Consider the following 56,874-nt stretch of genomic DNA (forward strand, 5'->3'; position numbering starts at 1 on the left):
GCCGATCATGCCGGTGAAGTCGCCGATCAGGAAGATGACCTGGTGGCCCAACTCCTGGAACTGACGCAGCTTGTTGATCAGCACCGTGTGCCCCAGGTGCAGGTCGGGCGCGGTTGGGTCGAAGCCCGCCTTGATGCGCAGCGGCTGGCCGCGCTTGAGCTTCTCCACCAGTTCCGACTCGACCAATACCTCTTCCGCACCGCGCTTGATAAGCGCCAGCTGCTCTTCAACCGACTTCATAGACAGACCCGCAACGCTAGGATTCAAGGGGAGCCAACCATACAAGATCGGCCATCAAATACAAGTTTCGCAACGGATTGTGACCCGAACGGCGCACCGCAACGTCTACGCGCCCTTGCGTGAGAATGGATTTGGTTATATTTTATACAGTTATTTCATCTTCATCATGTCATTCATCTTTTCCATTTCACCTTTTTCAAAGTCACCTTACCTATGACCAACGAAACGCCTAAAGCGCCCCCGCTTTATCCGAAAAGCCATCTGTTGGCCGCCAGCGGCATCGCCGCCCTTCTCAGTCTGGCTTTGCTGGTATTCCCGTCCAGCGAAGTGGAAGCCAAGAAAACCACCCTCAGCCTGGAGCTGGAAAGCCCGGCCGAACAGCTCAAGGACGAGTCCCGCGGCGCCCCGCTGGTACAGGCCGAGCAGAACAGCGACTCGCCCTTCGCCCAGATCGAAGGTGCAGAACCCGCAACCGCCAAGGCAGAACCCGTTCCAGCCCCTGCGGCCAAACCGGAGGACAAGGCCCCGGGTCACCGCGAAGTGGTCGTCAGCCGCGGTGATACGCTCTCGACCTTGTTCAACAAGGTCGGCCTGCCTGCCAACGTCGTTCACGACGTACTGGCCAGCAACAAGCAGGCCAAGCAGTTCAGCCAGCTCAAGCATGGCCAGGTGCTGCAGTTCGAGCTGGACAAGGACGGCCAGCTGGCAAGCCTGCACAGCAAGGTCAGTAACCTCGAGACCATCCGCCTGAACCGCACCGACAAGGGCTTCGCCTTCGAGCGCGAGGTCAGCAAGCCGGTGGTGCGCACCGCCTACGCCCACGGCGTGATCAAGAGCTCGCTGTCCGCCTCTGCCCAGCGCGCCGGCCTGTCCCACAGCATGACCATGGACATGGCGCGCATCCTCGGCTACGACATCGATTTCGCCCAGGACATCCGCCCGGGCGACGAATTCGACGTGGTCTACGAGCAGAAGATGATGGACGGCAAGGTGGTCGGCACCGGCAACATCCTCTCCGCCCGTTTCACCAACCGCGGCAAGACCTACACCGCCGTGCGCTACACCAACAAGCAGGGCAACACCAACTACTACACCGCCGACGGCAACAGCCTGCGCAAGGCGTTCATCCGCACCCCGGTGGATTTCGCCCGCATCAGCTCGCGGTTCTCCGCCGGCCGCAAGCACCCGATCCTCAACAAGATCCGTGCGCACAAGGGCGTGGACTACGCCGCGCCACGCGGCACGCCAATCAAGGCAGCAGGCGACGGTCGCATCGAGCTCGCCGGCCGCCGTGGCGGCTACGGCAACACCGTGATCATCGCCCACGGCAACTCGTACAAGACGCTCTATGGCCACATGCAGGGCTTCGCCAAGGGCATCAAGACCGGCTCCAGCGTCAAGCAGGGGCAGATCATCGGGTATATCGGCACCACCGGCCTTTCGACCGGCCCGCACCTGCACTACGAGTTCCAGGTCAATGGCGTGCACGTCGACCCACTCAGCCAGAAGGTGCCGATGGCCGATCCGATCGCCAAGGCCGAGCGCCAGCGCTTCAACCAGCAGAGCCAGCCCCTGATTGCCCGCATGGATCAGGAAAAGGCCACTCTGCTCGCAGCCAACAAGCGCTGAGCCCATGGCGCTCTACCTGGGGGTGATGTCCGGCACCAGCCTCGATGGCCTGGACATCGCCCTGATCGAGCAAAACGAGCAGCTGCGGCTGCTCGCCACCCACTACATCCCCATGCCCGTCGACCTGCGCCAGGATCTGCTCGGGCTCTGCGCCAGCGGCCCCGACGAGATCGCGCGTGCCGCCCTGGCAGAGAACCGCTGGGCCACGCTGGCCGCCCAGGGCATCAACCACTTGCTGGCCGCCCAAGGCCTGGAACCCGAGGCCATTCGCGCCATCGGCAGCCATGGCCAGACTGTTCGCCATGAGCCGGCCCGCGGCTTCACCGTGCAGATCGGCAACCCGGCCCTGCTGGCCGAACTCACCGGCATCTGCGTGGTGGGCGACTTCCGCCGCCGCGACGTGGCGGCAGGCGGCCAGGGCGCCCCCCTGGTACCGGCATTTCACGAAGCCTTGTTCGGCCATCTTGGCCACAGCCTGGCGATCCTCAACGTAGGCGGCTTCAGCAACCTCAGCCTGATCGAGCGGGACCAACCGGTACATGGCTTCGACTGCGGGCCGGGCAATGTGTTGCTGGATGCCTGGATCGAGCGCAAGCAAGGCCAGGCCTTTGATGCCAATGGCGCCTGGGCGGCCAGCGGCTGCGTGCAGCACGATCTGTTGAAGGCGCTGCTGAGCGATCCGTTCTTCGCTGGCAGCGGCCCGAAGAGCACCGGGCGCGAGGTATTCAACCTGCCGTGGCTGGATGCCCACCTGGCCCGGCTACCCGCTTATCGCGACGAAGACGTCCAAGCCACGCTGCTGGAGCTGACCGCCCACACCATCATCGACTCGCTACGCCAGGCTCAGTCAGGGACTGAAGCCCTGCTGGTCTGCGGTGGTGGTGCCCGCAACGGCGTCCTGATGGCTCGCCTGGCCGCCCTCCTGCCTGGGGCGAAGGTTGCCAGCACCGCCGCGCATGGCGTGGACCCCGACTGGGTGGAGGCCATGGCCTTCGCTTGGCTGGCCCACTGTTGCCTGGAAGGCATTCCCGCCAATCGGCCCAGTGTGACCGCCGCCAGAGGCCTGCGCATCCTCGGCGCGATCTACCCCGCCTGAATGCAAAACGCCGCGCAAATGCGCGGCGTTTTTATGCCCGACCCGATCAGATCGAGAACGACGAACCGCAACCGCAGGTGGTGGTGGCGTTCGGATTCTTGATCACGAAGCGCGAGCCTTCCAGGCCCTCCTGGTAATCCACCTCGGCGCCGGCCAGGTACTGGTAGCTCATCGGGTCGACGACCAGCGCGACGCCTTCGCGCTCGACGATAGTGTCGTCATCGGCCACGTCCTCATCGAAGGTGAAGCCGTACTGGAAGCCCGAGCAACCGCCGCCGGTCACGAACACACGCAGCTTCAGCCGCTCGTTGCCCTCTTCGCTGACCAAGGTCTTCACCTTGTGCGCAGCCCCGGGGGTGAACTCCAAAGCCGTGGGGGTGAAGGATTCGACGCTCATGTTGATTCTCCCGGCGCAGTGCCGCCATAAAACTCGATGGGGCGTATTATCCGCTTGTCCGAGAAAATCGGTCAACAATTGTGCGGCTTTAGTCGGCCCCACGAAAAAGGCCCGCACGCGGCGGGCCTTGGCGACGTACGCTGGCTTACGGCAGCAGGCCCGCGTGGGACAGGCCCATGCGTTCATCCAGGCCGAACAGGATGTTGAGGTTCTGCACCGCCTGGCCCGACGCGCCCTTGACCAGGTTGTCGATCACCGACAACACCACCACCAGATCACCGCCCTGCGGCCGGTGCACGGCGATGCGGCAGACGTTGGCACCGCGCACGCTGCGAGTTTCCGGGTGGCTGCCGGCGGGCATCACGTCGACGAACGGTTCATTGGCATAGCGCTTCTCGAACAGCGCCTGCAGGTCGACAGAAGTGTCGGCGACCGTCGCATAGAGCGTGGCATGGATGCCGCGGATCATCGGGGTCAGGTGCGGCACGAAGGTCAGGCCGATGTCCTTGCCGGCTGCCTGGCGCAGGCCCTGGCTGATCTCCGGCAGGTGACGGTGGCCCTTGACCGCATAGGCCTTCATGCTTTCACCAGCCTCGCAGAACAGCGAGCCCACAGCGGCACCACGCCCGGCGCCGCTGACGCCCGACTTGCAGTCGGCGATCAGGCGCGACGGATCGGCCAGGCCGGCTTCCAACAATGGCAGCAAGCCCAGCTGGGTAGCGGTCGGGTAGCAACCCGGCACCGCAATCAGGCGCGCTTGGCGGATTTTCTCGCGATTCACCTCGGGCAAGCCGTAGACCGCATCCTTGAGCAGCTCTGGAGCACCATGGGGCTGGCCGTACCACTTGCCCCACTCGACAGCGTCCTGCAGGCGGAAGTCGGCGGACAGGTCGATGACCTTGGTCCCGGCGGCCAGCAACTCGCCGGCCAAGGCGTGGGCGACACCGTGGGGCGTGGCGAAGAACACCACATCGCAGGCAGCCAGGGTCTTGCTGTCCGGAACACTGAACGCCAGGCCGTCGTAGTGGCCGCGCAGGTTCGGATACATGTCGGCAACCGCCACGCCCGCCTCGGAGCGCGAAGTGATGACCGCCACTTCGGCCTGTGGATGCTGCGCCAGCAGACGCAGCAGTTCGACACCGGTGTAACCCGTGCCGCCGACGATACCGACCTTGATCATGACGCTTGCCCCTTATCAACGAGACCACTGGAAAGCGCACGATAATAGGGGGCCAAGGCGCCTGTAACAACTCTTGGGATGACCCTTCGGCCCCTTGGCCTCTACTATCTGACGACCGTGAAAACCTGAAGGAACTCCCCATGCTCTATCTATGGATCAAGGCGCTGCATATCGTCAGCGTGGTCTGCTGGTTCGCTGGCCTGTTCTACCTGCCACGGCTGTTCGTCTATCACGCCCAGAGCCAGGACAGTATCAGCCTTGAGCGCTTCGTCACCATGGAGCGCAAGCTGTACCGGGGCATCATGAACCCGGCGATGATCGCCACCTATGTGTTCGGCGGCTGGATGCTGTACCTGAACCCCGGCTGGCTGAGCCAGGGCTGGCTGCACGCCAAGCTCACCCTGGTCGCGCTGCTCACCGTCTACCATCACATGTGCGGCGCCCAGCGCAAACGCTTCGCCGCCGGCACCAACACCCGCAGCCACGTGTACTACCGCTGGTTCAACGAAGCACCGGTGCTGATGCTGCTGGGCGTCGTAATTCTCGTGGTGGTCAAACCGTTCTGACGATATCCACCCGCCTACAGGAGTTTCGCCATGTCCCTGCCCGCCTCGCTCGCAAAACATCTGCGCCTGCCTCTGGTCGCGGCGCCGATGTTCCTGATTTCCAACCCCCGGCTTGTGCTGGCCTGCTGCGCCAATGGCGTGGTGGGCAGCTTCCCGGCCCTGAATCAGCGTGACAGTGCAGGGTTCAAGGCCTGGCTGGAGGAGATCGAAGCAGGGCTGGCCGAACTGCAGGCACCCGCTCCCTATGCGGTCAATCTCATCGTGCACCCGAGCAACCCGCGTCTGCAGGCCGACCTCGCACTGTGCGTCGAGCATCGGGTCCCCATCGTCATCACCAGCCTTGGCGCAGTGAAGGAGGTGGTCGACGCGGTGCACGGCTATGGCGGCCTGGTTTTCCATGACGTGACCACCCGCCGCCACGCCGAGAAGGCCGCAGAGGCAGGTGTCGACGGGCTGATCGCCGTGGCGGCCGGAGCCGGGGGCCATGCCGGCACCTGGAGCCCGTTCGCCCTGGTTGCGGAGATCCGCCAGTTCTTCGACAAGACCCTGCTGCTGGCGGGCTGCCTCAACCATGGTCACGAACTGCTGGCCGCACAGTTGCTGGGGGCGGACCTGGGCTACATGGGCACACGCTTCATCGCCACCCGCGAGAGCCAGGCCCAGGACGCCTACAAACAGATGATCCTGGGCGCGGGTGCGGCCGATATCGTGCATACCCCGGCGGTGTCCGGCATCCCCGCCAGCTTCCTGCGCCAGAGCCTCGAGCAGGCAGGGTACGACCTGGCCGCGCTCAAGAGCAGCCACGAGGCTGGCAAGCTCAAGCCGCTGGACGAGGAAGCCAAGGCCTGGAAGACCGTATGGTCGGCCGGCCAGGGTGTCGGCGAAATCCATGACCTGCCCACTGCCGGTGACCTGATCGGGCGCTTGCAGGACGAATACCGAGCGGCCCTCGAGCGCAGCCAGCAGCTGCGCAGCAACGCCTTGTAGCAAAACGGCCACGCTGTACACTAGGCGCCCCTTTCGCCCCAGGAGCCTTGCATGACCCGTTACGCCATGATCACTGGTGCCTCCAGCGGCCTGGGCCTGGCCCTGGCGGAGGCTCTGGCGCGGCGCGGGCGCAACCTGATCCTGGTGGCACGCCAGCGCGAAACGCTGGAGCCGGTGGCCATCGAACTCACCCAACGCTTTGGCGTGGAAGTGCTGTTCCGTGCCTGCGACCTCAGCCAACCCTTGCGCCTGTCGGGCTTCGTGCTCGAGCTGGAGGAAGGCGAGCGGCGTATCGACCTTCTGGTCAACTGCGCGGGGCAGCGAACCTACGGGCCATTCCTGGCGCATGAATGGGCCGATGAGCAGGACCTGCTCGAGGTCAACATCCTCGCGCTCAGTCGCCTGTGCCATGCGATCGGCAACCTGATGGCGATCCAGGGTGGCGGGCAGATCCTCAATGTCGCGGGACTTGCCGGCGTCGCCCCCGGGCCGTGGATGGCTGCCTATGCGGCCAGCAAGGCCTATGTGCTGAGTTTTTCCGATGCGTTGCGCGAAGAGCTGAAACGCACCGGGATCAAAGTGTCGGTGCTGTGCCCCGGACCGGTGCGCTCAGCCAGACGTCGCATTCCCCGGCTGGAAGGCAACACCCGCTGCCTGAGCCCCGAGGAAATCGCCCTGTATGCGGTGCGCGCCCTGGACAAAAACCGCGCCCTGATCCTGCCCGGCAGGCGCAACCGCTGGCTGGCCTTCGCCCCACGCCTGCTACCGCGCTGGCTGGCGCGCAAGCTGGCCGGTGTCATCCATCGGCGCTACTGCCCGGTCGGCATGGAATAGCCACTGGGCGAGCAGCGTCGGGCTCAGTACACTCAGCCCCGACACTCACCATGGAGCACGTGCTGTGGACGATCTATTCCTCAAAATCATCAACCGGGAAATCCCGGCGGATATCATCTATGAAGATGACCAGATCCTGGCCTTCAAGGACATTGCCCCAGCGGCACCTGTGCATTTTCTGGTCATTCCGAAAAAACACATCCGCACCCTCAACGACCTGACCGAAGAGGACAAGGCCCTGGCCGGCCATATCCTGTTCACCGCCCAGCGCCTGGCCGTCGAGCAGGGCTGCGAGGAAGGCTTCCGCGTGGTCATGAACTGCAACCCGAAAGGCGGCCAGACCGTCTACCACATCCACATGCACGTGCTTGGCCAGCGCCAGATGCACTGGCCACCGGGCTGATCCAAGGCAAGCCCGCCCAAGGGTATTGAGGTAGACTGTCGGGCATCACTTCAGCGGAGGTGCCCGATGGCTACCGAACGTCACTACTCGCCGCTCGACCGCTTGTTGCTGCAGGCCGATACCGCCATGCGCACCTTGCTGCCCTTCAGCGGCCAACCCGCCCGTCCCTCGCCGGCCATCGTCCAGCCGGACGCCGAGCTCGACGAGCAGCAGAGCCGTCATATCGCCGGCCTGATGCGCATCAACCACACCGGCGAAGTCTGTGCCCAGGCGCTGTACCAGGGCCAGGCCCTGACCGCCAAGCTGCCCCAGGTGCGCAAGGCCATGGAGCATGCGGCCGAAGAAGAAATCGACCACCTGGCCTGGTGCGAGCAGCGTATTCGCCAGCTCAACAGCCACCCCAGCGTGCTCAACCCGGTGTTCTACGGCCTGTCGTTCGGCATCGGCGCCCTCGCTGGGCTGGTCAGCGACAAGGTCAGCCTGGGCTTCGTCGCCGCCACCGAGCATCAGGTGTGCAAGCACCTGGACGAACACCTTGAGCAGATCCCCGAGAACGACGGCAAGTCCCGCGCCATCCTCGAACAGATGCGCGTCGACGAGGAACACCATGCCGAATCCGCGCTGGAAGCCGGCGGCTACCGCTTCCCGGCGCCCGTGCGCTTTGGCATGAGCCTGCTGGCCAAGGTCATGACCAAGAGCACCTACCGAATCTGAGACGCGCACCATGGAACGTTTCGACGCCAGGGACCTGGCACGCGCCGTAAGCGCCGGCGTGCTGCACCCGGGGCAGGACCAGGCCTTGCTGGCCTTCCTGCGCCAGCAGCCGGAAAGCCGCGCCAGCTTCCAGCTGGCCCATGTGGCGTTCTACTTCGGCGCACTGTTGATCATGGGTGCCATGGGCTGGTTGCTCACCGAGGCCTGGATGCGTATAGGCGACGGTGCACTGCTGGCCATCGCCCTGCTCTACATCGCCGGAATCACCCTGTTCGCCCTGTCGCTGCAACGACGCAACCAGCCTGTCGCCGCCGGCGTGCTGGCCGCCGTGGCGGTCAGCATCGTGCCGCTGGCGGTGTTCGCTATCGAGCGCCTGGCAGGCTGGTGGCCGCTGGACGACGCCCAGGGCGACTACCACCAGTACTACACCTACGTGCAGGGTGGCTGGTTGGCGATGGAGGCAGCGACGGTACTGGCTGGACTGCTGATGCTGCGCCTGATTCCCTTCCCTTTCATCGTCATGCCGATCGCGGTGGCCCTGTGGTTCATGTCCATGGACCTGAGCGAGTGGTTCCATGGCGACCTGTTCAGCTGGGAGCAACGGCGCACGGTCTCGCTGTGGTTCGGCCTGGGCCTGCTGCTGGTATTTCTGGTGATCGACGGACGCACCCGCCGGGACTATGCCTTCTGGGGCTATCTCGCCGGCCTGGCGGCGTTCTGGGGCGGGCTGACGCTGATGGACAGCGGCAGCGAGTGGGGCAAGGCGCTGTACTGCCTGATCAACCTGGGACTGATGGGCCTGGCCGTCCTGCTGCGCCGCCCCGTGTTCATGGTGTTCGGAGCGATGGGGGTGGCGGCCTATCTGGGCTATCTGTCCTACGAGGTGTTCGCCGATTCCCTGCTGTTCCCGGTCATACTGACCTTGATCGGCCTCGGCGTGATCGGTCTCGGCGTGCTGTACCAGAAGCGACGTGAGGCATTGAGCGAGCAGCTTCGGGCACAGCTACCCGAACGCCTGTTGCAACTGCTGCCGGCATTGCGTCGCTGAACATGGGACGATCGCTCACCCGGCTGCTGCAGGGCCTTGGCCTGATCCCGGTCGCCTATCTGTTCGTTTGTCTGATGGTCGCCAGTGTCGGGCAAAGCACTTTCAACCTGGAACTGCCGACGCTTACCGACCCTGACAGCAACAGCACCGCTGAGCTGATGCTCGGCACACTGCCCGCGCAATTGCTGTTCCTGCTGCTCAGCGTGTTTTTAGCCAGCCGCCAACTGCTGATCGGCACGTTCGTGCTCGCTGGCACGTTGGCTGCGTGGCTGCAGTGCCAGGTGTTTGCCGAACACTTCGGCACCACCTGGAGCAGCAGCGAAATCCTCATCCTGCTCGGGGTGAATACGCCCTGGCTGGTGCTTGCGCTGATCCCGGGGCTCGCGTTGCTGCTAGGTGTCGAACGCCTGCACAAGCAAAGCGCCTGACCGGCAGGCGCTGCCTTCGATCAACCGAGTTCGACGATTTCGTAACCGTGGGTGATCTCCACACCGGCACGCTCAAGCATGATCGACGCCGAGCAGTACTTCTCGGCCGATAGTTCCACTGCGCGCTTGACCTGCGCCTCTTTCAGCCCTCGCCCTTTGACCACGAAGTTCATGTGGATCTTGGTAAACACCTTGGGGTCTTCACCAGCGCGCTCGGCTTCAAGGAAGGCTTCGCAGCTTTCCACGGCCTGGCGGGATTTCTTGAGGATGCTGACCACGTCGAAGCTGCTGCAGCCACCCAGGCCAAGCAGGAGCATTTCCATCGGGCGCACGCCCAGGTTGCGGCCTCCGGCTTCGGGCGGGCCGTCCATGACCACGACGTGGCCACTCCCCGACTCGCCAAGGAACATCGCTTCACCGGCCCACTGGATGCGTGCCTTCATCTATCCGGACTCCCGATCTCGTAAAAGGGTGTCAGCTTAGACCTTGCGAGGCTGTCGGAAAAGCTCAAGCCGCGGCGCTTTTGTGCCGATTCAAGTTGAAGTGTCTGATAAGCTGGCGCCAAATGACTGGCGCGTGCTGCCAGGCAGCCTCTATAAAAAGCCAATGCGTCGCATCGAACAGGATTTCGTGATGGTCTCCTCAGCCCTGCCACCCAAGATCAAGAACATCGACAAGCTGCTGGCCCACTGCCAACGCCGCCGCTACGCCGCCAAGAGCAACATCATCTGCGCCGGTGACCGGGCCGAGACCTTGTCGTTCATCATCAAGGGTTCGGTGACCATCCTGATCGAGGACGACGACGGCCACGAGATGATCATCGCCTACCTCAACAGCGGTGACTTCTTCGGCGAGCTGGGGCTGTTCGAGCCAGCCGGCCAGGAGCATCAGCGCAGCGCCTGGGTCCGTGCCAAGACCGAGTGCGAAGTGGCCGAGATCGGTTACGACAAGTTCCGGGAGCTGGCGCGTCTGGAGCCGGACATCCTCTACGCCCTGGGTAGCCAGATGGCCCAGCGCCTGCGCAACACCACGCGCAAGGTCGGCGACCTGGCGTTCTTCGACGTCACCGGCCGCGTCGCCCGCTGCCTGCTCGACCTGTGCAAGCAGCCTGACGCCATGACCCACCCCGATGGCATGCAGATCAAGATCACCCGCCAGGAGATCGGTCGTATAGTCGGTTGTTCACGGGAGATGGTCGGCCGCGTCCTCAAGGACCTCGAGGAACGCAGCCTGGTGCAGGTCAAGGGCAAGACCATGGTGGTCTACGGCACCCGTTAGTCCTGCGGCAGCTCCGCCAGCACTTGCTCATAGGCCCGGCTCAGACGCTCGAACCAGGGAGCCGCAGGCGCCACCTCGTGCAGGGCGATGTGGCTGTCGGCACGGCAGCGCTGATCCAGTTCGCAGCATTCATTGAAGCGGTTGACCGCCGCAACCATCGATTCGCGTTCGTTGTCCAGCAACAGCGCGCCATGCACCAACACCACCGGGCGCTTGCCTCCCAGCCCCTGGCGCCAGCGCTGGGCCGTGCCGACCAGCTTGCGGCCATTGAGGTTGACGTTGTAGCGGCCATCGCAGAAAGCGCCTTCGATTTCCCCCACCGAGGCCACACCGCCCCATTCGCGCAGGACATCGCACAGCGGCAGGCACAGACGCTCGTAGGCGTTCTCGATACGCCCCTGGTCCCCCTCGCTACGCGGGGCCACGTAGACCAGTGCCACGTTGACGGTCGCATGGGATTGCGGCACCGGCTCGCCACCGGTTTCGCGCAGCAGCACTGGCCAGCCGGCGATGGCCAGCTCGGCGCAAGCGGCCTCGAAGTTGTCCAGGCGGCTCATGCGCCGGGGCATGACCAGGGCATGGTCGGTCGGGCGCCAGAACAGCACGCCGGATTCGCGTTCGCCGCGGCAGACGGCGGCCAGCAGGTCCTGTTCGGCGTGCAGGCCCTGTTCGACGGTAAGGGCCAGGGGTTGATCGGTCATTGATCCACCTTTGATGTGATGTTCACCGCCCTCATCGCGGGGCAAGCCCGCTCCCACGTTGGGACGGTGCCCCGCGATGAAGCTCTCGAATACAAAAAAGCCGGCAAACGATGCCGGCTCTCTGTTCGATCAGTCCAGTTGCTGAACGGTCTTCTTCACCTGTTCGGGGAAGAACAACCGCTGCAGCTCCAACCCTGGCTGCTCGGCGCGCATGAACGCCTCGCCGACCAGGAACGAATACACCTCGTTGATTTCCATCAGCTCGACATCGGCACGGTTGAGAATGCCGCTCTCGGTGATGGCCAGGCGATCGCGGGGGATACGCGGCAGCAGGTCGAGGGTAGTCTCCAGGCTGACTTCGAAGGTATGCAGGTTGCGGTTGTTGACACCGACCAACGGTGTATCGAGGGTCTTCAACGCACGCTCCAGCTCATCGCCGTCATGCACTTCGACCAGCACGTCGAGACCGACGTCCTTGGCCGTGGCCGCCAGCTCGGCCATTTTCACGTCATCCAGCGCTGACACGATCAACAGCACGCAGTCGGCACCCAGGGCGCGGGCCTCGACGATCTGATAAGGATCGACCATGAAGTCCTTGCGGATCACCGGCAGCGAAACGGCGGCACGCGCCTGCTGCAGGTAGATGTCAGCGCCCTGGAAGTAGTCCACGTCGGTCAGCACCGACAGGCAGGTCGCGCCACCCTTCTCGTAGCTGACGGCAATTTCCGCCGGCACGAAGTTTTCGCGGATCACGCCCTTGCTCGGCGAAGCCTTCTTGATTTCGGCGATGACCGCCGGCTGCTTGCGCCTGGCCTGCTCGATCAGGGCATTGGCAAAGCCACGCGGGGCATCGGCCGCCTTGGCCAGGCGCTCGAGCTCACCCAGGCTGACCTGCGCGCTGCGCTCGGCCACTTCCTGGAATTTGCGGGCGATGATCCTTTCCAGCACCGTCGGTACGCTCATGCTTCGTTCTCCACCTTGAATACCGCGGTAAAGGCGCCCAGCTCCTGCAGTTTCTCCCAGGCCAGGCCGGTGTGCAGGACATCGTGAGCCAGCTCGACACCCTGGGCCAGGGTCATCGCGTGATCAGCGGCATACAGCGCCGCGCCAGCGTTGAGCACGATCATCTCGGCGGCCTTCTGGCCGTTCTCGGTCTTGCGTCGGCCCAGGGCATCGCGGATCAGTTCCAGCGAGGCCTGCGGGCCGTCGACCGCCAGGCCATGGAGGCTCTGGCTCTTCATGCCGAGGTCTTCCGGCTCGACCCAATACTCGGTGATCTGGTCGTTCTTCAGTTCAGCGACAAAGGTTGGCGCAGCCAGGCTGAACTCGTCCAGGCCATCCTTGGAGTGCACCACCAGCACATGCTTGCTGCCCATGCGCTGCAGCACTTCGGCCAATGGGCGGCACAGGGCCTGGGTGAACACGCCGACCACCTGGTGCTTCACACCGGCCGGATTCGTAAGCGGGCCGAGCATGTTGAACAAGGTACGCAGCCCCAGCTCGCGACGCGGGCCGGCGGCGTGCTTCATCGCGGTATGGTGGGTCTGGGCGAACATGAAGCCGATGCCGAGGCTGTCGATGCAGCGGGCCACCTGCACCGGGGTCAGGTTCAGGTAGATGCCGGCAGCTTCCAGCAGGTCGGCGCTGCCGCTCTTGCCGGAGACGGCGCGGTTGCCGTGCTTGGCCACCGTGCAGCCCGCAGCCGCCAGCACGAAGGCCGAGGCGGTGGACACGTTGAAGATGTTGGCGCCGTCGCCGCCGGTGCCGACGATGTCGACCACGCCGTCGAGGGTCTTGAGCTCGACCTTGTCGGCCAGCTCACGCATCACCGACACCGCGCCGACGATCTCGTCGATGCTCTCGCTCTTCATGCGCATGCCCATGAGGAAGGCGCCGATCTGCGCCTCACTGCACTGGCCGGTCATGATCTGGCGCATGACGTCGCGCATTTCCTCGGTGGACAGGTCCAGGTGGCCGACAATGCGGCTCAAAGCGGTCTTGATTTCCATGATCGGTCCTTAACGGCGTCCGCCGGTCTGCTTGAGGAAGTTGGCGAACAGCTCGTGTCCCTGCTCGGTGAGGATGGATTCCGGGTGGAACTGTACCCCCTCCACGTTCAGGGTTTTATGACGCAGGCCCATGATCTCGTCGACGGAGCCGTCTTCATGCGCGGTCCAGGCGGTCACTTCCAGGCAGTCGGGCAACGTGTCGCGCTTGACCACCAGCGAGTGGTAGCGGGTCACGGTGAGCGGGTTGTTCAAGCCAGCGAACACACCCAGGTCGCGGTGGAACACCGGGCTGGTCTTGCCGTGCATCACCTGGCGGGCACGCACCACGTCACCGCCATAGGCCTGGCCGATGGACTGGTGACCCAGGCACACGCCGAGGATCGGCAGCTTGCCGGCAAAGTGCAGGATGGCCTCGATGGACACACCGGCCTCGCTCGGCGTGCAGGGGCCCGGGGAGACAACGATGCGTTCGGGGTTCAGGGCTTCGATCTGGGCGATGGTCATTTCGTCATTGCGAATGACCTTGACCTCTGCACCGAGCTCGCCGAGGTACTGCACGACGTTGTAGGTGAAGGAGTCGTAATTGTCGATCATCAGTAACATCTGGAACGAACCTCTTGAATACTGACTTTTGATTCGAGCCTTCCCTGCTGCCATGGGCGCGGGAAAATTCCGCGGTGAGCGGCGGTTAAAGCGAAGGGAAGGCAAACAGGAGCGGGCCGGGCATGCCGGCAAGAGATAAAGTCAGGCGCGCCAACGCCAACGGGCGACGGCCTTGATAACGCGCATCAAGAGTTTGCTGACGATCAACACGGGGTAGGTCTCGTTCATACGTCAGGGCACAGTAGCCTACCGGGGCGACGGGCGCAATACGCCCGTAAACACTGGGAAACCAATGCGATGGTGGGCGAAGACCGGCGATTTGCTAAGGTCATGCGGCTTGCTTCGATAAAAACAACGAAAAGGATATTCATGCATGCGCAAGACTCCCTTCCTGTACTCCGCCCTCGGCATCCTCGCCCTGGCTTGCAGCCAGGCGATGGCCGGCCCCTCCCCTTATTCATCGTTCATCGTCTTTGGCGACAGCCTCAGTGATGCCGGGCAGTTTCCCGACCTGACCGGCGGCACGCCAGGCATGCGTTTCACCAACCGCGATGCCGATGGCAACTACGCGCCCGTATCGCCGATGATCCTGGGGGGCAGGCTGGGCTTTTCGGGAACTGCCCTGGGACCATCGACATCACTCAGCAACCAGTTGCAAGGCACGCCCGACGGCAACAACTGGGCCGTGGGCGGCTACACCACCCAGCAGATCCTCGACTCGATCACCGACACCTCGAAAGCCGTCATCCCGCCCGGGCGCCCTGGCGCGGGGGTGGTCCTGCGCGAGCGTGACGGTTACCTGGCCAACGGCCTGCGCGCCGACCCCAATGCCCTGTACTACCTGACCGGTGGCGGCAACGACTTCCTCCAGGGCCTGGTCAACAGCCCCGCGACCGCAGCCGCAGCAGGTGCCCGCCTGGCGGCCAGCGCCCAGGCGCTGCAACAGGGCGGAGCGCGCTACATCATGGTCTGGCTGCTGCCAGACCTGGGCCAGACACCGAACTTCAGCGGCACGCCCCAGCAAGGACCGCTGTCGCAGCTGTCCGGCGTGTTCAACCAGTCGCTGGTCAGCCAGCTCGGGCAGATCGACGCCGAGATCATTCCGCTCAACATTCCCACCCTGTTGCAGGAGGCCCTCACCAACCCCGCCCAGTTCGGCCTGGCCGCCGACCAGAACCTGGTCGGCACCTGCTACAGCGGCGACGGCTGCGTGGGCAACCCGGTCTACGGGCTGAACGGCACGACCCCGGACCCGAGCCGGCTGCTGTTCAACGACTCGGTGCACCCGACCATCGCCGGCCAGCGGTTGATCGCCGACTATGCCTATTCGATCCTGGCCGCACCGTGGGAGCTGACCCTGCTCCCGGAAATCGCCCACGCCAGCATCCGCGCCCACCAGGATGAACTGCGCAACCAGTGGCAGACACCCTGGCAGGCCGTCGGTCAATGGCAGGCCTTCGTCGCCACCGGCGGCCAGGACCTGGACTTCGGCAGCCAGCGCAGCGCCGCCAGTGGTGACGGGCGCGGCTACAACCTGACCCTCGGCGGCAGCTACCGGCTCGAAGACGCCTGGCGCGTGGGGGTGGCGGCCGGTGTGTACCGACAAAAGCTCGAGGCGGGCCAGGATGATTCGGACTACAAGCTCGACAGCTACCTGGCCAGCGCCTTCGCCCAGTTCCGCCAGGATCGCTGGTGGGCTGATGCGGCATTGACCGCCGGTCACCTGGATTACCGCGACCTCAAGCGCACCTTCGCCCTGGGTGTGAACGACCGCAGCGAGAAAGGCGACACCGATGGCGAGGCCTGGGCCGTCACCGGCCGGGTGGGCTACAACCTGGCGCCCGAGAGCAGCCACTGGCAACTGGCGCCGTTCATCAGTGCCGACTATGCGCGGGTCAAGGTCGATGGCTACGACGAGAAGAGCGGCCGCTCCACGGCGCTCGGTTTCGACGACCAGGAACGTACGTCGCGCCGGCTCGGAGCCGGCCTGCTGGGTAGCGTGCAAGTGCTGCCGACGACAAAGCTGTTTGCCGAGGTGGCCCGCGAGCATGAGTTCGAGGATGACCAGCAGGACTTGCGCATGCACCTGACCAGCCTGCCGGCAAACGACTTCACCCTCACCGGCTATACACCGCACAGCAACCTGACGCGGGCCAGCCTGGGGGTGAGCCATGAACTGGTGCCAGGGGTGAACCTGCGGGGGAACTACAACTGGCGCAAGAGTGATGAGTTGCGCCAGCAGGGAGTGAGCGTGGCATTGAGCCTGGACTTCTGATTTGTCGGGGCCGCGTTGCGGCCCCGATCAACCTACTTGGAGCAGGTCTGCTCGGCCAGCGCCACCGCACGGAACATCGCCCGGCGCTTGTTGATGGTCTCTTCCCACTCCAGCGCCGGCACCGAGTCGGCGACAATGCCGCCACCGGCCTGCACATGCAGTTCACCGTCCTTGATCACCGCGGTGCGGATGGCGATGGCGGTATCCATGTTGCCGTTCCAGGCAAAATAGCCCACCGCGCCACCGTAGACACCGCGCTTGACCGGTTCGAGCTCGTCGATGATTTCCATCGCGCGGATCTTCGGCGCACCCGACAGGGTGCCGGCCGGCAGGATCGCCCGCAGTGCGTCCATGGCGGTCAGGCCTTCCCGCAGCTGACCAGTGACGTTGGACACGATATGCATGACGTTCGAGTAACGCTCGATCACCATCTTCTCGGTCAGGCGCACACTGCCGGTGGACGATACACGGCCCACGTCGTTGCGCCCCAGGTCGATCAGCATGAGGTGCTCGGCGATTTCCTTGTCATCCGACAGCAGGTCGTCTTCCAGGGCCCGGTCGGCTTCTTCGGTGGCGCCACGCGGGCGGGTACCGGCGATCGGGCGCACGGTCACCAGGTTGTCTTCGACCCGCACCAGCACTTCCGGCGAGCTACCGACCACATGGAAGTCGCCGAAATTGAAGAAGTACATGTACGGCGTCGGGTTGAAGCAACGCAGCGCCCGGTAAAGGTCGATGGGCGCGGCCTTGAAGTCGATGGACATGCGCTGGGACGGCACCACCTGCATGCAGTCGCCGGCCAGGATGTACTCCTTGATCCGGCCCACCGCGCTTTCGTAGTCGTCACGGGTGTAGCTGGAGCGGAACTCGGGCTCGGCCGCCTGCGGCCCGCTCAAGTCCAGGCCGCGGCGCGGGGTGATCGGCTGGCGGAGGGTGTCCAGCAAACCTTGCAGGCGGGCATGGCCCTGCTCGAACGCTTGTTCTTCGGCCGGATCGACCAGCACGATCGCATGCATCTTGCCGGCCAGGTTGTCGAACACCACCACCGCGTCGGAGACCATCAGCAGGATATCCGGCACACCCAGCGGATCGGGGTTCGGGCTGGCGCCCAGGCGTTTTTCCACGTAGCGCACGCAGTCGTAGCCGAAGTAACCGACCAGGCCACCATTGAAGCGCGGCAAGCCTGGGATGTCAGCGACCTTGTAACGGTCCTTGAACGCCTCGACGAAAGCCAGCGGGTCTTCGACGTCGTGGCTTTCCACCTCGACGCCATCCTGCAGGATGCTCACATGGTAGCCATGCACACGCATGACGGTGCGCGACGGCAGGCCGATCATCGAGTAGCGGCCCCATTTCTCGCCACCTTGCACGGACTCGAGCAGGTAGGAGTTGGGCTGGTCAGCCAGTTTCAGGTAGATCGACAGCGGCGTGTCGAAGTCAGCCAGGGTTTCGCAGGCCAGTGGGATGCGGTTGTAGCCGGCAGCGGCCAGGCGCAGGAATTCTTCGCGGGTCATGTGTAGCCTCGGGGCAAGCAGCAATGGGGTCGGGCAAACGGATGTACCGGCAGGCGCCGGCGGGCGGGAGTCAGGCGCGCCAGCGCCAGCGGGCCAGGGCCTTGATGACTTTCATCCAGAATTTGCCAGTAACCACCACGTCGTTGTCTCTGCTTTGCGGGGCTTGAAGGTCCGCCAACGTTATCCCAGTGTCGGTGACTAAGCAACCGGGCAGCAGCAGGCGCAGGTCGCTGAGCACCAGGCTGGGCGACTCCTCGTCGATGGGGCGGCCATGGTTGTAGCCATAGCTCAGGCCGACGCACTGCACCCCTGCGGCCTTGGCGGCCAGCACATCGCTGCGCGAGTCGCCGACGAACAGCGCCTGCTCGGCGCTGACGCCGGCCATTTTCATGACAAACAGCAGCGCCGCAGGGTCGGGTTTCTTCTGTGGCAGGGTGTCGCCACCGATGATCCAGCGGAAATAGCGCCCGATCTTCATCTGGTCGAGCAAGGGGGCAACGAAGCGTTCGGGCTTGTTGGTGATCAGCGCCATCTCCACACCCTGCTTGCGCAACCAGCGCAGGGTGTCGCGCACGCCGGGGTAGACCACGGTGAGTTCATGGTTGTCGGCATAGGCCTCCATGAACAGCGCCAACGCGCGCTCGGCCAGCTCGTCGTCCACCGCGGCGTGATCGATACCGCCGGCCAGGGCCCGGCGCACCAGCACCTGGGCGCCGTTACCCACCCAGTGGCGCACGGCCTCAAGGCCAGCAGGCGGTCGCCCGAGTTCGAGCAGCGTGCGGTCGACGGCTGCGGCCAGGTCGGGTACCGAATCGATCAGGGTGCCATCCAGATCGAACATCACCAGCCTGGGCAGTGTCCCCGGGAACAGCTGCTCGAAGCCGCTCATGCGCGTGCCAGCGCCATTTCGGCACGCATCTTGTCGATGACTTCCTTGTAGTCCGGGGCATTGAAGATCGCCGAGCCGGCGACGAAGGTGTCAGCGCCGGCGGCGGTGATCTCGCGGATGTTGTTGACGTTCACGCCACCGTCGATCTCCAGGCGGATGTCACGACCGCTGGCGTCGATCAGGGCACGGGCTTCGCGCAGCTTGTCGAGGGTGCCGGGGATGAACTTCTGGCCGCCGAAGCCCGGGTTGACGCTCATCAGCAGGACCATGTCGACCTTGTCCATCACGTACTTCAGCGCATCCAGGCTGGTGGCCGGGTTGAACACCAGGCCAGCCTTGCAGCCGCCGTCCTTGATCAGTTGCAGCGAGCGATCGATGTGCTGCGAGGCTTCCGGGTGGAAGGTGATGTAGGTGGCGCCGGCCTCGATGAAGTCACCGATGATGCGGTCGACCGGGCTGACCATAAGGTGCACGTCGATGGGTGCGGTCACGCCGTACTTGCGCAGGGCACTGCAGACCATCGGACCGATGGTCAGGTTGGGCACGTAGTGGTTGTCCATGACATCGAAGTGGACGATGTCGGCCCCGGCGGCCAGGACCTTGTCGACGTCCTCGCCCAGGCGGGCGAAGTCGGCGGACAGAATGGAGGGGGCAATAGCGTAGGGCTGCATGGCGCACCTGTTGGGCAGAATCACGGTGGCGCGCATTGTAACTCAGGGAAGCGGATCGGGGCTGATTGGTATCAACGCCGGCGCGGCAGATGGTCGAACGGATGGCGTGGGAGCGGGCTTGCCCCGCGATTGCGATCGTGAATTCGATATGCCATCGCGGGGCAAGTCGGGTCGCCGCATCGCCGCTCCCACGTCACCTGCGTCGAAGATTCAACCTGGCTGCTGGGTCCTCAGTTTCTCACTGCGCCCACGCAACCACTCCAGGGTCAGCAGCAGGATCACCGAGAAGGCGATCAACAAGGTCGCCGCCGCAGCGATGGTCGGGCTCAGGTTCTCGCGGATGCCGCTGAACATCTGCCGTGGCAGGGTCGCCTGCTCGGGCCCGGCGAGGAACAGGGTCACCACCACCTCATCGAACGACGTGGCGAAGGCGAACAGCGCCCCGGAGATCACCCCAGGGGCGATCAACGGCAAGGTCACCCGACGGAAGGCCAGCAGAGGCGAGGCCCCAAGGCTCGCCGCCGCGCGCACCAGGTTGTAGTTGAACCCCTGCAGCGTGGCCGACACGGTGATGATCACGAACGGCACACCCAGCACTGCATGTACCAGGATCAGCGAGGTGAAGCTGTTACCCATGCCCAACGGCGCAAAGAACAGGTAGCTGGCCACGCCGATGATCACCACCGGCACCACCATCGGCGAGATCACCAGCGCCATCACCAGCGACTTGCCGGGGAAGTCGCCACGGGTCAGGCCGATGGCCGCCAGGGTGCCGAACACCATGGCCAGCAGCGTGGCTGCCGGGGCAACGATGATGCTGTTCTTCAGGGCGCGCATCCATTCGGCGGAGGCGAAGAAGTCCTGGTACCAGTGCAACGAGAAGCCTTGCAGGGGATAGACCAGGAAGCTCCCGCTGTTGAACGACAGCGGGATGATCACCAGCACCGGCAATACCAGGAACAGCAGGATCAGGCCGCACAGGATGCGCAGGCTGTAGAACCACACCCGCTCCACGGGCGACATGTAAGGGCTCAGCATGACAAGGCTCCTCAGCTCAGGCGCAGGCGGCTGGCGCCGACCAGCCAGCTATAGATCAGGTACAGCAGCACGGTGGCCAGCAGCAGCAATCCGCCCAGGGCGGTGGCCATGCCCCAGTTGATGCTGGTGTTGGTGTAGAAGGCGACGAAGTAGCTGACCATCTGGTCGTTCGGGCTGCCCAGCAGCGCCGGGGTGATGTAGTAGCCGATGGCGAGGATGAACACCAACAGGCAGCCGGCGCCGACACCGGCGTAGGTCTGCGGGAAGTACACCCGCCAGAAACTGGCGAACGGATGGCAGCCGAGGGAGATCGCCGCCCGCATGTAGCTGGGCGAGATACCTTTCATCACGCTGTACAGCGGCAGGATCATGAACGGCAACAGTATGTGCACCATGGAGATGTACACGCCGGTACGGTTGAACACCAGCTCCAGCGGCTGATCGATGATGCCCATGGCCATCAGCGCACTGTTGATCAGCCCGCCTGACTGCAACAGCACGATCCAGGCCGCCACCCGCACCAGGATGGAGGTCCAGAACGGCAGCAGCACCAGGATCATCAGCAGGTTGCTCTGCCGGGTCGGCAGGTTGGCCAGCAGGTACGCCAGGGGATAGGCCAGCAACAGACAGATCACGGTAATCACCACCCCCATCCACAGGGTGCGAGCGAAGATGTCCAGGTAGATGGCCTGGTCGGGGGTGGCCTTGGCCAATTCGCCCAGGTCGTCGATACGGTGGTCCAGCGCGGCCAGCAGATAGAACGGCGTGACACTGCTGGTGTTGCGACGGATCGCCTGCCAGTAGGCAGGATCGCCCCAGCGCTCGTCGAGCGTCTGCAAGGCTTCTTTATAGGAGGCAGGCTCGGCCTTGAACGGCAGCGCCCGCGCGGTCTTGGCCAACAGGCTGCGATAGCCGGCCAGCTCCATGTTCAGGCGTTTGGAAAGGTCGCCCAGGGTCTGGTTCTTGCGAGACTCGGCCAGGTCCTGGCTCAGGGCCTTGTAGACCTCCTCGCCCGGCAGGCTCTTGCCATCCCACAGCGCCACTGCCTCGACGGTGCGCGGCAGGCCGGCGACCACCTCGGGGTTGCCGACACTCTTGTACAACAGCGCCGCGATCGGCACCAGGAACACCAGCAGGAGGAACAGCGCCAGCGGCGCGATCAACGCCTGGGCCTTCCAGCGGTTGACCCGCTCGGCATGCTTGAGGCGCTGCTTGAGGCTTTTACCCGCGCCTTCGTTGAGGGGCACTGCAATGGCCATGGCGAACTCCGCGATACAGGCTGAAATTGGGGCTGCTGCGCAGCCCATCGCCGGCAAGCCGGCTCCCACAAGTACTGCACAGGTTTTATGGGAGCCGGCTCGCCAGCGATGAAAGCTCCAGATGGTTTACTTCTTCGCCGCCCAGGCGTTGAAGCGTTGCTCCAGCTGTTCGCTGTTGTCGGCCCAGAAGGCCACGTCGATCTGCACCTGGTTGGCAATGTTCTCAGGCGTGGTCGGCATGTCCTTCTTCACCTCGGCCGACAGCAGCTCCACCGCCTTGCTGTTGGCCGGGCCGTAGGCGATGTTCTCGGAGTAGGTCTTCTGCTGCTCGGGCTGGACGGTGTAGGCGATGAATTTCTTCGCCTCCTCCGCATCCTTGGCGCCTTTCGGGATGGCCCAGGCATCGAAGTCGTAGATGCCGCCGTTCCACACCACCTTGAGGTTGCTTTCCTTCTGCACCGCGGCGATACGACCGTTGTAGGCCGAGCTCATGACCACGTCACCCGAGGCCAGGTACTGCGGCGGCTGGGCACCGGCTTCCCACCACTGGATGCTCGGCTTGAGTTCGTCGAGTTTCTTGAAGGCGCGGTCCTGGCCTTCCTTGGTCGCCAGCACCTTGTACACCTCTTTGGGTGCGACGCCGTCAGCCATCAGGGCGAATTCGAGGGTGTACTTGGCGCCCTTGCGCAGGCCGCGTTTGCCCGGGAATTTCTTGGTATCCCAGAAATCGGCCCAGCTGGCAGGCGCGCTCTTGAGTTTGTCGGCGTTGTAGGCCAGCACCGTGGACCAGACGAAGAAGCCCACGCCGCACGGCTGAATGGCGCCGGGCACGAAGTCGCCTTCGTTGCCGAACAGTGCGGGATCAAGCTCTTCGAACATGCCTTCATCGCAACCCCGGGCCAACTCCGGCGACTCCACCTCGACCAGGTTCCAGCTGACGCTCTTGGTGTCGACCATGGCTTTGACCTTGGCCATCTCGCCGTTGTACTCACCGGCGACGATCTTGCCCTTGCCCGCCTTTTCCCATGGTTCGTAGAACGCCTTGGTCTGGGCCGCCTTGTTGGCGCCGCCGAAGGAAATCACGGTCAGGTCGGCCGCCATGGCCTGGCCGGCGGCGAACAGGCCAAGGGCCAGGGCGGTCAGTTTCAACTGCTTGCGCATTATTATTCTCTCCACAGTTCAGGGTTGGTGAAGCAAACCATCAATGGGCCTCGGCAATCGGATCGAGCGCGCGGGCGTGCTCCACCTCCCAGCCCAGCGGTACCACGTCGCCCACAGCCAGGGCCGGGTCGAGCTCGGCGATCGGCTGCTTGACGAAGAAATCGGCCTTGCCACAGACCTCCAGGCGCACCCGCACGTGATCGCCGAGGTAGATGAACTCGGCGACACGACCGGAGAAGCGGTTGACGCAGTTCTCGCTGTGGCCGTTCAGGCGTACCCGCTCGGGGCGGATCGACAGGGTCACCGGGTCACCGGCCTGGCCAACGTTGACCGCCAGCGCATCGACCCGCTCGCCACGGGCCAGTTGCACCTGGCAACGATTACCGTCACTGGCCAGCAGGGTGCCGTTGATGCGGTTGTTCTCACCGATGAAGTTGGCGACGAAGGTGTTGCAAGGCTCTTCGTAAAGGGTGCGCGGGTCGGCGATCTGCTGGATCTCGCCCTGGTGGAACACCGCCACCCGGTCGGACATGGTCAGCGCTTCGCCCTGGTCGTGGGTCACGTAGACCACGGTCACGCCCAGGCGCTGGTGGATATGCTTGATCTCCATCTGCATGTGTTCACGCAGCTGTTTGTCGAGGGCGCCAAGCGGTTCGTCCATCAGCACCAGTTGCGGCTCGAATACCAGGGCGCGGGCCAGCGCCACGCGCTGCTGCTGGCCACCGGAAAGCTGGCCGGGATAGCGTTTGGCGAAGGCATCGAGCTGGACCATGCCGAGCACGCGCTTGACCCGCTCGCTGACGTCGGTCTTGCTGAGGTTGCGCACGGTCAACGGGAAGGCCAGGTTCTCGGCCACGGTCATGTGCGGGAACAGTGCGTAGTTCTGGAACACCATGCCGATATCGCGCTTGTGCGGCGGCACATTGTTGATCGAGCGCCCGGCCAGCTGGATCTCACCGGCGGTGGGGGTCTCGAAACCTGCCAGCATCATCAGGCTGGTGGTCTTGCCCGAACCGGAAGGGCCGAGCAGGGTCAGGAACTCGCCCTTGCGGATGTCCAGGTTGAGGTCCTTGACGATCAGCGATTCGCCGTCGTAGCTCTTCTGCACACCTCGGAAGCTGACCAGCGTCTCGTTCGAATTCGCCTCGCTCATGCCCTGCACCTTCTTGTTGGAATGACTGCGTAGGCAAAAGCGTAGAAGACGCGCAAAGCCCCGGAAATCGGGGGCGCTGAGAGAATGCCATCATCCGGATGGAAGTGTTGCTGTAGGGATCGCCCTACAAGGATGGCGTTTTCAGATAACTCGAGCTTTGCAGGAGCGGCTTTAGCCGCGATCACCCGCGAAGCGGGTGTCGGAGACAGCGGCGCTTGCATCGCGGCTAAAGCCGCTCCTACGCTGAGATCGCGTAAAAGCTATTGTCGTAACCAGAACATTCACACCAACTTGTGCTCCATGGCGTACTTCACCAGCTCCGCCAGCGAGTTGACCTTGAGCTTCTGCATCAGCCGCGCCTTGTGGGTGCTGATGGTCTTGCTCGACAGCGCCAGCTGCAGGGCGATGTCGTTGACGTTGGCGCCCTGGGCCAGGCGCTCGAACACCGAGAATTCGCGCTCCGACAGCAGTGTGTGCAGCGGCCGGGTTTCGGTCAGGCCCACCTCGAACACCATGCGGTCGGCCAGGGCCGGGTCGATGTAGCGCCCTCCCCCCGCCACCCGGCGGATGGCCGTGAGCAACAGCGCCGGGTCGCTGTCCTTGGTCGCATAGCCCGCGGCACCGGCCTTGAGCGCCCGCGCCGCCATCTGCGCCTCGTCATGCATCGACAGCATCAGGATCGCCGGCGGATTGTTCAGCGCGCGGATCCGCGGGATCGCCTCCAGGCCATTCACCCCAGGCATGGAGATATCCAGCAGCACCACCTCGCAGGGCGTGTGGCGCAGGGTCTCCAGCAACTGCTCGCCATTGCCCGCCTCGCCCGCCACCTGCATGTCCTTGGCCAGGCCGATCAATTGCTTGATGCCTTCCCGGACGATGGTGTGGTCTTCCGCCACCAGCACTCGAATCACGATTGTTTCTCCTGCTTCAAAGGAATCGCCACGCTCAGGCTGGTGCCCTCACCCGGCTCGCTATCCAGGCTCATGCTGCCACCGTGCATCAGCACCCGCTCACGCACACCCACCAGGCCGAACGAAGTCGGCCGTGCCGCCTCCATGGCAAACCCCACGCCGTCGTCGATCACGGTCATGCGCAACTGCCCGGCCTCGTGAACCAGCTCGATCTGCACCGTGTGCGCCTGGGCATGGCGCATGACGTTGGTCAGCGCCTCCTGCAAGATGCGGAACAGGCCGATGGCCTTGGCATCGCTCAAGGGTGGCAGATTGTCCGGTACCTGCACCAGGCAGGGGATCTGTGTACGCGCCTCGAAACGCCGCGCCTGCCACTCGATGGCCGAGGCGATGCCGGCGTCGAGGATCGGCGGGCGCAGGGCCGTGGCCACGTCGCGAACCAGCTGGAACAGCTGGGCGATCAGGCGCTTCATGCTGGCCAGGCGCTCGTTGAGGGCGGGGTCCAGCTCGGCGAACGCCAGCTCGCACATCGACACCTCAAGCTTGAGCACCGTGAGCATCTGCCCCAGTTCGTCGTGGACTTCGCGGGCAATCCGCGCCTTCTCCTCTTCGCGCACGCTTTCCAGGTGCGCCGACAACTCGCGCAATTGCTCCTGGGACCCGGCCAGCGCCAGCTCGGCCTGCTTGCCTTGGGTGATGTCCCAGACCACGCCGTCCCACACCATGCGCCCATCGGCCAGGCGGCGAGTGGTCGCCTTGATGTCGGCCCAGCGCTGCTCGCCCTGGCGGGTGAGGATACGCCCCTGCCAGGACCAGTCCTGATCGCTGGCCAAGGCCAGGTCCTGGACCCGATGGTAGTCGGCGCGATCCTCCGGGTGGACCAGGTTGCGCAGCCCCATCTGCGGGTGCTGGATCGCCGCCGGGGTGTAGCCGACCAGCGCCTCGCTGCCTTCGCTGATATAGGGAAATTCCGGGTCGCCTTCGGCCGGATCGCGCTCCAGGCGGAACACCAGCCCCGGCACGTTGCCAGCGATCCCCTTGAGCCGCGCCTCGCTTTCGCGCAACGCGGCCAGGTCGCGCCGGCGCTCGGTGACGTCGGCGAGGAACACCACCAGGTACTCGGCATCGCGAAAACGCAGGAACGACAGCGACAACTCGACCGGGAACAGGCTGCCATCGGCGCGCCGACACTGGCTTTCGAACTGCTGCTCGCCGCCATCGCCGGTACGGGCACGCTTCCACAGTTCTAGCCAGCGGTCCATCTTCAGGTTCGGCTCGATAACGACCAGCGGCAGTTCCAGCAACGCCCCCTCGGCAAAGCCCAGCATGCGCTCGGCGGCATGGTTGGCGTAGCGCACATGGCTGTCCCAGTTGACCCAGAGGATGCCCACCGTGCTCTGGTCGATGGAAAACTGACTCAGGCGCAAAGCCTCCTCACGCACCTGGCGCTCGACCAGGCTCTCCCGGGCCGCCAGCAACCCACGCTCCAGGCCCCGCTGCTGACGACGCTGCCAGGCCAGGGTGGCCAAGGCGCACAGCAGCAGCAGGCCGAACAGCAAGGCCAGGTTCTGCCAGAACCCGGCAGATTCGGAGAACCGTGGATACCTGGGCTGCAACCAGCGCTGGTGCATCTGCTCCAGGGTCTTGGCCGGCAGGGCCTGCAAGGCACGCTCGAGAATATCGGCCAGCACTGGCCAATCGCGCCGTGAGCCGACCCGCAGCAACTGCGGCAGACCGATATCACCCACCACCGCAAGGTCGGCAAACTCGCCTTCGCGCGACAGCCGGCTGAGCTGCGCCTCGTCCAGTACGGCGAAGCTGGCCTGCCCGCCCAACACCAACTGCAGGGCCTCGCGCTCGTCGGGTACACCCTGCAGGTTCAGATTGCCGTAGTTGCCGCGCAGGTAATCCGCCAAGGTACCGGGCATGCGTACCGCCACGCGTTCATTGGCGTTCAGTTTTTCCAGTTCCACGGCTACCGCGCCGCTGCGCATGCCTACCACCAATTGCGGCACACGCATGTAAGGGTCACTGAACAACCACAGCCGCAGGCTGGTCGGCGTTTGCATAAGGCCTGGGGCGAAATCGATCTCGCCCGCCTGCAAAGCATGCTCAAGAGCGGCCTGGTCGGCAAAGCCGCGCCAGGTCAAATCCAGGCCCAACGCCTGGGACAAGGCGCCGACCAGTTCGACGTTGGCCCCGTAGAATTGCTGCAGGCGGCGGTCGAACTGGGCATAGGGCGCCTGCAGTACCAGGCCGACGCGCAAGTCGCGGTGTTCATCCAGCCATTGCTGCTGGGCTGGCTCCAGCACCTCGGCGGGCGGCGCCTGCGGCTTGGCCAGGGCGATCAAGGGTAGACACAACCAGCCGATAACCCACAGGCAACGCACTCGCTTCATCTCTACGCTCGTCTTGGCAATGACGGCCACCTGGCGTGGCCGTCGCGGGCAAATACCATTAGGCTGCCGGTATGATTCTGGCCTTGGATTGATCGATGTTCACACTTTATCGCACGACGCTGGCAATGTTCTGCCTGGCTTCGGCCCTGCCGTTCGCGGCTCAGGCCGACGACGCCGAGAAACCCGAGGCGCCCACCGAGGCCGCTGCCGCTGCCTCCGCCCCCGCTCCGCGCCCACCGCTGCTCGAGCGTAGCCAGGACGATGCACTGGCCCTCGAGCGCCAGGTACCCAAGGCAGAACAACAGACCTTGCAGGCCAATGGTGAAAACTTCCTGGCGCTGTGGAGGCCGGCCAACGACAGCGATCCGCAAGGCGCGGTGATCATTGTCCCTGGCGCGGGCGAAAGCGCCGACTGGCCGACCACTGTTGGCCCGCTGCGCCGTGGTTTCCCCGATGTCGGCTGGAGCACCTTGAGCCTGAGCATGCCCGACCTGCTGGCCGAGCGCCCACAGGCGCGGGTCGAGGCCAAGCCTGCAATCGAACCGAAAAAAGAGGACGGTGAGTCGGCTCCGGGCAAGGACACGCCCGCCGATGCCAACGCCAACGTCGCCCAGGCGACCGCGCCGGAAGCGGATACCGCCGAGAGCACCGACGCGGTCGAAGCCGACGAACACACCAGCGAGGAAGACGCCGAGCGTATCTTCGCCCGCCTCGACGCCGCCGTGGCCTATGCCCAGCAGCAGAAGGCGCGCAGCATCGTGCTGCTGGGCAGCGGCAGTGGCGCATACTGGGCCGCGCGTTATCTCAGCGAGAAGCAGCCGCCTCAGGTGCAGAAATTGGTGATGGTCGCCGCGCAGACACCGGCGCGAGTCGAGCATGACCTGCTGAGCCTGACGCCGACCCTCAAGGTGCCGACCGCCGACCTTTACTACGCCACCCGCACAGCCGATCGGCTCGCGGCCCAGCAGCGCCTGCAGGCCAGCAAGCGGCAGAAGAGCAGCCTGTACCGACAGCTTTCGCTGATGGCCGTGCCTGGCAACAAATCGGCGGAGCAAGAACAACTGTTGCGTCGGGTACGCGGCTGGCTGACGCCGAAGACAGAGTAAGAGTGACCGCGCCTGCCTACTCGGGCAGGCGCGACCTTGCCCACAATGGCGTTACAAGCCCCGCCGCTTGCGGATCATGGCATAGGCCTGATGCAACTCACGGGTAAGCTCGGTCGCCTCGCGCACCTTCGCTTCGCTGGCGCCACTGCCCACCAGCTTGTCCGGATGATGCCGGCTGAGCAATCGCCGATAGGCCTGCTTGACCTTGTCCGCCTCGGTGTCCGGCTCCACCCCCAGCAACCTCAGCGCCGCCGCATAGGTCATGACACCGCCCTCGATCGACGACCGGCGAGGCTCATACTCCAGCGACAAGGCCTGTATCTGGTTGCGACTGAGCCCCAACTGCTGGCCCCAGCCCAGCAACAGGTCGCGTTCCTGCCGCCCGGCCTTGCCGTCGGCCCAGACCATGCGCCAGCAGGCGCGCAAGGTACCTTCGGCGCCGTGGGGCTGCACCCTGATACGGCGCAGGTAGTGCCCCAGGCGCTCCTTGCCCGACTTCCCACGGTTGAACGCGGCAATCGCTCGCATCCGAGCAGGTTCCGCCAGGTCCAGACGGGACATCTCCTGTCGCGCCTGCTGGATGTGGCCCTCGACAACCCGGCCATCACTCTTGGCCAAGCGGCCGAGCAACACGAACAACAACTCTTCGTCACGCAGCGCCGGGCGCCCACCCAGGCGCTCGCGCACGTCTTCCCAACCCTGCAGCCGCAGGCGCCGATCCATGGCCTGGCCCAGCAGCGCCCCCAGCAACGCACCGGGGATGCTGGCCACGGCGAAACCGGCACCGGCACCAATCACTGTGCTCGGCCACCACATATCAGGCACGCTCCCCGATCAGGCGCTCGACTTCGGCCAGGCGCTCTAGGGTGCCGACATCGATCCAGTGCCCGCCATAGTGCTCGCCGCTCACCCGCCCTTCGGCCATGGCGCTGCGCAACAGGGGGGCCAGTTTGAATGCGCCGGGCTGACAACCTGCAAACAGCACCGGGTCCAGCACAGAGATACCACTGAAAGTCAGCGTTCCTGGGGCGTCATCGCCATCGCTCACCTGCCCGTCCGCCAGGCGGAAGTCGCCACGGCCGTGGTGGCCGGGGTTGTCCACCAGCACCAGATGCGCCAGGCCGTGCAACGGCGCATTCAGGCCGGCGAAGTCGTAGTCGGTCCAGACATCGCCATTGACCAGGATGAACGGCGCATCACCCAGCAACGGCAGCGCCTTGAAGATCCCGCCACCGGTCTCCAGCGGTTCGCCCTCCGGCGAATAGCTGATCACCAGGCCGAAGCGGCTGCCATCGCCCAGGTGATCCTCGATCTGCTGGCCAAGCCAGGCGTGGTTGATGACCACCTCGCCAATACCGGCACGGGCCAGCGCCTCAAGGTGGTACTCGATCAACGGCTTGCCGGCGGCTCGCACCAGCGGCTTGGGCGTGTGCAGGGTCAGCGGGCGCATGCGCTCGCCCTTGCCTGCCGCCAGGATCATCGCCTTCATGAACGCGCCCCGGCCTGGAGTTCGGCAATCAGCTGGCCCAGCTCGGCCAGCTCAGGCCGGCGGCTGATCACCTCATCTATATAGGCAAAGAAACGCGGAACGTCGGCCAGGTAGCGTGGCTTGCCGTCGCGGTGGCAGATGCGCGCGAAGATACCGATCACCTTGAGGTGGCGCTGCACCCCCATCAGGTCGCTGGCACGCTGGAAGGCTTCGAAGTCAGCCTGTACCGGAATCCCGGCGGTCTTTGCCTTGCGCCAGTAATCATGCAACCAGCCCTCGACGCGGGCCTGGGGCCAGCTGAGGAAAGCGTCCTTGAACAGGCAGGTGATGTCGTAGGTGACCGGGCCATAGACCGCATCCTGGAAATCCAGCACGCCTGGATTTGGCGCACTGTGCATCAGGTTGCGCGGCATGTAGTCGCGGTGCACCAGTACCTTGGGCTGGTCCAGGGCACTGTCGATCAGCAGCTGGCTGACCCGTTGCCAGGTGGCCTGCTGCGCGTCGCTGAAGCTCAGGCCAAGCGCGCGGCCCACGTACCACTCGGGGAACAGCTCGACCTCACGGCGCAGCAGGGCAACATCGTAGCTGGGCAGTGGCGCGTCCATCGGCAAGCGCTGGAACGCCAGCAGCGCTTCGATGGCGTCGGCGAACAGGGCATCGGCATTGTCCTTATCAATGATGTCCAGGTATGTCTGGCGGCCCAGATCCCCCAGCAGCAGGAAACCGCGCTCCAGGTCCTGGGCATGGATGACCGGCACGTTCACGCCGGCCGTGGCCAGCAAATGGTCGATGTCGACGAACGGGCGGCAGTTCTCCTGGGGCGGCGGCGCATCCATGATCACGAAGCTGTGCCCGGCGCCCTCCCAGCGGAAGTAGCGGCGGAAACTCGCATCGCTGCTGGCGGCGGTCAGGCTGCCGGCGGGCACTTCGCCCCAGGCATTGGTACGGAAGAGGTTCTCCAGCTGCCCGGCAAGCCAGGCGGTCAGTTGTTGCAGGCGTACATCGTGATCGGGCATTACAAGGGTTCTCCGACGGCCCTAGCCGTCAAGCGGGTCATGCTTTATTATCCAGCATCTTTTTCAGACCATCGAGAGGCGTGCGGCCCCCACACGCGGGCAGATGGCACGCAGGAAGCCCGGACTAATAAGATGGCATTGAAATCCCCCGCGTTTCGTAGAAAGTTTCCGTTGCTCGTGACTGGCGGTTTGCTGGCCCTGCAACCCCTGGCCACGTCGTACGTGGTAGCGGCCGAGCAGTTCGACTGCCAAGTGTCCGCTTCCGGTGGCTGGGACTGCAAGCCCAAGACCGCTGCCAACCTGCCTCCGCGCCCGGTACACCCGGGTGCTGCCGCTGCCAGCGCGGGTGCCGAGGCACCCGGCGAAGTCGCCGCGGCAGAGGCCGAAAAGCCGATGTTGGTCACCGAGGCCAAGGGCCGCGGCCTGAAGTCGCGCAGCGAAGACTACAGCCATCTGGACTGGGTCCCGCGCGAGAAGCTCACTGCCGCGCAGCTGGCCGAGACTGGCCCGTACTGCGGCGGCGCCTACATCGAGCCGACCCGCCCGGGCATGAGCGACTCCACGCCCAAGGACGAGTCGCCGACCTACATCAACGCCAAGGTCTCCAAGTACCAGCAGGAGCAGCAGATCGCCACCCTCGCCGGTGACGTGGTCATGCGCCAGGGCAGCATGCAGGCCGAGGCCGACGAGGCCAATCTGTACCAGGCCGAAAACCGCGGCGAGCTCAAGGGCAACGTCAAGATCCGTGACAACGGGTCGCTGGTGGTCGGCGACGAGGCACAGATCCAGCTCGATACCGGCGAGGCCCGGGTCGACAACGCCGAATACGTGATGCACAAGTCGCACATCCGCGGCAACGCGCTGTATGCCAAGCGTGCGGAAAACGCCATCATCCGCCTCAAGGACGGTACCTATACTACCTGTGAGCCGGGCAGCAATGCGTGGCAGCTCAAGGGCAACAACATCACCCTGAACCCGGCCACCGGCTTCGGCACCGCGACCAACGTGACGCTGCGGGTCAAGGATTTCCCGGTGTTCTACACACCGTACATCTACTTCCCGATCGACGACCGTCGCCAGTCCGGCTTCCTGCCGCCGTCGTTCAGCTCCAGCAGCGACACCGGCTTCATGCTGGTCACGCCGTACTACTTCAACCTGGCACCGAACTACGATGCCACGTTGTACCCGCGCTACATGGCCAAGCGCGGCCTGCTGATGGAAGGTGAGTTCCGTTACCTGACCAAGTCCAGCGAAGGGCAGTTCGGTGGTGGTTTCCTGAACGACAAGGACGACGACCGCGAACTGCAGACGGACTACAAGAAAGATCGCTGGATGGTCAACTGGCAGCACAAGGGTGGCCTGGACGATCGCCTGATGACCGAGGTGGACTACACCGATATCAGTGATCCGTTCTATTTCCAGGACCTGGAGTCTGACCAGATCGGAGTCGAGAGCCGCGACCTCGTGAATCAGCAAGGTGCGCTCACCTATCGAGGCGATAGTTACACTGCGCGTCTGAACCTGCACGCCTATGAGATGGCAACCATCTCGCAGATCACACCCTACGACAAGCTACCGCAGATCACCTTCAACGGGATGCTGCCATACCACCCTGGCGGTTTCGACCTGAGCTACGAAACCGAAGCCGTGCGCTTTGATCGTGACCTCAAGAATGACATCGTCACGGACAAGGACGGCAATCTGGACACCAGTGCTGGCATTCCTGGTCGTCGCCTGGATGAGAACGTCTTTGGTGTCGCTCGCTCCAATGGCACCCGCCTCAACCTTGCACCGGCCATCAGCCTGCCGATGGAAGCCAGCTATGGTTTCATCACGCCGAAACTAAAGTATGTCTATACCCATTACGATCTGGATCTGGACGGCAAGGGTAAGCGGGATCTGATCGACAATCCTGGGATGACAGGCCTTTACGGAGACTTCAAGAGCAACCAGAACCGGGATGTTCCGATCTTCAGTGTTGACAGCGGCCTGTACTTTGACCGCAACACCCAACTGTTCGGTACAAACTACCGCCAGACCCTCGAGCCGCGCTTGTTCTACCTCTACGTTCCCTACAAGGACCAGACAGACATCCCGCTCTTCGACACCGGCGAAACTACTTTCAACTACGCCTCGCTATTCCGAGACAATCGCTTCAGCGGCACCGACCGCATCGGCGACGAAAACAAGCTGTCTCTGGGCGTGACCAACCGCTGGATAGAAGACAACGGTTTCCAGCGTCAGCGCTTCAGCATAGGCCAGGCGTTCTATTTCAAGGATCGCAAGGTACAGCTGCCTGGCATCGACTACCGTACTCGTGATGACAGCAAGTCGGATGTCTCGCCGTACGCGCTTGAATATGAGTACGCCTTCAACCGCGACTGGCGTTTCAACTCGGACTTCAACTGGGATCCGGACAGCCGCAGCACCCGCTCGGGCAGCGCGATGTTCCACTACCAGCCTGAGGACAACCCGAACAAGATCGTCAATCTCGGTTATCGCTATCGCAACGACCTTATTACCTATGATTCGCAGACCGGTAATTGGAAGGTCGGCGGTGGTGATTACGGCACCCCGGGCACTCCGAACTACATCAAGGACTACTACAAGATCCAGCAGCACGATTTCTCGGTCATCTGGCCGATCGTGCCGCAATGGAGCGTCATCGCCCGCTGGCAGCACGACTACAACCGCAACCGCACCCTCGAGGCTATGGGTGGTTTCGAGTATGACAACTGCTGCTGGAAGCTGCGCCTGATCAACCGTTACTGGATCGACTACGACGACTTCAGCCAGGCACTCCCGCAAAACGAGAAAGGCGACCACGGCATATTCCTGCAAATCGTTCTCAAGGGCCTCGGTGGTGTGATGGGCAACAAGGTCGAAACGTTCCTCGACAAAGGCATTCAAGGTTACCGTACCCGTGAAGAGCAAGCTTATTGATCGTCTGCGCCCGCTGATGCTGGGCGCCGCAATGCTGAGTGGCGCGGTGCATGCCGCGGTACAACCCATCGACCGCATCGTGGCCACCGTCGACAACGACGTGGTCATGCAGAGCCAGCTGGACCAGCGCGTTCGCGAAGTGCAGCAGACCATCGCCAAGCGTGGCGGCGGCGTGCCGCCCACCAGTGCGCTGGAACAGCAAGTGCTGGAACGCCTGATCGTCGAGAACCTGCAACTGCAGATCGGCGAGCGCTCAGGCATCCGCATCACCGACGAAGAGCTGAACCAGGCCGTCGGCACCATTGCCCAGCGCAATGGCATGTCGCTGGAACAGTTCCGCGCCGCCCTGGCCCATGACGGCCTGTCGTACGACGATGCCCGCGAGCAGATCAAGCGCGAGATGGTCATCAGTCGCGTGCGTCAGCGCCGCGTGGCCGAGCGCATTCAGGTCTCCGAGCAGGAAGTGAAGAACTTCCTCAACTCGGACCTGGGCAAGATGCAGATGTCCGAAGAGTACCGCCTGGCCAACATCCTCATCCCTACCCCGGAAGGCGCCAACTCGGAGGCCATCCAGGCCGCCGCGCGCCAGGTAGGCGATGTCTACCAGCAGCTCAAGCAAGGCGCGGACTTTGGCCAGATGGCCATCGCTCGCTCGCGCAGTGAAAACGCGCTGGAAGGCGGTGAAATGGGCTGGCGCCAGGCAGGCCAGCTGCCACCAGACTTCGCCAAGATGCTCAGCAGCATGGCGGTCGGCGACATCACCCAGCCAATCCGCATCCCCAACGGCTTCATCATCCTCAAGCTGGAAGAGAAGCGCGGCGGGAGCCAGAGCGTGCTGCGCGACGAAGTGCATGTACGCCACATCCTGATCAAACCGAGCGAAATCCGCAGCGAAGCCGCCACCGAGCAACTGGCCGAGCGCCTGTACGACCGGATCCAGAACGGTGAAAACTTCGCCGAGCTGGCGAAAAGCTTCTCGGAAGACCCGGGCTCGGCGCTCAACGGCGGCGATCTCAACTGGGTCGACCCGAACAGCCTGGTACCTGAGTTCCGCGAGCAGATGGCCAACGCCGAGCAAGGCGTGGTGACCAAGCCGTTCAAGACCCAGTACGGCTGGCATGTGTTGGAAGTGCTGGGCCGCCGCGCCACCGACAGCACCGAACAGGCTCGCGAGCAGCAGGCCATGAACGTCCTGCGCAACCGCAAGTACGACGAAGAGCTGCAGAACTGGCTGCGCCAGATCCGCGACGAAGCCTACGTTGAAATCAAGCTGCCTGGCGCCGACCAGGTCGCCCAGTGAAACCCCTGCGCTTCGCCGTCACCCCCGGCGAGCCAGCCGGCATCGGTCCCGACCTGTGCCTGCTGCTCGCCGCCGAGGTCCAGCCCCACCCCCTGATCGCCATCACCAGCCGTGACCTGCTCGCCGAGCGGGCCGCGCAGCTGGGCCTGGACGTCAAGCTGATCACGGTTGTGCCGACCGCCTGGCCGGAGCAACCGGCTGCCGCTGGCAGCCTGTATGTCTGGGATACCCCCCTGGCCCGCCCGGTGACAGCCGGGCAGCTGGACAAGGCCAACGCCGCATTCGTCCTGGAAACTCTGACCCGTGCCGGACAAGGCTGCCTGGACGGGCACTTCGCCGGGATGATCACCGCGCCGGTGCACAAGGGCGTGATCAACGAAAGCGGTATCGCCTTCTCCGGGCATACCGAGTTCCTCGCCGACCTCACCCACACCACGCAAGTGGTAATGATGCTGGCCACCCACGGGCTGCGCGTGGCACTGGTGACCACCCACCTGCCCCTGCGGGACATCGCCGAGGCCATCACCGGCGACCGCCTGGAGCGCGTCACCCGCATCCTGCATGCGGACATGCGCGACAAGTTCGGCATTGCCAACCCACGCATCCTGGTCTGCGGGCTCAACCCGCATGCCGGAGAAGGCGGCCACCTGGGCCGCGAAGAAATCGACATCATCGAGCCGGCGCTGCAACGCCTGCGTGCCGAAGGCATGGACCTGCGCGGCCCGCTGCCGGCCGATACCCTGTTTACCCCCAAATATCTGGAGCACTGCGACGCGGTGCTGGCGATGTACCACGACCAAGGCCTGCCCGTGCTCAAGTACAAGGGCTTCGGCGCCGCGGTCAACGTGACGCTGGGCCTGCCGATCATCCGCACCTCGGTCGACCACGGCACCGCCCTGGACCTGGCCGGCACCGGCCGGATCGACACCGGCAGCCTGCGCGTCGCCCTGCAAACCGCCTACCAGATGGCCGAGAACCGACCATGACCGAGCAATACCAACACCGGGCGCGCAAGCGCTTCGGCCAGAACTTCCTGCATGACACCGGAATCATCGACCGTATCCTGCGGGCGATCAACGCCAAGGCCGGCGAACACCTGCTGGAGATCGGCCCGGGCCAGGGCGCCCTGACCGAAGGCCTGCTGGGCAGCGGCGCTCAGCTGGACGTGGTCGAGCTGGACAAGGACCTGGTGCCGATCCTGCAACACAAGTTCGCCGGGCGCGACAACTTCCGCCTGCACCAGGGCGATGCCCTGAAGTTCGACTTCAACCAGCTGGGCGTGCCTGAGCGCAGCCTCAAGGTGGTGGGCAACCTGCCCTACAACATCTCCACGCCACTGATCTTCCACCTCCTGGCCCATGCCAACCTGATCCGCGACATGCATTTCATGCTGCAGAAGGAAGTGGTCGAACGCATGGCCGCGGGCCCAGGCGGCGGCGACTGGGGCCGCCTGTCGATCATGGTGCAGTACCACTGCCGCGTGGAGCACCTGTTCAACGTCGGCCCGGGTGCCTTCAACCCGCCACCAAAAGTGGACTCGGCGATCGTGCGCCTGGTGCCCCACGAAGTGCTGCCCTACCCGGCCAAGAACCCCAAGCTGCTGGAGCACGTGGTACGCGAAGCCTTCAACCAGCGCCGCAAGACCCTGCGCAACACGCTCAAAGGCGTGCTCGACAGCCAGGCCATCGAAGCCGCTGGCGTGGATGGCAGCCTGCGCCCCGAGCAGCTCGACCTGGCCGCCTTCGTGCGCCTGGCCGACAAGCTGGCCGAACAGCAGGCCTGACCGAGCCTGCGCAGGACAAGCCCGTCCCACCGTGGGAATGGGCTTGCCCCGCGCTCAGGCATGACTGGCCTCCACCCCTGCCAATGGCCTAGACTGCGTTATTGCGTCAGTTCGCCCAAGGCCCTTGCATGTACGACCCCCGCTACCAGATCGACGTCAGCGTCGTGACCCGCTACCTCAAAGAACAATCCGACCCAGAAAGCAGCCGTTTCGCCTTCGCCTACACCATCACCGTGCAGAACAACGGCACGCTCAAGGCCAAGCTGATGTCCCGTCACTGGCTGATCACCAACGGTGACGGCGAAGTCGAGGAAGTGCGCGGTGCCGGTGTGATCGGCCAACAGCCGCTGATCGAGCCAGGCCAGAGCCACACCTACAGCAGCGGTGCCGTGATCAGCACCCGCGTCGGCACCATGCAGGGCAGCTATCAGATGTTCGCCGAAGACGGCAAACGCTTCGATGCCCAGATCGCCCCGTTTCGCCTGGCCGTGCCCGGGGCGCTGCACTGATGGCCACCTATGCCGTCGGGGACCTGCAAGGCTGTCTGCAACCACTCAAGTGCCTGCTCGAACGCGTACGCTTCGACCCGGCCGTCGATCGCCTGTGGCTGGTGGGCGACCTGGTCAACCGTGGCCCCGAGTCCCTCGAGACCTTGCGTTATCTCTACTCTATCCGCCATGCGCTGGTCTGCGTGCTGGGCAACCATGACCTGCACCTGCTGGCCGCCTGGCACAACGTCGAGCGCCTGAAGAAGAGCGACACCCTGCGCGAAGTCATCGAAGCCCCGGACGCCGATCAGCTGTTCGACTGGCTCCGCCAGCAGAAACTGCTGCACTACGACGAAGCCCGCGGCATCGCCATGGCCCATGCCGGTATCCCGCCGCAATGGACCCTGGGCAAAGCACTGGAGCTCGCGGCGGAGGTCGAGGAAGTGCTGCGCGACGACAGTCGCCTGAAACTGTATCTGGACGGTATGTACGGCAACGAGCCGAACAAGTGGAGCAAGGATCTGGCCGGCGTCGAACGCCTGCGAGTGATCACCAACTACTTCACCCGCATGCGCTTCTGCACCGCCACCGGCAAGCTCGACCTCAAGAGCAAAGAGGGCGCCGACAGCGCACCCAAAGGCTATAAACCATGGTTCGCTCACCCGGACCGCCGCTCGCGCCATGTGAAAATCATCTTCGGTCACTGGGCAGCCCTCGAAGGCCGGGTCGACGTCCCCGGCGTGATTGCCCTGGATACCGGCTGTGTCTGGGGGGGCGCGATGACCCTGTACAATGTCGACAGCGGCGAATTCCACCGCTGCGACTGCACCCGCGAAGGCACCCCTCGCCCGCCGGCATCTCTCAACGATCAGCCATGAAGGAACCGCACCCATGAGCGAATTCAAGCGTATCTCCCCAGAACAAGCCCTCGCCCTGCGTGCCGACGGTGCGATCGTTGTCGATATCCGCGACCCACAGGCGTTTGCCGCCGGCCATATCGCCGGCGCCACTCATCTGGATAATCACTCGGTAGCCGACTTCATCCGCAGCGCCGACCTGGACGCGCCTACACTGGTAGTCTGCTACCACGGCAATTCCAGCCAGAGTGCCGCCGCCTACCTGGTCGGCCAAGGCTTCTCCAACGTCTACAGCATCGATGGTGGCTTCGAACTGTGGCGTAACACCTACCCGGCGGAAACCGCCCAGGGCAGCGCCGAATAATTTTTTCATTTTTCCTGCAGCCCGCGCTTGGCGCGGGCTAGCGCCCGACCTGACGAACGGTCGTAGGCGTCTTCTCCGCTCCCCGCCCTTGACCTCTCGTATAACCAACTATCCTTAAGCCCAGGCCATCCAAAAAAGGGGAGAGCCGGTACACCGGCGTGCGGGTCATCGGTAGCGTTACAGGGTGTTCTGGGGGGTATACAGCAACCAGCAAAACCGGTTGCATGCCAGCATCGGCTGACTGATCCGGCGTCGTCTCCACGTATCGAGCGAGGTGACGTCATGAGCATTTTTAGCCACTTCCAACAACGTTTCGAGTCCACCCGCCAGGAAGAACTTTCGCTGCAGGAGTACCTCGAGCTGTGCAAAGAGGATCGCAGCGCCTATGCCTCGGCGGCCGAGCGGCTGTTGCTGGCCATCGGTGAACCAGAGCTGATCGACACCTCAAGCAACTCCCGGCTGTCGCGGATCTTCTCCAACAAGGTGATCCGCCGCTATCCGGCCTTTGCCGATTTCCATGGTATGGAAGAGTGCATCGACCAGATCGTCTCCTACTTCCGCCACGCCGCCCAGGGCCTGGAAGAGAAGAAGCAGATCCTCTACCTGCTGGGTCCGGTGGGCGGCGGCAAGTCGTCGCTGGCCGAAAAACTCAAGCAATTGATGGAAAAGGTACCGTTCTACGCCATCAAGGGTTCGCCGGTCTTCGAGTCGCCACTCGGGCTGTTCAACGCCACCGAGGACGGAGCGATCCTCGAGGAAGAGTTCGGCATTTCGCGCCGCTATCTCAACACCATCATGTCGCCCTGGGCCACCAAGCGCCTGCAGGAGTTCGGCGGCGACATCAGCAAGTTCCGGGTGGTGAAGCTCTATCCGTCGATCCTCAACCAGATCGCCATCGCCAAGACCGAACCAGGTGACGAGAACAACCAGGATATCTCGGCCTTGGTCGGCAAGGTGGATATCCGCAAGCTCGAGGAGTTCCCACAGAACGACGCCGATGCCTACAGCTACTCGGGCGCGCTGTGCCGGGCCAACCAGGGCCTGATGGAATTCGTCGAGATGTTCAAGGCGCCGATCAAGGTGCTGCACCCGCTGCTCACCGCTACCCAGGAAGGCAACTACAACAGTACCGAAGGCCTGGGGGCGATCCCCTACACCGGTATCCTGTTGGCCCACTCCAACGAATCGGAATGGCACACCTTCCGCAACAACAAGAACAACGAAGCGTTCATCGACCGTATCTACATCGTCAAGGTGCCGTACTGCCTGCGCGTCAGCGACGAGATCAAGATCTACGACAAGTTGCTGATCAACAGCTCGCTGGCCAAGGCTCATTGCGCGCCCGACACACTGAAGATGCTCGCCCAGTTCACCGTGCTTTCACGCCTCAAGGAGCCGGAGAACTCCAACATCTACTCGAAGATGCGCGTCTACGACGGCGAGAATCTCAAGGACACCGACCCCAAGGCCAAGTCGATCCAGGAGTACCGCGACTCCGCGGGCGTCGACGAGGGTATGAACGGCCTGTCGACCCGCTTCGCCTTCAAGATTCTCTCCAAGGTATTCAACTTCGATCCGCATGAGATTGCCGCCAACCCGGTGCACCTGCTGTACGTGCTGGAACAGCAGATCGAGCAGGAGCAGTTCCCTGCCGAAGTACGCGAGCGCTACCTGCGCTACCTCAAGGAGTACCTGGCGCCGCGCTACATCGAGTTCATCGGCAAGGAAATCCAGACCGCTTACCTGGAGTCCTACAGCGAGTACGGCCAGAACATCTTCGACCGCTACGTGCTGTATGCCGACTTCTGGATCCAGGACCAGGAGTACCGCGACCCGGAGACTGGCGAGATCCTCAACCGCATCGCCCTCAACGAGGAGCTGGAGAAGATCGAGAAGCCGGCCGGCATCAGCAATCCGAAGGACTTCCGCAACGAGATCGTCAACTTCGTGCTGCGCGCCCGTGCCAACAACAATGGCAAGAACCCCAGCTGGCTCAGCTACGAGAAGCTGCGGGTGGTGATCGAGAAGAAAATGTTCTCCAACACCGAAGACCTGCTGCCGGTCATCAGCTTCAACGCCAAGGCCAGCAAGGAAGACCAGCAGAAGCACAACGATTTCGTCACCCGGATGGTGGAGCGTGGCTACACCGACAAACAGGTACGCCTGCTGTCGGAATGGTACCTGCGGGTCAGGAAATCGCAGTAAAAGCGGCACGCCCCGGGCGCTTGGCGGTGTGCCCCGGCACCCCGCCGGCCCGTGGCGGCAGCGACTGCTTTTACTTGCAGCTCGTAGCTTGAAGCTTGCAGCTGTACCCAGCTACCGGAGGGCCCATGAGCTACGTTATCGACCGACGCCTGAACGGCAAGAACAAGAGCACGGTCAACCGCCAGCGCTTCTTGCGGCGTTACCGCGAGCACATCAAGAAAGCCGTCGAAGAGGCCGTGAGCCGCCGCTCCATCATGGACATGGAGCACGGCGAGCAGATCAGTATCCCGGGGCGTGACATCGACGAACCGGTGCTGCACCACGGCCGCGGCGGCAAGCAGACCATCGTTCACCCAGGTAACAAGGAGTTCACCGCCGGCGAACACATTGCCCGGCCACAAGGTGGCGGCGGTGGCGGCGGGCGCGGCAAGGCCGGCAACTCCGGCGAGGGCATGGACGATTTCGTGTTCCAGATCACCCAGGAAGAATTCCTCGAATTCATGTTCGAAGACCTGGAACTGCCCAACCTGGTCAAACGCCACCTTACCGGTGCCGACACCTTCAAGACCGTGCGCGCCGGTATTGCCAACGAGGGCAACCCTTCGCGCATCAACATCGTGCGTACCCTGCGCTCGGCCCACGCCCGTCGCATCGCCCTGACCGGCAGCAGCCGCGCGCTGCTGCGCGAGGCGCAAAAGGAGCTGGACCGACTCAAGGTCGAAGAGCCCGACAACTTCACCGATATCCAGGATACCGAGGCCGAGATCGAGCGCCTCAAGGCGCGCATCAATCGCCTGCCCTTCCTCGACACCTTCGACCTCAAGTACAACCTGCTGATCAAGCAGCCCAACCCCAGCTCCAAGGCGGTGATGTTCTGCCTGATGGATGTCTCCGGCTCCATGACCCAGGCTACCAAGGACATCGCCAAGCGCTTCTTCATCCTGCTGTACCTGTTCCTCAAGCGTAACTACGACCGCATCGAGGTGGTGTTCATCCGCCACCACACCAGCGCCCGCGAAGTGGACGAGGAAGAGTTCTTCTACTCCCGCGAGACCGGCGGCACCATCGTCTCCAGCGCGCTCAAGCTTATGCAGGAAGTCATGGCCGAGCGCTACCCGGCCAGCGACTGGAACATCTATGCCGCCCAGGCTTCGGACGGTGACAACTGGAACGACGATTCGCCGATCTGCCGCGACATCCTCGCCAACCAGATCATGCCGCATGTGCAGTACTACACTTACGTCGAGATCACCCCACGCGAACACCAGGCGCTGTGGTATGAGTACGAGCGCATCGGCGAAGCATTTCCCGACACCTTCGCCCAGCAGCAGTTGGTATCGGCCGGCGATATCTACCCGGTCTTCCGTGAACTCTTCCAGCGCAGGTTAGCCACATGACCGCCAGAGAGCAGAGACGCCAACCCATTTCCACCGGCTCCGAATGGACGTTCGAGCTGATCCAGACGTACGACCGCGAGATCAGTCGCCTGGCCGCCCGCTACGCCCTGGATACCTACCCCAACCAGATCGAAGTCATCACCGCCGAGCAGATGATGGACGCCTACGCCTCGGTCGGCATGCCGCTGGGCTATCACCACTGGTCCTACGGCAAACAGTTCCTCAGTACCGAGAAGTCCTACAGTCGGGGCCAGATGGGCCTGGCTTACGAGATCGTGATCAATTCCGATCCGTGCATCGCCTACCTGATGGAAGAAAACACCATGTGCATGCAGGCACTGGTGATCGCCCACGCCTGCTATGGCCACAACAGTTTCTTCAAGGGCAACTACCTGTTCCGCACCTGGACCGACGCCAGTTCGATCATCGACTACCTGGTGTTCGCCAAGCAGTACATTGCCCAGTGCGAGGAGCGTCATGGCATCGACGCCGTCGAGGACCTGATCGACTCCTGTCATGCGCTGATGAACTATGGCGTGGATCGCTACAAACGCCCCTACCCCATCTCCGCCGAAGAGGAACGGCGCCGGCAGAAGGAGCGTGAAGAACACCTGCAACGGCAGATCAACGACCTCTGGCGAACCATTCCCAAGGGCGCCGAAAAGGGTGGCGACAGGGACGATGCGCGCTTCCCGGCCGAGCCCCAGGAGAACATTCTCTACTTCATCGAGAAGCACGCCCCGCTGCTCGAGCCCTGGCAGCGCGAGGTGGTGCGCATCGTGCGCAAGATCGCCCAGTACTTCTACCCACAACGCCAGACCCAGGTGATGAACGAAGGTTGGGCGACCTTCTGGCACTACACGTTGATGAACGATCTCTACGACGAGGGCCTGATCACCGAAGGCTTCATGATGGAGTTCCTCCAGTCGCATACCAGCGTGGTGTTCCAGCCAGGCTTCGACAGCCCCTACTACAGCGGCATCAACCCTTACGCCCTGGGCTTTGCGATGTACACCGACATCCGTCGCATGTGCGAGGACCCCACCGAGGAGGATCGCCGCTGGTTCCCGGACATCGCCGGTAGTGACTGGCTTTCGACCATCAAGTTCGCCATGAGCAGCTTCAAGGACGAAAGCTTCATCCTGCAGTACCTGTCGCCCAAGGTGATGCGCGACCTCAAGCTGTTCAGCATCCTCGACGATGACCAGCGTGACGACCTGCTGGTCCCGGCGATCCATGACGAAGCCGGCTACCGCACCATCCGCGAGCAACTGGCCGCCCAGTACAACCTGGGCAACCGTGAACCCAACGTGCAGATCTGGAGCATCGATCGCCGCGGCGACCGCTCGCTCACCCTGCGCCACCAGCAGCACAACCGCAAACCCCTGGGTGATTCCACCGAAGAGGTGCTCAAGCACCTGCACCGCCTGTGGGGCTTCGATATCCACCTGGAGACCGTTCAGGGCGATCAGGTAATGAAGACCCACCACATGCCGCCACGCGGCGAGCACAGCGAGGCCGGCGACTACGGCCGCATGGACCTGGCCGTGGTGCACCACCTCTAGCGGCAGCCCACCTCCATTGCCGTCGACAAGGTATCCTGTCGCCAGTAATGGAGGTTCCACATGCAGATCTACAAGGTTGGCGGCGCCGTGCGCGACCGCCTGCTCGGCCGTCCGGTCAGCGACATCGACTGGCTGGTGGTCGGCGCCACGGTCGAACAGATGCAGGCCGAGGGCTTTCGCCCGGTCGGTGCCGATTTTCCGGTATTCCTTCACCCCAGGACGGGCGAGGAATATGCCCTGGCCCGCACCGAACGCAAGAGCGGGCGCGGGTATGGTGGTTTCACCTTCCACGCGAGCCCCGAAGTCACCCTCGAGGAGGACCTGGTTCGTCGCGACCTGACCATCAATGCCATGGCCGAGGACGAGCACGGCAACCTGCACGATCCCTACCATGGCAAGGCAGATCTCGAGCAGCGCCTCCTGCGCCATGTTTCCCCGGCATTCGCCGAAGATCCCCTGCGTGTACTGCGCGTTGCCCGCTTTGCCGCGCGCTACGCACCGCTGGGCTTTCGGGTGGCCGACGAGACGTTGCAGCTGATGCGCCAGATCGCCGAATCGGGCGAACTGCAGGCGTTGACCGCCGAGCGCAGCTGGAAGGAGATCGAGCGCGCATTGATGGAAAGCGAGCCGCAGGTATTCATTGAGGTGCTGCGCAGCTGCGGCGGGTTGAGCGAGCTGATGCCCGAGCTTGAGGGCGCCAGTACACTGGCCGCGCTGCACCAGGCGGCGAGGCACCAGCAGCCGCTGGCGGTGCGCTGGGCGTGCCTGCTACGCGGACTGCAACCTGCCGCGCTGAAGGCGCTGAACCAGCGCTTCAAGGCCCCGCGTGAATGCCAGGAGCTGGCGATGCTGGTGGGGGAGTTTGCCGAGCGGGCGGACCAGGCTCCGCAGCTGGAACCTACAAGCCTGCTGGAGATGCTGCAGAAGTTTGACGTGTACCGACGGCCGCAGCGCTTCGAGGACTTCATCGCCGCCTGCGAGATGGCAGCGCTGGGTTCAGGTTATCCACAAGGCGAGTACTTGCGCGGGGCCGCTGAAGCGGCGCGTGCCGTGGATGTGAAGCCGTTGCTGGAAGCCGGGCTTGCCGGCCAGGGCTTGGGCGAAGCGCTCAAAGGTGAGCGACTGAAAGCGCTCGAAGCCTACAAGGCTGCTTGATCTGCCCGGCCTCTTCGCAGGTAGACCCGCGAAGAGGCCGGCGCAGGCTAAGCAGGGGTCAACTGCAACCCGCGCCATTCGAACGGTACCGGCGCCAGTACCTGCTCGATGCGCGCTTCCTGCCACAACTGCCCCATGGACTTGCCCTCGCCCGGGTGCACCAGCTCCGGGGCTAGCAACGACAGCGGCCAGAGCACGAAGGCGTTCTTCAGGATCTCCGCGCGCGGCAGCACCAGGCCATCGAAGGTCCCGCACAGGTCATCGAACATCAGCACGTCGATATCCAGCGGCAGCCCCTTGCGGTCCGGCGCGTAGCGGCCATTGTCGGCCTCGATGAACTTGAGCCGGCGATCGAGTTCCAGCAGCGGCAGTTCGGTGCGCCCGCGCACCACCAGGTTGTAGAACGGGCCACTCTTGATCCCCACGGCCTGGCTCTCGAACACCGCAGAACACTGCATGCCTTTGAGGATGCCGGCGAGGGCATCGAGCCCGGCGCACAAGTGCCGCTCACGCTCGATGTTGCTGCCCAGCCCAAGGTATACCGTGCTCAGAGACATCCGCGCTCGATCTCCACGCCTACACCACCACGGGCCGCCGGTACCGCGCCCGGCTTGGTGAGTTTCAGGCGCACCCAGGGAATGTTGAATTCCGCCATCAACACCGCGACCAAGCGCTCGGCGAAGGTCTCGACCAGCTCGAAACGGGCCTGTTCGGAGAACGCCTGGATACGTGCCGAGACACTGGCATAGTCCAGTGCCAGCGCCAGGTCGTCACCGGCCGCCGCCGGGCGGTTGTCCCAGGCGAAGCTCAGGTCCAGGCGCAGGCACTGGCGAATATCCCGCTCCCAGTCATAGGCGCCGATCACGGTATCGACTTCCAGGCCTTCGATGAACACTCTGTCCAAGCACTTCTCTCCACAGCACGACAAGGGCGACGGGCGCCGTTAGAATCAGGGCGTCCTCGCCCGGAATAGTTAGCATGTTTTGGTCACTGGCGCTGCTTGCCTACCTGCTCGGCTCTCTGTCCTTCGCCATTGTCCTGAGCCGCCTCAGTGGCAGCCCCGACCCGCGCTCCAGCGGTTCCGGCAATGCCGGCGCCACCAACATGCTACGCCTGGCGGGCCGCAAACTGGCGATCCTGACGCTGCTCGGCGACCTGTGCAAGGGCATGTTGCCCGTGCTGTTGGCACGCCTGGCCGGCCTCGACCAGCAAGAGCAGGCCTGGGTAGGCATCTGCGCGGTGCTCGGCCACCTGTTCCCGGTGTACTTCCGCTTCAAAGGCGGCAAGGGCGTGGCCACCGCCGCCGGCATGCTCATGGCGCTGTACTTTCCAGCGGCCCTGCTGGCCATCGGCGCCTGGCTGCTGACCTTCTACCTGACCCGCACCAGTTCGCTCGCAGCGTTGATCGCCACACCGCTGACGCTGCCCTTGCTGGCCTGGCGCGAGCCTGAGGCGCTGCTGCCGATGACCGTGCTGACGGTGCTGATCGTCTGGCGCCACCGCCGCAACCTGCGTGACCTGTTCGCCGGGCGCGAACGCCACTTCTGATGCGTTCGCACAAGCCCGGCTCACCTCATACTGCCGGCAACTGCTCCATCGGCCAGCGCGCCTGCACGCTGATCGCCAGGTCCTGCTGCTGCCCGGCCAACAGACGCTGGCAACCGGCATAGGCAATCATCGCACCGTTGTCGGTGCAGAAGCGTGGGCGGGCGTAGTAGACGTTGCCCTTGATGCTGGCCAGCATCTCCTCCAAGGAAACGCGCAAGGCCTTGTTGGCGCTCACGCCGCCGGCGATGACCAGGCGCTTGAGGCCGGTCTGCTTGAGGGCGCGCTTGCACTTGATGGTCAGAGTCTCCACCACCGCCTGCTGGAACGCCAGCGACACGTCGCAACGGGTTTGCTCGTTGTCGTCCCCGGCATCGCGGCATTGCTGCCAGGTATTCAGGGCAAAGGTCTTGAGGCCGCTGAAGCTGAACTGCAGGCCGGGGCGGTCGCACATCGGCCGCGGGAACACGAAGCGCCCGGGCGTGCCTTGTTCGGCCAGGCGGGCGATCTCGGGGCCACCCGGATAATTGAGGCCGATCAGCTTGGCGGTCTTGTCGAACGCCTCGCCGGCGGCGTCGTCCAGGCTCTCGCCCAGCAGTTCGTACTGGCCGATGCCATCGACCCGAACCAGCTGGGTATGGCCACCTGAAACCAACAAAGCGACGAACGGAAACTGCGGCGGTTGCTCTTCGAGCATCGGCGCCAGCAGATGGCCCTCCATATGGTGCACACCGATCGCCGGAATATCCCAGGCGAACGCCAGTGCCTGGGCGCAAGAGGCGCCCACCAGCAGCGCGCCGACCAGGCCCGGGCCCGCGGTATAGGCGATGGCGTCGATCTCGGTGGCGACGCAGTCGGCCTCCTGCAGCACCTGGCGAATCAGGGGCAGCATGCGTTTGACGTGATCGCGCGAGGCGAGCTCGGGCACCACGCCGCCATAGACGCGGTGCAGGTCGATCTGGCTGAACAGCGCGTCGGCCAGCAGGCCGCGTTCACTGTCGTATAATGCGACGCCAGTTTCGTCGCAGGATGTTTCCAATCCCAGTACTAGCATGGGTCCGTGCCTTGTGGAGGCTGAATTCGAAGGCGCGCATGATAGTCCCCGTACCCGGTGCCGACCAGCGGTTTTCGATCAGAGGCTTTGCATTCCGGCCAGCTAAGGGTTAACATCCGCAACCCTTGAAAACCGACGTTCTCCAGCACACCTTATGTTTTGCCAGGAGCACGTCTACCCCGGTAATGAATTAAGGTAGCCCTGGATGCCAGCCGTCAAAGTTAAAGAGAACGAACCCTTCGACGTAGCTCTGCGTCGTTTCAAGCGCTCCTGCGAAAAAGCCGGTGTACTGGCTGAAGTTCGTAGCCGCGAGTTTTACGAGAAGCCGACCGCCGAGCGTAAGCGCAAAGCCGCTGCCGCTGTTAAGCGTCACGCGAAGAAAGTTCAGCGCGAACAGCGCCGCGCCGTTCGTCTGTACTAAGTACAGCCGTTCTACGCAAAGCTTCTGCCATGCCCGGCCTCGTGCCGGGCTTATGGTAGCGGTTGCTTGAAACCCTTGGCCATGCGCCTGGGGCGCCCCGGCAAAAGCCATGGGCAACCTGCCTCAACGCGTCAGAACTGGTCTTTGGCCAGGCGTGCACGTCTTTTCTGACGAGCCCTCACCGGCTACCGACGAGCACACACCTCTTCCTGCGAGACCCCACGCCAAACCCGCGCACAAGCGTTTAGACTTGCCAGTTGCCAGATGACGAGGCTGCCATGGCCGGGCTGATTCCCCAGAGCTTTATCGATGACCTTCTCAACCGCACCGACATCGTCGATGTGGTGAGTTCGCGCATCCAGCTGAAAAAGACCGGCAAGAATCTTTCCGCCTGCTGCCCGTTCCACAAGGAAAAGAGCCCCTCCTTCACCGTCAGCCCCGACAAGCAGTTCTACTACTGCTTCGGTTGCGGCGCTGGGGGTAACGCCCTCGGCTTTGTCATGGACCACGACAACCTGGACTTCCCCCAGGCAGTCGAGGAGCTGGCCCGCGCGGCCGGCATGGAAGTCCCCCGCGAGGAAGGCCGCCGCGGGCAGAAGCCACGCCAGCCGACCGACTCGCCGCTGTACCCCTTGCTCGAGGCGGCCAGCGAGTTCTATCGCCAGGCCCTGCGCAGCCACGCCACCCGCAAGGCGGCAGTGGAGTACCTCAAGGGGCGCGGCCTGTCCGGCGAGATCGCCCGCGACTTCGGCCTGGGCTTCGCGCCGCCGGGCTGGGACAACCTGCTCAAGCACCTGGGTGCCGACTCGCTGCAACAGAAAGTGATGATCGACGCCGGCCTGCTGATCGAGAACGCCGAAAGCGGCAAGCGCTATGATCGCTTCCGCGACCGGGTGATGTTCCCGATCCGCGACAGCCGCGGCCGGGTCATCGCCTTCGGCGGCCGGGTACTGGGCGACGACAAGCCCAAGTACCTGAACTCCCCGGAAACCCCGGTGTTCCACAAGGGCCAGGAGCTGTACGGCCTGTACGAGGCACGCAAGCACAACCGCAACCTCGACGAGATCATCGTCGTCGAAGGCTACATGGACGTGATCGCCCTGGCCCAGCAGGGTTTGCGCAATGCGGTGGCCACCCTCGGCACGTCCACCAGCGAGGAGCACCTCAAGCGCCTGTTCCGCGTGGTACCCAGCGTGCTGTTCTGTTTCGACGGCGACCAGGCCGGCCGCAAGGCCGCCTGGCGCGCCCTGGAGGCGACCCTGTCGAGCCTGCAGGACGGTCGCCGCGCACGCTTCCTGTTCCTGCCAGAAGGCGAAGACCCGGACAGCCTGGTGCGCGCCGAAGGCACCGATGCCTTCCAGGCCCGCATCAACCAGCACGCCCAGCCGCTGGCCGACTATTTCTTCGAGCAGTTGAGCAACGAGGCCGACCCGCGCTCGCTGGAAGGCAAGGCGCACATGGTGACGCTGGCCGCACCGCTGATCGAAAAGGTCCCAGGCGCCAACCTGCGCCAACTGATGCGCAACCGCCTGAAAGACATTACCGGCCTCGACCCACAGCAGATGGAGCAACTGGCCCAGAGCGCGCCAGCACCCAGCGCGCCTGATTACGACCCCGGCTATGACTACGACGCCATGGCAAGCTACGCGCCTGACCATGGTGACATGCACTACCAGCCCGACTATGCCGCGCCACAACAGGAGCAACGCCCCTGGACGCCGAACAAAGGTGGCGGCAAGAAGCAGTGGGACGGCAAACCCTGGGACAAGAAAGGTGGCAAGCCGTGGCAGCGCGATGGCCAGCGCGGCGAAGCGCCGCCACGGGTACCCGCGCCAGTGGAACCACCGACGCTCTCGGCCCTGCGCACCTTGCTGCATCACCCGCTGCTGGCCGGCAAGGTCGAGGATGCCAGCCACTTCGCCGACGAAGAACAACTGTACAGCCAACTGCTGGTGGCCCTCATCGAGGCCGCGCAGAAGAATCCTAAGCTAAGCTCAATGCAGCTGATCGCACGCTGGCACGGGACCGAACAGGGTCGCCTGCTGCGCGCCCTGGCGGAAAAGGAATGGTTGATCGATGCCGACAACCTTGAACAACAGTTTTTCGACACTATAACTAGCTTGTCCGCTCGCCAACGCGAGCGCAGCCTGGAACATCTGCTCAGGAAAGCGCGTCTAAGTGAACTGAGTACAGAGGAAAAATCTCAGCTGCTTACCCTGCTGAGCCGTAATGTTCCCGCACAAAACCCGACCTCATCTGGCGCGTGAGGTCCATGCTCGGGTATAATCCTCGGCTTGTTTTTTGCCCGCCAAGACCTTCAGTGGATAGGGTGTTATGTCCGGAAAAGCGCAACAGCAATCTCGTATCAAAGAGTTGATCACCCGCGGTCGTGAGCAGGGCTACCTGACTTACGCGGAGGTCAACGACCACCTGCCAGAGGATATTTCAGATCCGGAGCAGGTGGAAGACATCATCCGCATGATCAACGACATGGGGATCAACGTATTCGAGAGTGCTCCGGATGCGGATGCCCTGTTGTTGGCGGAAGCCGACACTGACGAGGCCGCAGCCGAAGAGGCCGCCGCCGCATTGGCGGCTGTCGAGACCGATATCGGCCGCACGACCGACCCGGTGCGCATGTACATGCGCGAAATGGGTACCGTCGAGCTGCTGACCCGTGAAGGCGAGATCGAAATCGCCAAGCGTATCGAGGAAGGCATCCGTGAAGTCATGGGCGCCATCGCTCACTTCCCGGGTACTGTCGACTACATCCTCGGCGAATACGATCGCGTCACCTCCGAAGGTGGCCGTCTGTCCGACGTCCTCAGCGGTTACATCGACCCTGACGACAACATCGCCGCACCGACCGAAGAAGTACCGATCCCGGGTGCCAAGGCCGCTGCCGCGAAGGAAGAAAGCGACGACGAAGACGAAGAGAACGCCGATGGCGACGACGAGGAAGAGGCCGAAAGCGGTCCGGATCCGGTCGTTGCCGCCCAGCGTTTCGGTGCAGTCAAGGATCAGCTGGTCGATACCCTCAAAGTGCTGAAGAAGCACGGTCGAGGCCATAAAGACAGCATCAGCGCCATGCAGGCGCTGGCTGACCTGTTCATGCCGATCAAGCTGGTGCCGAAGCAGTTCGACGTTCTGGTCGAGCGCGTACGCGGTGCCCTGGATCGTCTGCGCCAGCAGGAACGCGCCATCATGCAACTGTGCGTGCGTGACGCGCGCATGCCGCGTGCCGACTTCCTGCGCCTGTTCCCGAGCAACGAGACCGACCAGACCTGGTCCGGTGACCTGGCCAAGCGCAACACCAAATGGGCCGCAGCCCTGGGTGAGAAAAACGCCGCCATCGTCGCTTGCCAGCAAAAACTGATCGACCTCGAGACCGAGACCGGCCTGACCGTCGCAGAGATCAAGGACGTCAACCGTCGCATGTCCATCGGTGAAGCCAAGGCTCGCCGCGCCAAGAAGGAAATGGTCGAGGCGAACCTGCGTCTGGTGATCTCGATCGCCAAGAAGTACACCAACCGCGGCCTGCAATTCCTCGACCTGATCCAGGAAGGCAACATCGGCCTGATGAAGGCGGTGGACAAGTTCGAATACCGTCGCGGCTACAAGTTCTCGACCTACGCCACCTGGTGGATCCGCCAGGCGATCACCCGCTCGATCGCCGACCAGGCGCGCACCATCCGTATCCCGGTGCACATGATCGAGACGATCAACAAGCTCAACCGTATTTCCCGCCAGATGCTGCAGGAAATGGGTCGCGAACCGACCCCGGAAGAGCTGGGCGAACGCATGGAAATGCCTGAGGACAAGATCCGCAAGGTACTGAAGATCGCCAAAGAGCCGATCTCCATGGAAACCCCGATCGGTGACGACGAAGATTCGCATCTGGGCGACTTCATCGAGGACTCCACCATGCAGTCCCCGATCGACGTGGCCACGGTCGAAAGCCTCAAGGAAGCGACCCGTGACGTGCTCTCGGGCCTGACCGCACGTGAAGCCAAGGTGCTGCGCATGCGTTTCGGCATCGACATGAACACCGACCACACCCTCGAAGAAGTCGGCAAGCAGTTCGACGTGACCCGCGAGCGGATCCGTCAGATCGAAGCCAAGGCGCTGCGCAAGCTGCGCCACCCGACGCGAAGCGAGCACTTGCGCTCCTTCCTCGACGAGTAAAGACGAACCCCGGCCCAGGCCGGGGTTTTTCTTATGTGACAGAAGGTCATGGCCCCTGTCTACCCAGCGGGCGGGAAGCCCGTCTACACTCGAATCAGACCCCCTGATCGAGAGGCCGCTATGCCCCTGATGCCGGCCTTCCTGTTGCTGATCCTGCTCGCCTGGAACACAACGGCCGGCGCCCTGACCCTGACCGACGAGGAACAAGCCTGGCTCAGCGCCCACCCGCAGCTGCGCCTGGGCGTCGATGCTTCATGGCCGCCGTTCGAATTCCGCGACCAGGAAGGTCGCTACCAGGGATTGGCCGCCGATTACATCGCCTTGATCCAGGAACGCCTGGGGATCACCCTCAAGCCGATCGAGCCCAGCAGCTGGACCGAAGTCCTCGCGCAGGCACGCAGCAACCGGCTCGACCTGCTACCCGGCATCATGTCCACACCGGAACGGCAGGGCTACCTGGCCTTCACCCGCCCTTACCTGGACTTCCCGATCGTCATCCTCGCCCACTCCGGCGGCGCGCAACCGCGCAACCTCAAGGACCTCTACGGCCTGAAGATCGCCGTGGTGGAGAACTACGCCCCCCATGAGCTGCTGCGCACCCACCACCCGGACCTCAACCTGGTGGCCATGCCCAATGTCAGCTCCGCCTTGCAGGCCCTGGCTACCGACGAGGTGGACGCGGTGGTCGGCGACCTTGCCTCGAGTATCTGGAGCCTGCGCCAGCTCAAGCTCGACGGTTTGTATGTAAGCGGAGAAACGCCGTACCGCTACCAGCTGGCGATGGCCGTGCCGCGGGAACAGAAGATGCTCGTCGGCATCCTCGACAAGGTAATGGCCGACATGAGCAGCAGTGAAGTCAGCCACATTCAGCAACGCTGGGTGGGTAATGTCGTCGACCAACGGACTTTCTGGCACGACGTGCTGCTCTATGGCCTGCCGGCCGTGCTGGTGCTGATGGCCATCCTGGCAGTGGTGATCCGCATCAACCGCCGACTGAGCTCGGAGATTTCCCGACGCATCGCCCTCGAACAGGAACTGCGCAGCAGCGAGTATCACTACCGCGGCCTGATCGAGAGCCTGTCGGCGGTGGCCTGGGAAGCCGATGCCAACGACTTCAGCTACAGCTATGTGTCGCCGCACGCCGAGGACCTGCTCGGCTACCCGACGGGAGAATGGCTCAAGCCGGGCTTCTGGCGCAGCATCCTGCACCCCGAAGATGCCCTGTGGGCGCAGGCCTACTGCGACAGCGAAACAGCCGCCGGGCGCGACCACAGCCTCGATTACCGAGTGATCCGCGCCGACGGCCATACGCTATGGGTGCGCAACATCGTCAGCATGATCGAACACGGCCACAAGTCGCTGATGCGCGGGTTGATGATCGACATCAGCGAAACCAAGCACACCGAAGATGCCCTGCGCCTGTCGGAGCAGAAGTTCGCCTCGGTATTCCAGCAGTGCCCGGACATCCTGATCATCGCCCGGCACAGCGACGGCTGCCTGCTGGAGGTCAACGAAGCCTTCGAGGAACTGATCGGCCTGAGTCCGGCGCAAGTGATCGGCCGCACCGCCACCGAGCTGGGCCTGTGGGGCGTGGCCGGTACCGGCCCGGCCCTGCTCGAGCGCCTGCATCGCGGCGGCATCCGCAACCTGGAAATGACCTTCCGCCGCAACAACGGCGAGTTGTTCACCGGGCTGACCTCAGCCGAGACCTTCGACCTCGACGGCATGCCGGCGCTGGTGGTGGCGATCCGCGATATCAGCCAGTTGAAGGAAACCCAACAGCAACTGCAGACCTCCGAGGAGAAGTTCGCCAAGGCCTTCCATGCCTCACCCGATGGCCTATTGCTGTCACGCCAGAGCGATGGCCTGCTGCTGGAGGTCAACGAAGGCTTCTGCCGTCTCACCGGCTACGACATCAGCCCAACGGTCGACCAGACCTCGCTGGACCTGGGCATCTGGGTCGACCTCAACGAGCGCCAACGCCTGGTCGATCAGCTGCAGCGTGACGGTTTCGTGCGCGATTTCAGCTGCCATATCCGCCGCAGCGACGGGCAGATTCGCCTCTGCGAACTGTCCGCCCGGCCACTGCCCATCGGCGGCGTCGACTGCATGCTGACCATCGCCCGCGACATCACCGAACGCCACCTGATGCAGGAGAAGCTGCAACTGGCCGCCACGGTGTTCGAAAACACCGCCGAGGGCGTACTGATCACCGACACCGACCAGCGCATCAGCGCGGTCAACCGCGCGTTCAGCGAAATCACCGGCTACAGCGAAATCGAAGCCCTCGGCCAGACTCCGCGCCTGCTCGCCTCCGGCCAGCACGACAGCGCCTTCTACGTCGCCATGTGGCACCAGTTGACCGCCGAAGGCCACTGGCAGGGCGAGATCTACAACAAGCGCAAGAACGGCGAGCTTTACCCCGGCTGGCTGACCATCAGCGCCGTGCGCAACCACGAACGCGAGATCACCCACTTCGTCGCCGTATTCGCCGACATCTCCAGCCTCAAGCATGCCCAGGCCAAGCTCGACTACCAGGCCCACCACGACCCACTGACCGGCCTGCCCAATCGCGCCCTGTTCGAAAGCCGCCTGCAGGCCGCGCTCAGCTGCGCCCAGGTATCCAACCGCCAGGGCGCGGTGCTGTTCCTCGACCTCGACCGCTTCAAGCACATCAACGACAGCCTCGGCCACCCGGTGGGCGACCTGTTGCTCAAGGGCATCGCCCAACGCCTCAAGGAGCAGGTGCGCGATGTCGACACCGTGGCCCGCCTGGGCGGCGATGAGTTCATCATCCTTTTGCCCGGCCTGCACAAGCCCAGCGACGCCAGCGCCATCGCCAACAAGCTGCTGGCCGGCTTCCACGCACCGTTCCAGGCCGGCGAGCATGAGTTCTTCACCAGTGCCAGCATCGGCATCAGCCTGTACCCACAAGACGGCACCGATGTCGCCAACCTGATCCGCAATGCCGACGCCGCCATGTACCGCTCCAAGGCCAAGGGCCGCAACCGGGTCGAGGCCTACACCCGCGAACTGACCACCCAGGCCAGCGAGCGCATCGCCCTGGAGCACGAACTGCGCCGCGCCATCGAGCGCAATGAGCTGAGCCTGTGCTACCAGCCCAAGTTCAGCCTCAAGACCCAGAGCCTGGTGGGCGCCGAGGCGCTGATTCGCTGGACCCACCCAACCTTCGGCGACGTGCCGCCCGAGCAGTTCATTCACCTGGCCGAGGAGAACGGCACCATTCTCCAACTTGGCGACTGGGTGCTGGAACAGGCCTGCCGGCAGATGCACAGCTGGAAAAAGACCTACCACGCCTTCGGCCCGCTCTCGATCAACCTCGCCGGCGCCCAGCTGCGCCAGCCCAACCTGGCCCGGCGCATCGAACAACTGCTGCGCAACTACCAGCTCAAGGCGGGCGACCTGCAACTGGAAATCACCGAAAACTTCATCATGAGCCAGGCCGAAGAGGCGCTGAGCGTGCTGCACCAACTCAAGCAGCTGGGCGTGCAGCTGGCCATCGACGACTTCGGCACCGGCTACTCCTCGCTCAGCTACCTCAAGCGCCTGCCGCTGGACATCCTCAAGATCGACCAGTCGTTCATTCGCGGCCTGCCCGACGACCCCCACGACGCCGCCATCGCCCGCGCGATCATCGCCCTGGGCCGCAGCATGCAATTGACGATCATTGCCGAAGGCGTGGAGAACCAGGCGCAGCAGCGCTTCCTCGCCGCCGAAGGCTGCGAGCAGATCCAGGGCTACATCGTCAGCCTGCCCCTGCCGCCGGACGAATTCGCGGCGACCTTTCTTCGCATAGCACAAACGGATCTTTCGGATGGCACGCTATCGAAACCCTCGTTATAATCCAGCGCTCCTGCTGAGGGCCTATAGCTCAGTCGGTTAGAGCAGAGGACTCATAATCCTTTGGTCCACGGTTCGAGTCCGTGTGGGCCCACCACCTTCAAAGCCGCGCACTGCGCGGCTTTCGTGTGTTTGTCAGCCGTACCCCGCCCCGGCCCCAGATCGCCCCTTCATGCCAACTGCGACCACCTGCCCCATCTCGACAAAGCTTATAAATAACTTATAATTCAACCTTGGGAGCAAGGTGGAATGGGCATGAGCACGATCAGCTGGTCACGCAAGGCAGTCAAACAGCTCAGGAAGATCAACAAGGCCGATCAGCCCAAGATCTACGATGCCGCCCAGGCACTGGCTCACATGTCGAACGTCCAGAACGTCAAGACGTTGGTCAATCATCAGTATGGCTACAGGCTACGGGTCGGGAACTACCGCATCCTTTTCGACTGGGACGGCGGGGTGAAGATCGTAAATATCGAAGAGGTCAAGAAGCGCGATGAGCACACCTACTAACGTACAGATCATCAACGGGGCGGATGGCCGGCCAGCCTTCGTCGTGCTCCCTTACGCCGACTACATCTCCAGCCGCCCAAAGGATGACTTGGTGCCCAATGCAGTCGTGGGCTACATGGTCAAAGACGGTTTGACCCCCATCGGCGCGTGGCGCAAGCATCTGGACCTCACCCAGGCTCAAGTAGCAGAGCGCCTGGGTATATCCCAGTCAGCCTACGCCCAACAAGAAGCGGCCGAACGGCCACGC

General features: G+C 63.8%; 53 protein-coding genes and 1 tRNA gene (2 of these 54 running past the window's edge). 31 read left to right on the plus strand and 23 right to left on the minus strand.

What is annotated here, in order from left to right:
- Nucleotides 1-240: the beginning of a tyrosine--tRNA ligase gene (tyrS, locus tag AAHK21_RS11450; protein WP_214500663.1), read on the minus strand. 960 nt of this gene lie to the left of the window's left edge; 240 of the gene's 1,200 nt are visible here — the first part of the coding sequence; its start codon is at nt 238-240; the stop codon falls past the left edge of the window.
- Nucleotides 241-453: 213 nt separating this feature from the next.
- Here tyrS and AAHK21_RS11455 point away from each other — a divergent pair, with 213 nt between their 5' ends.
- Together AAHK21_RS11455 and AAHK21_RS11460 are read left to right on the plus strand one after the other, a co-directional pair.
- A complete protein-coding gene (locus AAHK21_RS11455) occupies nt 454-1,869 on the plus strand; it encodes a peptidoglycan DD-metalloendopeptidase family protein (RefSeq protein WP_367857277.1) in 1,416 nt (471 codons plus the stop codon).
- Nucleotides 1,870-1,873: 4 nt separating this feature from the next.
- Nucleotides 1,874-2,965, plus strand: a complete 1,092-nt coding sequence (locus AAHK21_RS11460) for an anhydro-N-acetylmuramic acid kinase (RefSeq protein ID WP_367857278.1) — start codon at nt 1,874-1,876, stop codon at nt 2,963-2,965.
- Nucleotides 2,966-3,011: 46 nt separating this feature from the next.
- On the opposite strand, the gene erpA is transcribed toward AAHK21_RS11460, so the two are convergent.
- Complete coding sequence (gene erpA, locus AAHK21_RS11465) at nt 3,012-3,362, minus strand: iron-sulfur cluster insertion protein ErpA (protein WP_046857357.1); 351 nt, start codon at nt 3,360-3,362, stop codon at nt 3,012-3,014.
- 145 nt (nt 3,363-3,507) lie between these two features.
- Nucleotides 3,508-4,542: an N-acetyl-gamma-glutamyl-phosphate reductase gene (gene argC / locus AAHK21_RS11470; RefSeq protein ID WP_046857358.1), complete on the minus strand. Its 1,035-nt coding sequence runs from the start codon at nt 4,540-4,542 to the stop codon at nt 3,508-3,510.
- A 140-nt stretch (nt 4,543-4,682) separates the two neighbouring features.
- Between argC and hemJ the strand changes: the two genes are divergently transcribed.
- The 7 genes from hemJ (at nt 4,683) to AAHK21_RS11505 (ending at nt 9,522) form a co-directional block, all read left to right on the plus strand.
- Complete coding sequence (gene hemJ, locus AAHK21_RS11475; RefSeq protein ID WP_023629310.1) at nt 4,683-5,108, plus strand: protoporphyrinogen oxidase HemJ; 426 nt, start codon at nt 4,683-4,685, stop codon at nt 5,106-5,108.
- A 30-nt stretch (nt 5,109-5,138) separates the two neighbouring features.
- On the plus strand, nt 5,139-6,095 hold the full coding sequence (locus AAHK21_RS11480) for a nitronate monooxygenase family protein (protein WP_217868080.1): 957 nt from the start codon (nt 5,139-5,141) through the stop codon (nt 6,093-6,095).
- A gap of 51 nt (nt 6,096-6,146) precedes the next feature.
- Nucleotides 6,147-6,929, plus strand: coding sequence for an SDR family NAD(P)-dependent oxidoreductase (locus AAHK21_RS11485; protein WP_367857279.1), 783 nt, complete (start codon nt 6,147-6,149; stop codon nt 6,927-6,929).
- A gap of 64 nt (nt 6,930-6,993) precedes the next feature.
- A complete protein-coding gene (locus AAHK21_RS11490) occupies nt 6,994-7,332 on the plus strand; it encodes a histidine triad nucleotide-binding protein (RefSeq protein WP_011531867.1) in 339 nt (112 codons plus the stop codon).
- 66 nt (nt 7,333-7,398) lie between these two features.
- Complete coding sequence (gene coq7, locus AAHK21_RS11495) at nt 7,399-8,046, plus strand: 2-polyprenyl-3-methyl-6-methoxy-1,4-benzoquinone monooxygenase (protein WP_023629307.1); 648 nt, start codon at nt 7,399-7,401, stop codon at nt 8,044-8,046.
- A 10-nt stretch (nt 8,047-8,056) separates the two neighbouring features.
- Complete coding sequence (locus AAHK21_RS11500) at nt 8,057-9,094, plus strand: DUF2157 domain-containing protein (RefSeq protein WP_094011453.1); 1,038 nt, start codon at nt 8,057-8,059, stop codon at nt 9,092-9,094.
- A 2-nt stretch (nt 9,095-9,096) separates the two neighbouring features.
- Nucleotides 9,097-9,522 (plus strand): hypothetical protein, encoded by a 426-nt coding sequence (locus AAHK21_RS11505; protein ID WP_367857280.1) that lies wholly within the window; start codon nt 9,097-9,099, stop codon nt 9,520-9,522.
- Nucleotides 9,523-9,542: 20 nt separating this feature from the next.
- Here the strand turns inward: AAHK21_RS11505 and AAHK21_RS11510 are convergent, their stop codons facing one another.
- Complete coding sequence (locus AAHK21_RS11510; protein ID WP_023532673.1) at nt 9,543-9,965, minus strand: OsmC family protein; 423 nt, start codon at nt 9,963-9,965, stop codon at nt 9,543-9,545.
- Nucleotides 9,966-10,155: 190 nt separating this feature from the next.
- On the opposite strand from AAHK21_RS11510, the gene crp reads away from it, so the two are divergent.
- Complete coding sequence (gene crp / locus AAHK21_RS11515) at nt 10,156-10,800, plus strand: cAMP-activated global transcriptional regulator CRP (RefSeq protein WP_031314625.1); 645 nt, start codon at nt 10,156-10,158, stop codon at nt 10,798-10,800.
- On the opposite strand, the gene AAHK21_RS11520 is transcribed toward crp, so the two are convergent.
- From AAHK21_RS11520 to AAHK21_RS11535, 4 genes are all read right to left on the minus strand, one after another.
- Nucleotides 10,797-11,501 carry a biotin/lipoate A/B protein ligase family protein gene (locus AAHK21_RS11520; RefSeq protein WP_367857281.1) on the minus strand — a complete coding sequence of 235 codons (705 nt, stop codon included), beginning with the start codon at nt 11,499-11,501 and terminating at the stop codon, nt 10,797-10,799. The genes crp and AAHK21_RS11520 overlap by 4 nt on opposite strands.
- Nucleotides 11,502-11,630: 129 nt before the next feature.
- Entirely contained in the window at nt 11,631-12,464 is an 834-nt protein-coding gene (trpC, locus tag AAHK21_RS11525) for an indole-3-glycerol phosphate synthase TrpC (protein WP_367857282.1), read from the minus strand.
- The gene (trpD, locus tag AAHK21_RS11530; protein ID WP_046857363.1) at nt 12,461-13,510 is read right to left on the minus strand and encodes an anthranilate phosphoribosyltransferase; all 1,050 of its coding nucleotides are present in this window, start codon (nt 13,508-13,510) and stop codon (nt 12,461-12,463) included. Before trpD ends, trpC begins: the two co-directional genes overlap by 4 nt.
- A 9-nt stretch (nt 13,511-13,519) precedes the next feature.
- On the minus strand, nt 13,520-14,113 hold the full coding sequence (locus AAHK21_RS11535) for an aminodeoxychorismate/anthranilate synthase component II (protein WP_046857364.1): 594 nt from the start codon (nt 14,111-14,113) through the stop codon (nt 13,520-13,522).
- 373 nt (nt 14,114-14,486) lie between these two features.
- On the opposite strand from AAHK21_RS11535, the gene estP reads away from it, so the two are divergent.
- Nucleotides 14,487-16,388, plus strand: coding sequence for an esterase EstP (estP, locus tag AAHK21_RS11540; RefSeq protein ID WP_367857283.1), 1,902 nt, complete (start codon nt 14,487-14,489; stop codon nt 16,386-16,388).
- A gap of 32 nt (nt 16,389-16,420) precedes the next feature.
- On the opposite strand, the gene trpE is transcribed toward estP, so the two are convergent.
- From trpE to AAHK21_RS11585, 9 genes are all read right to left on the minus strand, one after another.
- Nucleotides 16,421-17,902 carry an anthranilate synthase component I gene (trpE, locus tag AAHK21_RS11545; protein WP_367857284.1) on the minus strand — a complete coding sequence of 494 codons (1,482 nt, stop codon included), beginning with the start codon at nt 17,900-17,902 and terminating at the stop codon, nt 16,421-16,423.
- A gap of 70 nt (nt 17,903-17,972) precedes the next feature.
- Complete coding sequence (locus AAHK21_RS11550; protein WP_023630656.1) at nt 17,973-18,791, minus strand: phosphoglycolate phosphatase; 819 nt, start codon at nt 18,789-18,791, stop codon at nt 17,973-17,975.
- On the minus strand, nt 18,788-19,462 hold the full coding sequence (gene rpe, locus AAHK21_RS11555; protein WP_367857285.1) for a ribulose-phosphate 3-epimerase: 675 nt from the start codon (nt 19,460-19,462) through the stop codon (nt 18,788-18,790). Before rpe ends, AAHK21_RS11550 begins: the two co-directional genes overlap by 4 nt.
- Before the next feature lie 210 nt (nt 19,463-19,672).
- Nucleotides 19,673-20,500, minus strand: a complete 828-nt coding sequence (locus AAHK21_RS11560; protein ID WP_023630658.1) for an ABC transporter permease — start codon at nt 20,498-20,500, stop codon at nt 19,673-19,675.
- An 11-nt stretch (nt 20,501-20,511) separates the two neighbouring features.
- Complete coding sequence (locus tag AAHK21_RS11565; RefSeq protein WP_367857286.1) at nt 20,512-21,759, minus strand: ABC transporter permease; 1,248 nt, start codon at nt 21,757-21,759, stop codon at nt 20,512-20,514.
- A 126-nt stretch (nt 21,760-21,885) separates the two neighbouring features.
- Nucleotides 21,886-22,920, minus strand: coding sequence for an ABC transporter substrate-binding protein (locus tag AAHK21_RS11570; RefSeq protein WP_046857369.1), 1,035 nt, complete (start codon nt 22,918-22,920; stop codon nt 21,886-21,888).
- A gap of 40 nt (nt 22,921-22,960) precedes the next feature.
- Nucleotides 22,961-24,073, minus strand: coding sequence for an ABC transporter ATP-binding protein (locus AAHK21_RS11575; protein WP_046857370.1), 1,113 nt, complete (start codon nt 24,071-24,073; stop codon nt 22,961-22,963).
- Nucleotides 24,074-24,354: 281 nt separating this feature from the next.
- A complete protein-coding gene (locus AAHK21_RS11580; RefSeq protein WP_172670942.1) occupies nt 24,355-24,987 on the minus strand; it encodes a response regulator transcription factor in 633 nt (210 codons plus the stop codon).
- Nucleotides 24,981-27,383 (minus strand): transporter substrate-binding domain-containing protein, encoded by a 2,403-nt coding sequence (locus AAHK21_RS11585; RefSeq protein ID WP_367857287.1) that lies wholly within the window; start codon nt 27,381-27,383, stop codon nt 24,981-24,983. The genes AAHK21_RS11580 and AAHK21_RS11585 overlap by 7 nt, the downstream gene beginning before the upstream one ends.
- 95 nt (nt 27,384-27,478) lie before the next feature.
- Between AAHK21_RS11585 and AAHK21_RS11590 the strand changes: the two genes are divergently transcribed.
- Nucleotides 27,479-28,489: an alpha/beta hydrolase family protein gene (locus AAHK21_RS11590; protein WP_367857288.1), complete on the plus strand. Its 1,011-nt coding sequence runs from the start codon at nt 27,479-27,481 to the stop codon at nt 28,487-28,489.
- 51 nt (nt 28,490-28,540) lie between these two features.
- Here the strand turns inward: AAHK21_RS11590 and AAHK21_RS11595 are convergent, their stop codons facing one another.
- The 3 genes from AAHK21_RS11595 to AAHK21_RS11605 are packed head-to-tail and all read right to left on the minus strand — an operon-like array spanning nt 28,541 to nt 30,994.
- The gene (locus AAHK21_RS11595) at nt 28,541-29,305 is read right to left on the minus strand and encodes a TerB family tellurite resistance protein (RefSeq protein ID WP_367857289.1); all 765 of its coding nucleotides are present in this window, start codon (nt 29,303-29,305) and stop codon (nt 28,541-28,543) included.
- A gap of 1 nt (nt 29,306) precedes the next feature.
- Complete coding sequence (gene murU, locus AAHK21_RS11600) at nt 29,307-29,978, minus strand: N-acetylmuramate alpha-1-phosphate uridylyltransferase MurU (protein ID WP_367857290.1); 672 nt, start codon at nt 29,976-29,978, stop codon at nt 29,307-29,309.
- The gene (locus AAHK21_RS11605; RefSeq protein ID WP_367857291.1) at nt 29,975-30,994 is read right to left on the minus strand and encodes an aminoglycoside phosphotransferase family protein; all 1,020 of its coding nucleotides are present in this window, start codon (nt 30,992-30,994) and stop codon (nt 29,975-29,977) included. The genes murU and AAHK21_RS11605 overlap by 4 nt, the downstream gene beginning before the upstream one ends.
- A gap of 132 nt (nt 30,995-31,126) precedes the next feature.
- Between AAHK21_RS11605 and AAHK21_RS11610 the strand changes: the two genes are divergently transcribed.
- The 11 genes from AAHK21_RS11610 to AAHK21_RS11660 all read left to right on the plus strand — a co-directional run bounded on the left by AAHK21_RS11610 (nt 31,127) and on the right by AAHK21_RS11660 (nt 45,051).
- Nucleotides 31,127-33,937, plus strand: a complete 2,811-nt coding sequence (locus tag AAHK21_RS11610; RefSeq protein ID WP_367857292.1) for an LPS-assembly protein LptD — start codon at nt 31,127-31,129, stop codon at nt 33,935-33,937.
- Nucleotides 33,918-35,237, plus strand: coding sequence for a peptidylprolyl isomerase (locus tag AAHK21_RS11615; protein WP_102681930.1), 1,320 nt, complete (start codon nt 33,918-33,920; stop codon nt 35,235-35,237). The genes AAHK21_RS11610 and AAHK21_RS11615 overlap by 20 nt, the downstream gene beginning before the upstream one ends.
- Complete coding sequence (gene pdxA / locus AAHK21_RS11620) at nt 35,234-36,223, plus strand: 4-hydroxythreonine-4-phosphate dehydrogenase PdxA (protein WP_367857293.1); 990 nt, start codon at nt 35,234-35,236, stop codon at nt 36,221-36,223. Before AAHK21_RS11615 ends, pdxA begins: the two co-directional genes overlap by 4 nt.
- A complete protein-coding gene (gene rsmA / locus AAHK21_RS11625; protein WP_367857294.1) occupies nt 36,220-37,020 on the plus strand; it encodes a 16S rRNA (adenine(1518)-N(6)/adenine(1519)-N(6))-dimethyltransferase RsmA in 801 nt (266 codons plus the stop codon). Before pdxA ends, rsmA begins: the two co-directional genes overlap by 4 nt.
- A gap of 128 nt (nt 37,021-37,148) precedes the next feature.
- Complete coding sequence (apaG, locus tag AAHK21_RS11630; protein ID WP_367857295.1) at nt 37,149-37,529, plus strand: Co2+/Mg2+ efflux protein ApaG; 381 nt, start codon at nt 37,149-37,151, stop codon at nt 37,527-37,529.
- Nucleotides 37,529-38,386, plus strand: coding sequence for a symmetrical bis(5'-nucleosyl)-tetraphosphatase (locus tag AAHK21_RS11635; RefSeq protein ID WP_104444579.1), 858 nt, complete (start codon nt 37,529-37,531; stop codon nt 38,384-38,386). Before apaG ends, AAHK21_RS11635 begins: the two co-directional genes overlap by 1 nt.
- A 13-nt stretch (nt 38,387-38,399) precedes the next feature.
- Nucleotides 38,400-38,729: a thiosulfate sulfurtransferase GlpE gene (gene glpE, locus AAHK21_RS11640; RefSeq protein ID WP_367857296.1), complete on the plus strand. Its 330-nt coding sequence runs from the start codon at nt 38,400-38,402 to the stop codon at nt 38,727-38,729.
- A gap of 282 nt (nt 38,730-39,011) precedes the next feature.
- Entirely contained in the window at nt 39,012-40,934 is a 1,923-nt protein-coding gene (locus AAHK21_RS11645) for a PrkA family serine protein kinase (protein WP_023629260.1), read from the plus strand.
- A gap of 125 nt (nt 40,935-41,059) precedes the next feature.
- A complete protein-coding gene (locus tag AAHK21_RS11650; protein WP_046857382.1) occupies nt 41,060-42,331 on the plus strand; it encodes a YeaH/YhbH family protein in 1,272 nt (423 codons plus the stop codon).
- Nucleotides 42,328-43,896, plus strand: coding sequence for a SpoVR family protein (locus tag AAHK21_RS11655; protein WP_367857297.1), 1,569 nt, complete (start codon nt 42,328-42,330; stop codon nt 43,894-43,896). Before AAHK21_RS11650 ends, AAHK21_RS11655 begins: the two co-directional genes overlap by 4 nt.
- Before the next feature lie 60 nt (nt 43,897-43,956).
- Nucleotides 43,957-45,051, plus strand: coding sequence for a multifunctional CCA addition/repair protein (locus AAHK21_RS11660; RefSeq protein WP_367857298.1), 1,095 nt, complete (start codon nt 43,957-43,959; stop codon nt 45,049-45,051).
- 47 nt (nt 45,052-45,098) lie between these two features.
- On the opposite strand, the gene folK is transcribed toward AAHK21_RS11660, so the two are convergent.
- Together folK and folB are read right to left on the minus strand one after the other, a co-directional pair.
- The gene (folK, locus tag AAHK21_RS11665) at nt 45,099-45,608 is read right to left on the minus strand and encodes a 2-amino-4-hydroxy-6-hydroxymethyldihydropteridine diphosphokinase (protein ID WP_367857299.1); all 510 of its coding nucleotides are present in this window, start codon (nt 45,606-45,608) and stop codon (nt 45,099-45,101) included.
- The gene (gene folB, locus AAHK21_RS11670; RefSeq protein ID WP_367857300.1) at nt 45,599-45,955 is read right to left on the minus strand and encodes a dihydroneopterin aldolase; all 357 of its coding nucleotides are present in this window, start codon (nt 45,953-45,955) and stop codon (nt 45,599-45,601) included. Before folB ends, folK begins: the two co-directional genes overlap by 10 nt.
- Nucleotides 45,956-46,029: 74 nt before the next feature.
- Here folB and plsY point away from each other — a divergent pair, with 74 nt between their 5' ends.
- Nucleotides 46,030-46,599, plus strand: coding sequence for a glycerol-3-phosphate 1-O-acyltransferase PlsY (gene plsY / locus AAHK21_RS11675; RefSeq protein ID WP_046857387.1), 570 nt, complete (start codon nt 46,030-46,032; stop codon nt 46,597-46,599).
- 25 nt (nt 46,600-46,624) lie between these two features.
- On the opposite strand, the gene tsaD is transcribed toward plsY, so the two are convergent.
- On the minus strand, nt 46,625-47,650 hold the full coding sequence (gene tsaD, locus AAHK21_RS11680; protein WP_046857388.1) for a tRNA (adenosine(37)-N6)-threonylcarbamoyltransferase complex transferase subunit TsaD: 1,026 nt from the start codon (nt 47,648-47,650) through the stop codon (nt 46,625-46,627).
- 205 nt (nt 47,651-47,855) lie between these two features.
- On the opposite strand from tsaD, the gene rpsU reads away from it, so the two are divergent.
- The 7 genes from rpsU to AAHK21_RS11715 form a co-directional block, all read left to right on the plus strand.
- Nucleotides 47,856-48,071 (plus strand): 30S ribosomal protein S21, encoded by a 216-nt coding sequence (rpsU, locus tag AAHK21_RS11685; protein WP_003255575.1) that lies wholly within the window; start codon nt 47,856-47,858, stop codon nt 48,069-48,071.
- Nucleotides 48,072-48,349: 278 nt separating this feature from the next.
- A complete protein-coding gene (dnaG, locus tag AAHK21_RS11690; RefSeq protein WP_046857389.1) occupies nt 48,350-50,338 on the plus strand; it encodes a DNA primase in 1,989 nt (662 codons plus the stop codon).
- 67 nt (nt 50,339-50,405) lie between these two features.
- Nucleotides 50,406-52,256: an RNA polymerase sigma factor RpoD gene (gene rpoD, locus AAHK21_RS11695; protein ID WP_046857390.1), complete on the plus strand. Its 1,851-nt coding sequence runs from the start codon at nt 50,406-50,408 to the stop codon at nt 52,254-52,256.
- A gap of 120 nt (nt 52,257-52,376) precedes the next feature.
- On the plus strand, nt 52,377-56,120 hold the full coding sequence (locus AAHK21_RS11700; protein WP_367857301.1) for an EAL domain-containing protein: 3,744 nt from the start codon (nt 52,377-52,379) through the stop codon (nt 56,118-56,120).
- Between the two features lie 17 nt (nt 56,121-56,137).
- Nucleotides 56,138-56,214: transfer RNA gene (locus AAHK21_RS11705), tRNA-Ile, on the plus strand.
- Between the two features lie 158 nt (nt 56,215-56,372).
- Nucleotides 56,373-56,627 carry a type II toxin-antitoxin system RelE/ParE family toxin gene (locus AAHK21_RS11710; RefSeq protein ID WP_367857302.1) on the plus strand — a complete coding sequence of 85 codons (255 nt, stop codon included), beginning with the start codon at nt 56,373-56,375 and terminating at the stop codon, nt 56,625-56,627.
- On the plus strand, nt 56,611-56,874 hold the 5' portion of the coding sequence (locus tag AAHK21_RS11715) for a helix-turn-helix domain-containing protein (RefSeq protein WP_094011513.1). The gene runs 63 nt beyond the window's last position; only the first 264 of its 327 coding nucleotides appear in the window; its start codon is at nt 56,611-56,613; its stop codon lies off the right edge, out of view. Before AAHK21_RS11710 ends, AAHK21_RS11715 begins: the two co-directional genes overlap by 17 nt.

The sequence above is a fragment of the Pseudomonas sp. TE50-2 genome, from assembly GCF_040813665.1.
Lineage (GTDB): Bacteria > Pseudomonadota > Gammaproteobacteria > Pseudomonadales > Pseudomonadaceae > Aquipseudomonas > Aquipseudomonas soli.

Coding starts and splice junctions, on each gene's coding strand:
- murU (WP_367857290.1), bottom strand. CDS start 29,978: ATGAAGGCGATGATCCTGGCGGCAGGCAAGGGCGAGCGCATGCGCCCG.
- dnaG (WP_046857389.1), top strand. CDS start 48,350: ATGGCCGGGCTGATTCCCCAGAGCTTTATCGATGACCTTCTCAACCGC.
- plsY (WP_046857387.1), top strand. CDS start 46,030: ATGTTTTGGTCACTGGCGCTGCTTGCCTACCTGCTCGGCTCTCTGTCC.
- AAHK21_RS11650 (WP_046857382.1), top strand. CDS start 41,060: ATGAGCTACGTTATCGACCGACGCCTGAACGGCAAGAACAAGAGCACG.
- AAHK21_RS11595 (WP_367857289.1), bottom strand. CDS start 29,305: ATGTGGTGGCCGAGCACAGTGATTGGTGCCGGTGCCGGTTTCGCCGTG.
- crp (WP_031314625.1), top strand. CDS start 10,156: ATGGTCTCCTCAGCCCTGCCACCCAAGATCAAGAACATCGACAAGCTG.
- AAHK21_RS11655 (WP_367857297.1), top strand. CDS start 42,328: ATGACCGCCAGAGAGCAGAGACGCCAACCCATTTCCACCGGCTCCGAA.
- AAHK21_RS11570 (WP_046857369.1), bottom strand. CDS start 22,920: ATGCGCAAGCAGTTGAAACTGACCGCCCTGGCCCTTGGCCTGTTCGCC.
- erpA (WP_046857357.1), bottom strand. CDS start 3,362: ATGAGCGTCGAATCCTTCACCCCCACGGCTTTGGAGTTCACCCCCGGG.
- rpsU (WP_003255575.1), top strand. CDS start 47,856: ATGCCAGCCGTCAAAGTTAAAGAGAACGAACCCTTCGACGTAGCTCTG.
- AAHK21_RS11520 (WP_367857281.1), bottom strand. CDS start 11,501: ATGACCGATCAACCCCTGGCCCTTACCGTCGAACAGGGCCTGCACGCC.
- rsmA (WP_367857294.1), top strand. CDS start 36,220: ATGACCGAGCAATACCAACACCGGGCGCGCAAGCGCTTCGGCCAGAAC.
- AAHK21_RS11535 (WP_046857364.1), bottom strand. CDS start 14,113: ATGTTACTGATGATCGACAATTACGACTCCTTCACCTACAACGTCGTG.
- AAHK21_RS11510 (WP_023532673.1), bottom strand. CDS start 9,965: ATGAAGGCACGCATCCAGTGGGCCGGTGAAGCGATGTTCCTTGGCGAG.
- AAHK21_RS11455 (WP_367857277.1), top strand. CDS start 454: ATGACCAACGAAACGCCTAAAGCGCCCCCGCTTTATCCGAAAAGCCAT.
- coq7 (WP_023629307.1), top strand. CDS start 7,399: ATGGCTACCGAACGTCACTACTCGCCGCTCGACCGCTTGTTGCTGCAG.
- AAHK21_RS11550 (WP_023630656.1), bottom strand. CDS start 18,791: ATGAGCGGCTTCGAGCAGCTGTTCCCGGGGACACTGCCCAGGCTGGTG.
- trpE (WP_367857284.1), bottom strand. CDS start 17,902: ATGACCCGCGAAGAATTCCTGCGCCTGGCCGCTGCCGGCTACAACCGC.
- trpD (WP_046857363.1), bottom strand. CDS start 13,510: ATGGAAATCAAGACCGCTTTGAGCCGCATTGTCGGCCACCTGGACCTG.
- AAHK21_RS11480 (WP_217868080.1), top strand. CDS start 5,139: ATGTCCCTGCCCGCCTCGCTCGCAAAACATCTGCGCCTGCCTCTGGTC.
- AAHK21_RS11590 (WP_367857288.1), top strand. CDS start 27,479: ATGTTCACACTTTATCGCACGACGCTGGCAATGTTCTGCCTGGCTTCG.
- argC (WP_046857358.1), bottom strand. CDS start 4,542: ATGATCAAGGTCGGTATCGTCGGCGGCACGGGTTACACCGGTGTCGAA.
- AAHK21_RS11610 (WP_367857292.1), top strand. CDS start 31,127: ATGGCATTGAAATCCCCCGCGTTTCGTAGAAAGTTTCCGTTGCTCGTG.
- hemJ (WP_023629310.1), top strand. CDS start 4,683: ATGCTCTATCTATGGATCAAGGCGCTGCATATCGTCAGCGTGGTCTGC.
- AAHK21_RS11565 (WP_367857286.1), bottom strand. CDS start 21,759: ATGGCCATTGCAGTGCCCCTCAACGAAGGCGCGGGTAAAAGCCTCAAG.
- estP (WP_367857283.1), top strand. CDS start 14,487: ATGCGCAAGACTCCCTTCCTGTACTCCGCCCTCGGCATCCTCGCCCTG.
- AAHK21_RS11710 (WP_367857302.1), top strand. CDS start 56,373: ATGAGCACGATCAGCTGGTCACGCAAGGCAGTCAAACAGCTCAGGAAG.
- AAHK21_RS11575 (WP_046857370.1), bottom strand. CDS start 24,073: ATGAGCGAGGCGAATTCGAACGAGACGCTGGTCAGCTTCCGAGGTGTG.
- AAHK21_RS11605 (WP_367857291.1), bottom strand. CDS start 30,994: ATGCCCGATCACGATGTACGCCTGCAACAACTGACCGCCTGGCTTGCC.
- AAHK21_RS11645 (WP_023629260.1), top strand. CDS start 39,012: ATGAGCATTTTTAGCCACTTCCAACAACGTTTCGAGTCCACCCGCCAG.
- rpe (WP_367857285.1), bottom strand. CDS start 19,462: ATGCAGCCCTACGCTATTGCCCCCTCCATTCTGTCCGCCGACTTCGCC.
- rpoD (WP_046857390.1), top strand. CDS start 50,406: ATGTCCGGAAAAGCGCAACAGCAATCTCGTATCAAAGAGTTGATCACC.
- AAHK21_RS11660 (WP_367857298.1), top strand. CDS start 43,957: ATGCAGATCTACAAGGTTGGCGGCGCCGTGCGCGACCGCCTGCTCGGC.
- AAHK21_RS11485 (WP_367857279.1), top strand. CDS start 6,147: ATGACCCGTTACGCCATGATCACTGGTGCCTCCAGCGGCCTGGGCCTG.
- folK (WP_367857299.1), bottom strand. CDS start 45,608: ATGTCTCTGAGCACGGTATACCTTGGGCTGGGCAGCAACATCGAGCGT.
- trpC (WP_367857282.1), bottom strand. CDS start 12,464: ATGAGCGTACCGACGGTGCTGGAAAGGATCATCGCCCGCAAATTCCAG.
- AAHK21_RS11585 (WP_367857287.1), bottom strand. CDS start 27,383: ATGAAGCGAGTGCGTTGCCTGTGGGTTATCGGCTGGTTGTGTCTACCC.
- apaG (WP_367857295.1), top strand. CDS start 37,149: ATGTACGACCCCCGCTACCAGATCGACGTCAGCGTCGTGACCCGCTAC.
- AAHK21_RS11500 (WP_094011453.1), top strand. CDS start 8,057: ATGGAACGTTTCGACGCCAGGGACCTGGCACGCGCCGTAAGCGCCGGC.
- glpE (WP_367857296.1), top strand. CDS start 38,400: ATGAGCGAATTCAAGCGTATCTCCCCAGAACAAGCCCTCGCCCTGCGT.
- AAHK21_RS11700 (WP_367857301.1), top strand. CDS start 52,377: ATGCCCCTGATGCCGGCCTTCCTGTTGCTGATCCTGCTCGCCTGGAAC.
- AAHK21_RS11635 (WP_104444579.1), top strand. CDS start 37,529: ATGGCCACCTATGCCGTCGGGGACCTGCAAGGCTGTCTGCAACCACTC.
- AAHK21_RS11560 (WP_023630658.1), bottom strand. CDS start 20,500: ATGCTGAGCCCTTACATGTCGCCCGTGGAGCGGGTGTGGTTCTACAGC.
- tsaD (WP_046857388.1), bottom strand. CDS start 47,650: ATGCTAGTACTGGGATTGGAAACATCCTGCGACGAAACTGGCGTCGCA.
- AAHK21_RS11505 (WP_367857280.1), top strand. CDS start 9,097: ATGGGACGATCGCTCACCCGGCTGCTGCAGGGCCTTGGCCTGATCCCG.
- AAHK21_RS11460 (WP_367857278.1), top strand. CDS start 1,874: ATGGCGCTCTACCTGGGGGTGATGTCCGGCACCAGCCTCGATGGCCTG.